Here is a 56,368-nt window from a genome sequence, read left to right as displayed (position 1 = left end):
TCGCGGCCAACCCGAAGCTGGCGATCAGCTCGTCGAGCGACATGGAAAAGGCCGAGGGCAACGAAGGCGAGGGCGCCGAAACGGGTGACAGGATCACCTACAAATACCGGGTGGAAAATGTCGGAAACGTCGCGGTCGCGGATGTCGGCGTGACGGTCAAGCTCAGCGGCAAGACGTTGACCTCCGCCGGTTCGCCGGCCGACGGCATCGATCCTTTCGCCGTCGAGGTTGCGAGTGAGGATGCGCTGGCGGTCAATTCCGATTTGCCCGAAACACAAGGCGTCTACGACAATCTGGGGCCGGGCGGTGCAGTTGTCTTCACCCACGTCCATACCGTGACGCAGGCGGAATTCGAGGCTCAATAGACTGCAATGCATGACCGGCAGGCGCGGCTGTGAACCGGCGACTTTCAATCAAAAAGAACAGGAAGCGCCCGAAACGACCGTTTCGGATCGGGTTCGCGCTCTGCCTGTGCATGTCCATTATTGCCAGGCCTGTGGCTGCCGACATCATCAACAGCGCGGTGGCGTCCGGCGTTCATGACGGCGCGTCGGTCCAGTCGGGCGGTGCGCAGGTTTCCACCAGCGTGGAGCCGGGCGTCGCATCCATGCATGTCGAGGTCGAGGCGGCGATCGGCGGGGACAGCGCGCCGGGTTTGCCGGAGGGTGACAGGATCGGCTTCATCATCGCGGTCAGCAATGACGGCAATGTCGGGCTCACCGGAGTCAGGCTGACGCTGGAACTGAAACAGGGGGCGGAAACCTTCGCGCCCTCCGATCCGCCTGGCTACAGTGGCGGCGATGTCGAAAATCCCGGTATTCTGGATCGTGGCGAGACCTGGCGTTTTGCCGCCGGTCAACTTCTCCAGCGCTCGAATGTCGAGGCCGGCAGCGAGATCACGGCGACGGTGACGGCGGTCGGAAAAGTGGACGGCCGAACCATAACGGACATCACCGCGCTGGATGTCGAGATTCCGCCGCTACAGGGCGTCGAGCGGCGCCTCATCTCGCTGGCGCATACGCCGAGTACGACAGAAGCGAGCGTCGGCGACCAGGTCGATTACACGATCACGGTCAGCAATCGCAGCACGAGGCCGCTCTCGGTGCGGCTGCGCGCCTTGCTGGCGGAAGATACGGCGCTGGTGCCGGGTAGCGTGTTCATCGATCGAAAGGTGATCGACATCGTTCAGGACGAGCAGAGGATCGATTTCGGCACGCTCGAGGTTCCGGCGCGGGGCAGCGTGTCGCTGCGCTATCTCGGTGAAATCCGCGAGGCGTCGCTGCGCGGCTATCAGGTGAATACGGCGCAGATCGCCGACCCGGAAACGCTGATCCCGCTCCTGCCGCCTTCCACGGCCGCGGTGAAGACCGGTGAGATCCAGCAAAGCTCCTGTGCGGGCATTTCGCTCCTCGTCTACGAGGACAAGAACCGGAACGGCGTCGCCGACCCGACCGAGGCGCGAGTATCCGGCGTGCGGATCGCCCTCGATGGCGGACGTATCCTGACCACCGGGTTGAAGGGCGGCTTCACTTCGCCCTGCCTTCCCGTGTCTCGGCTCGCAAATCTCGAGGAACGGTTCGAACTCGACGAGGCGACGCTGGAGGAGGGCTATCACGCAGTCACGTCCAATCCGGTATCGCTTCGCCTCCAGCCGGGTTCGAGCAATACCGTTTCTTTCGGTGTCGCGTCGGCGCGGGTGGTGCGCGTCGATCTGAACGCGGCCGCTTTCCTTCGAAACGAGGCGGTGCCCGACGCCGAACTGGAAGAGGGGATCACCCGCCTGATCTCGCTTCTTGCGCGTGAGCCCTCCGTCGTTCGGCTGACCTATTTCGCGCATCGCGAGGCGATCGATCTCCCGGAGGAACGCCTGGCCGCGGTGCAACAGGCGATCCGCGATCACTGGGCGGCTTCGGGCGGCGGATACGAACTGGAGATCGAGGTCCGCGTCGTTCAGTCCGAAAGCTGACCGCGTGGAGTGTTGACGCTCACCAGATACATCGATAATTCAAGAATTATTGATATATTGGACGGGCCGCCATGGACGCTTCGCGCAAACTCGCTGCCGAATTCATCGGCACCGCCTTTCTTCTGGCGACGGTTGTCGGATCAGGAATCATGGCCGAGCGGCTGGCTGGCGGAAACGTCGCCATCGCGCTTCTCGGCAACACGATCCCGACGGGCGCGATCCTCGTTGTCCTGATCACGATGCTCGGGCCGATTTCCGGCGCGCATTTCAACCCGGCGGTGACCTTCGCCTTCTGGCTGCGCCGCGAGATCGCGGCGCGCGACAGCTTGCTCTATATCGCCATGCAGGTGGCGGGCGGGCTCACCGGCGTGTGGGCGGCGCATCTGATGTTCGGCGAAATCGTCTTCCAGGCGTCAACCAAGATGCGCACTGGTGGGGCGCAGTGGTTTGCGGAATTCATCGCCACTTTCGGCCTTGTCTTCACGATATTCGCGACGCTGAAGGCCAGCCCGAAATCGGTCCCGATGGCGGTCGGGCTCTATATCACGGCGGCCTACTGGTTCACCGCCTCGACATCCTTCGCCAACCCTGCGGTGACCGTCGCGCGGGCCTTTTCAGACACATTCGCCGGCATCCGCCCGGCCGACATGCCTCTCTTCATCGTCATGCAGTTCATCGGTGCGGCGGCGGCCTTCGCGATTTGCCGCTGGCTGCTGTCCAGCGACGGGAAAGCGCCCGAAGCGGGTTGAAGTCATGCCGGCTATCTGATTGGAATTCCCGCACCATTCACGGACGGGAGGAATCGGAACATGGGCGGCTACATTCTGGCCATCGATCAGGGCACGACATCGTCGCGCGCGATCATCTTCGACGGCGATCAGAAGATCGCGGGCGTTGGCCAGAAGGAATTCCCGCAGCACTTTCCGAAGTCCGGCTGGGTGGAACACGAGTTGGAGGACATCTGGCAAAGCGTGGCCGCGACCTGCCGCGCGGCGATCGCCGATGCGGGCATCGCGGCGTCCGACATCGCTGCTATCGGCATCACAAATCAGCGCGAGACAGTGGCGCTCTGGGACAGGGCGACCGGCGAACCCGTCCATCGCGCCATCGTCTGGCAGGACCGGCGCACCGCCGACTTCTGCGACGATCTGAAGGCGAAGGGCCACGAGGCCGAGTTCACGGCGAAAACCGGGCTGCTGCTCGATCCGTATTTCTCCGGCACCAAGATCGCCTGGCTGCTCGACAATGTCGACGGGCTCAGGGCACGCGCCGAGGCCGGCGAAATCGCGTTCGGCACCATCGATACCTTTCTGATCTGGCGGCTGACCGGCGGCGCGCGCCATGTCACGGACGCGACGAACGCGGCGCGCACGCTGATCTTTAATATCGATGAAGAGAATTGGGACGAAGAACTGCTGTCCATCCTGCGCATTCCCCGCGCGATCCTGCCCGAGGTGCTCGATTGCGCTGCCGATTTCGGAACCGCGACGGCCGACATTCTCGGTGCGGAGATCCCGGTTTATGGTGTGGCGGGCGACCAGCAGGCGGCGACCATTGGCCAGGCCTGTTTCGAGCCGGGTATGTTCAAGTCGACCTATGGGACCGGCTGCTTCGCTCTGCTCAACACCGGCACCGATCGCGTCGCCTCGAAGAACCGTATGCTCACCACCATCGCCTATCGCCTGAACGGCGAGACGACCTATGCGCTGGAAGGCTCGATCTTCATGGCGGGCGCCTCGGTGCAATGGCTGCGCGACGGGCTCGGTATCATCGAAAGCGCGGCCGAAAGCGGCGCGATGGCGGAGAAGGCCGACCCCGAGCAGGACGTTTATCTAGTGCCGGCCTTCGTCGGACTGGGTGCGCCGCACTGGGACGCCAATGCGCGCGGCGCGCTGTTCGGCCTCACGCGCGGCACCGGCCCGAACGAGATCGCCAAGGCGACGCTGGAGGCGGTTTGCTACCAGACGCGCGATCTGCTTGAGGCGATGCATGACGACTGGGATGCGCCGGACCATGCCTCGACGACGTTGCGCGTCGATGGCGGCATGGTCGTCTCCGATTGGACGATGCAGTGCCTCGCCGACATTCTCGACGCGCCGGTCGACCGGCCGAAGGTGCTTGAGACAACGGCGCTGGGAGCGGCCTGGCTCGCCGGCTCATATGCCGGTGTCTGGCCGGATCGCGCCGAATTCGCCGAGAGCTGGGCGCTGGAGCGCCAGTTCGCGCCGAAGATGGCCAAAGACGAACGGTCACGGAAATATGCCGGCTGGAAGGACGCGGTGGGACGGACCTTGTCGTCCCGGTGACGTTCAGCGCTTCGGCCTTGCCATCCGGTCCAGGATCCGCAAAGCCGCATTGACCGTCTCGAGTTCGCCGCTGTCGAGCCGTGCCAGCAATTCATCCTCGCGCGCTTTCAATAATGCGGTCAGCGCTTCATAGCCTTTTCGGCCGGTCCGGGTGAGCGTCAGATGCTCGATCCTGCGGTCGGCGTCATCCCGGTCGCGCTCCAGCCAGCGGCGGCTTTCAAGCGCCGTGACGGCGCGCGAGACCTTGGTTTTGTGCAACCCTGTTCGGCGCACGATCTCGCGAGCCGTCAGCGTTTCCGCTTCTCCCAGATGCGCGAGAACCTGCCATTCCGGGCGGGTCATGCCGTGCTGGTCGCGATAGACCGGCTGGAAATGCCGGCTGACCGCATCCGAAAGGCGATCGAGCCGGTAGGCGAGAAAGTTATCGAGATCGAACGTCACAGGCCGCCCTGCGCGGTGACGAAGTCGACGATCTCGCTCACACCGCTTGCGTGTTTCAGATCGGTGAACAGGAAAGGCTTGTCGGCGCGGCCAGCCTCTGCGTCGCGTCGCATCCGCTCCAGGTCGGCGCCGACATAGGGCGCAAGATCGGCCTTGTTGATGATCAGCAGATCGGAACGCGTGATCGCGGGACCGCCCTTTCGCGGAATGTCGTCGCCCTGGCATACGGAAATCACGTAGAGCGACAGGTCGGCCAGATCCGGAGAGAAGGTTGCGGCGAGATTGTCGCCGCCGGATTCGATGAAGACGATGTCGAGGTCGGGCACGCGCTCGCGCAGCCTTTCGATGGCGCGCAGATTGATCGAGGCGTCCTCGCGGATCGCCGTGTGCGGGCAGCCGCCGGTCTCCACGCCTTCGATCCGCTCGGCCGGCAGAGCCTGCATGCGGGTCAGGGCCTCGGCGTCTTCCGCCGTGTAGATATCGTTGGTGACGACGCCCACGGAATAGGTGTCGCGCATGGCCTTGCAGAGTTCGGCGGTCAGCGTCGTCTTGCCGGAACCGACGGGGCCGCCGATGCCGACGCGCAACGGGCCGTTGGGGGAGGTGGTCATGACAGGAACAGCCTTGATGAAAGTGTTTCGTGTTTCATGGCCGCAATGTCTGCCAAAACCGTGCTGCTGCCAAGATCGTCCAGCGTTGACGATGCGGCACGCTTTGCGACTCGCGCGATGACCGGCTCCAGCTCCGCCAGCAGCTTCGCCGCGCCGCGCTGGCCGGTGACGGACAAGCGGATCGCGACCTGCAACTGGTTGGCGACGAAGGCGTGCAGGAAGGCCTGCGTCGCGTCGCCCAACGCGATCCCGTCCCGGCCGCAGGCGACGCCGACTGCGACGCAAAGCGGCGTTCCGCGCGGCGGCAATTCATCTTCTTCAAACCAGTTGGCGGCGGCTTCTAGGAAGCCCGTTCCCTGGTCGATCGTCTCGCGGTGGCGTTCCGCCGATCCGGTCATGGCACGGGCGAGGGCGGCGGTCTCGGCTATTGTCGCCTCGTCGCGTGCGGCGCGCCACGCTGCCGCGAAGAAAACCGCATCGTTCCATTGCGGCCCGGCGTCGAGCAACGCCGTTAGCCAATTTTGCAGCGACTGCGCGTCGGTGACATTGCCTTCGGCGACGGCCTGTTCGAGTGCGGCGGAGTAGGCATAAGCGCCGGTCGGGAAAACCGGGGAGAGCCACGACATCAGGCGTAGCAGGTGGGCTGGCGCGCCGGTCACTGCTCGACTCTCTTGGCGAGGTCGGCCAGATCTCCGATCATCGCATAGTGCAGTTCGCGTGCCAGCTTCAGCGAAGGCCCGATGACGAAAAATGCTGAACCAACGACGAAGCACCAGATCGCGGGGTCTTGCCATGCCGCGTAGAAGAACATCCAGGAGCCGATGAGAAACAGCAGGCCGGCCAAAAATTCGATGATCGTGAATGCGAGTTCATAGGCCGCATAGAGCCTCTCGTGGCGCTTTGAATTGTGGCGTGTTTCGGGGGCGAAGATCTTCATGAGCGGTCTCCTGTTCCTCGGTTTTCCTCGGTCAGGTCAGTGCTCCACGGAACCCGAGAAGATATGGATCACGACCACGCCGGCGATGATCAGGCAAAGCCCGATGATGGCGGGAAAATCAAGCTTCTGGCCGAGCGCCAGCCAGGCCGCCAGGGTGATCAGGACAATGCCCGCGCCCGACCAGATCGCGTAGACGATGCCTGCGGGAATGACCCGGATTGGAAAGGACAGGAGCCAGAAAGACAGGGCGTAGAAGACGATGGTGATCACGCTCGGCCAGAGCCGTGTGAAACTCTCGGTGCGCACAAGCGCGGTTGTCGCGACGACTTCAGCGGCGATCGCCGCGCCGAGCAACAGGTAATTGAAGATCGGAATCGGGGGCATGCGCGAGCTTTCGATCATCCGCGAGGAGGCGGTCAGTGGTCATGATGGTGATGATGGCCGTCGCCATGGTCGTGGGCGGCGTGAGCTCCTCCATAGGCGCCACCTTCGGGATCGAACGGTGCGCTGGTTTCTGCGACCGATGCGCCGAGCCCTTCCAGCATTTCGCGGATCACGTGATCGTGGCGAATCAGGATGCGGTCGGGGAAGATCTGGGCGGCGAGGTGGCGATTGCCGATCTGCCAGGCGAGCGCCAGCAGGTGTCGGGCGTCGCTTGCGCGCACTTCGTAGAGCGCTTCCGGTTCGGCGTGGACCTCGATTACCCGGCCGTCATCGAGCAGGAGCCCATCGCCATGGCGCAGCAGGCGCGCCTCGGCAAGGTCGAGGAGGAATTCGATCCCGTTGTCGGAGACCATCTTCATGCGCCGGCGATGACGCGCGGTCTCGTCCAGCGTGATGGTGTCGGCGGGATCGTGGAAATGTCTGGTGACGGAGGAGGCGGTCGGCATGGCGCTGAGACTACACCGGATTTCCGGTCATACGCCAGCGCCGGACAGGCAACGGGCGGGAATTTTCCCGCCCTGCGTCATGGCGTCGATCAGAGGCGCTTCATCGCTGCGCGCATCGCCGCATCGCGGGTGGTGCCGCGTGCGCGGAATACGGCTTCGGGCGTGTCGTAAAGGCCATTCATTTCGCGGGCGACAGCCACGGAATTGACGAGGCCTGAAACGGCGTTGCCGAACGACGAGAAGAAAGTGCGGGATTTTACGGTCATGATGGCCCTCCGGAATATTGCCTGTGTCGAACATAGGCGCATTGTTGCGCTGCAACAAATGCGTCAGCGGCGTGGCTGCCATGCATATTTGGATGGGTCGCTTCAGCTCTGCCGCAAATGCGCAGTTCGCCCGCGCCGAAACGACCAGGGCACGAGCAGGATCAGCAATACGATCGTCGCCACACACGACGTGGCCGACGTGCCGTCACGCCATAGACTGGAGGCGTGACGGCAACCATTGGCCGGAAGGGATGGCGCGTCTCGCGCGCGGTTCAGCCCAGCACCAGCTTTTCGATCTCGTGGACGGGATGGCCGGTCAGGTCCTTGGATACATCGGCGACGATCTTGGCCTGAACCTCCTTGTGCATCTCCTTGCGCAATTCGCCGAGGACCGCCGGCGCGGCGACAAGGACGATCTCGGAGAAGCTGCCCTTGTGGGCGTGCTTGTAGAGACGATCGGCGATTTCATGCGCGAAGCGGTCCTTTTCGATCCGGTGCCAGTCGGTCTCCTGAACTGCGCTGCGATGCGAGCCGCCGCCGTCATTCAACCGGCCCGGCTTGTCGGTGCCCTGTTCGCGGGTGGCGGGATTTTCGTGTTCGAATTCGCGGAAGACGGTGAGATTGGGAAATTTCTCGTCGCCGTCATTGCGCAGGAACAGCGCCTTTTCGCCATCGGCGATCACCAGCCAGCCATTGTTGTTGAGCTTGATATCCGACATGAGGACCTCCTTGGTTCGTTTACGCTGCTTATCTAGTGACAGAATGTGGCGGCGCCGGAATTGACGTGACTCAAATCCGGAAGGAGCGCCCTTCGATAGTGCCATCACGGGAAAAGCGTTCCACGCACTCTCCGTCGGGTGCGAGAAGGAAGCCTGATTTTCCCAGTGCCTCGGCGATCGCGTCCCGTTCAACCGGGTCATAGATCTCGAAATGGAGATTGCCGTATTTGCAGGGTGTTGCGACGGCGCGTGAGCCTTGCGCGGTCATCAGCATCGCCGGCGCGGACCCGTCCGCACGCGCGATGCGGAAGAAATGTGGCAGCAGCCGGCTCAGATCGTTGGGGTCGCAGACGATGCCTCCATCGAATGCGCGGGTGAAGCCGAGCTCGATGAGCGCGTTGGCGGCCGCGGCGGCCGGTGGATGGTCCAGCTCGCGCGCCAGCAGCGGCCGTCTGGCTTCTGTGATCAGCAGGATATGGTTCCAGCCGACCCTTTGCGCAAAGTCGGAGAAAAGCCCTCCGATCCGGTCGGTGAAGTCTTCGAAGGATGAAGAGTCTGTTTCGGCGACGAGGCGGCCCGCGTAGTCGAGGCGCGGAGGTTCGCCCTGAAATTCGTCGCAAAGCGCCATGAAGGAGGCGATGGTTTCTCCATTCATTGCGTCCGCCTGTTCCGCCGACAGAACCACAGGCTCTTCAGCGTCGTCGCCAAGCCACGCGTGGTCTCCGGCGGCAACCAGATGCGGTTCCGGGTCGTACATGGCCGCTTGCCATGAGCGCATATATGCGGCGAGCACGTCGTGGCGCGTGAGCAGATCCTTCCGGGTCACGAAGCGGATTGTCATGATGAAACCGCGCACGGAGTGGTCACTTCGTTCCCACCCAGGGCCTTTTCCGTGGTCGAAGTGCCGTTCGCTGACCTGTCAGTCGGGACGGATCCGCAGTCGGTTGCGATCAAGAGAGCATTTTCCTCCTCGGTTGCCTATCTCCGGCGGAGACCAAGAAAGCCTGCAACATTTTTCCGATAGAAGTTCCTGCGGCTTTGCCCGGACGGAGATCGATGGCCCGGTGATTGTGAAAGATCATCTAGCGTCGCTCCGGGAAAGATTATCCGCGATCGGACTCCTGAGTGCAATTGCCAGACTGCGCGGTGTTTCGACATGGCGAAACCTTACGATAGCCACATGGAGAGACCGGCCGGTGGCGTTACTGGCCCGTCCTGCGGGCTTCTGGGCAGAAATGCCGATCTAGTGCATTCTAGGTTGCTACAGAATCGAATGCGCTGCCTCTCGCCTTCGGCTCGAATGGGCGTCCCGCTGCTGATGTTTCAATCCAAAAAACTGAATTGCACTAGAACAGGAAATACCGCTGTGCCATCGGCAGTTCCGTTGCCGGTTCGCAGGTCAGCAATTCGCCATTGGCGCGCACTTCGTATGTCTCGGGATCGACCTCGATCTCCGGGGTCAGGTCGTTGAGCACCATCGATGCCTTGGAAATGCCGCTGCGGGTGTTTTCCACCGCCACCAGCTCCTTGTCGATGCCCAGCATGTCGCCAAGACCGGCATCCAGCGCCGCGTTGGAGGTGAACACGACGGAGGAATTGGTCAGCGCCTTTCCGTAGGCGCCGAACATGTAGCGGTAATGCACCGGCTGCGGCGTCGGGATCGAGGCGTTCGGATCGCCCATGGGTGCGGCGGCAATGGACCCGCCGATCAGCACCATGTCGGGCTTCGCGCCGAAGAAGGCGGGGTTCCAGAGTACCAGGTCGGCGCGCTTGCCGACCTCGATGGAGCCGATTTCGGCCGACATACCATGCGCGATGGCCGGGTTGATGGTGTATTTTGCGATGTAGCGGCGCACGCGGAAATTGTCGTTCTGGCCGCTTTCCTCGGGCAGGCGACCGCGCTGGCGCTTCATCTTGTCGGCGGTCTGCCAGGTGCGGATGATGACCTCGCCGACGCGGCCCATCGCCTGGCTGTCCGACGCGATGATCGAGAACGCGCCCATGTCGTGCAGGATGTCTTCAGCCGCGATGGTTTCCTTGCGGATTCGACTTTCCGCAAAGGCGACGTCTTCGGGGATCTGGGCGTCGAGGTGGTGGCAGACCATCAGCATGTCGAGATGCTCGTCCACCGTGTTGACCGTGTAGGGACGCGTCGGGTTGGTTGATGACGGGATGATGTTGGACAGTCCGCAGACCTTTATGATGTCCGGCGCATGGCCGCCGCCGGCGCCCTCCGTGTGGAAGGCGTGGATCGTGCGTCCCGCGATGGCCTCGACGGTCGATTCGACGAACCCGCTCTCGTTGAGCGTGTCGGTATGGATCATCACCTGCACGTCGTAATCGTCGGCGACCGACAGGCAGTTGTGGATTGCGCCGGGCGTCGTGCCCCAATCCTCGTGCAGCTTCAGCGAGCAGGCGCCGCCGACGATCATCTCCTTGAGCGCGCCGGGCAGGGCCGCATTGCCCTTGCCCGAGAAGGCCAGGTTCATGGGGAAGGCGTCCGCGGACTGAATCATGCGGCCGATATGCCAGGGGCCGGGTGTGCAGGTGGTGGCCAGCGTGCCGTGAGCCGGGCCGGTGCCGCCGCCAAGCATGGTGGTCAGCCCGCTCATCAGCGCTTCCTCGATCTGCTGCGGGCAGATGTAGTGAATATGTGCGTCGAAGCCGCCGGCGGTCAGAATCTTGCCTTCGCCGGCAATCGCCTCCGTGCCGGGCCCGATGATGATGTCGATCCCGGGCTGGGTGTCGGGATTGCCCGCCTTGCCGATCGAATGGATGCGCCCATCCTTCAGGCCGATATCGGCCTTGTAGATGCCGGTGTGATCGACAACCAGCGCATTGGTGATGACAGTATCGACCGCGCCGTTCATGCGTGTCGTCTGGCTCTGGCCCATGCCGTCGCGGATGACCTTGCCGCCACCGAACTTCACTTCCTCGCCATAGACGGTGAAATCGTCCTCGACCTCAATGAAGAGTTCGGTGTCGGCGAGGCGAACCTTGTCGCCGGTTGTCGGGCCGAACATGTCGGCATAGGCGGCGCGGGAAATCTTGGCGGGCATGGATTTCGTCCCTCTTTCGTCAGTGGAGTGTCAGTCGCATGTGAACGACGCGTTCATCGCAAGTGTCAAACCCGTCGGTGGAGTCGTGGTGCTCGAAGTCAACGGTTTCACAGAGCGGTAGGGTTGCGGCATGACGGTCGATCGTATCGACCGTGTCGGTATCGGCGTCCGCACGGACTTTTTGGATTGTCGCTGCGCCGGTTTCGGCATCAGTAGGTCTCCATAAGCCCGCGCAGCTCTTCGATGCGCCTTTGCGTCATCGTCGCCTTGCAGGAAAAGGTGATCAGGGGCCTGATCGAGCCGCCCGCGAATTGCGCGCCCTCCGCCTCGCATTGACCGTCGCGATAGTCGATCCAGGCGCGCTGCGCCTTGAGCAGGTTCTCCGCGCCATTCGCCTGTTCGGGAAAATGCTCGCTGCTTTCCGCGTCCATTGCCGCCATCCGGGCGCGCACATCCGGCCAGATCGCGTTCAACGTGGCATCGGTTTCCTGCCATTCCTGGTAGGCGCAGTAGTTCATGCCCTGTTGCGGCAGATTGTCGGCGTCGGCGCAATCCCAGTCCTGTGCGTGGGCGGCCGCCGGGATCGAAACCAATACCATGGACAGCCATGTCGGGACGCGCTGCATCGCGCGTCGCACGCGGCGGAACGGTCTGTCGATCTGATTGCCGCCTTGCATCAACCTCAGCTACTCCGCGCGTTCAGTGTTGCCATTCCATCGCCTCGCTTCAGCCGGCGCATGTAGGTCCGCATGATCCTTCTCCGCAGGAAGCGGGGAAGCAGCATCATCCACCAGCGCTCCCCGAGTTCGATTACGCGGCTGTCCGGTCTCGGCTTGCGTCGCTCGACCGGTTTCCAGTTTGCCGTCAATTTTCCGTCGGGGCTGATGATCGACAGGATGGCGCTTCCCGGCCCCAGCGGCGATTTGAGATCGTCCTCCATCGCCACGACATGACAGGGCGCTTGAATGTCATTCATCACTTCATCGACCAGATTCTCCCAGTCTAGAGTGCGGTATTTCTCGATGGCCGCGAAATCCTCCAGCTTCATGCGGGTGCCGCGGCTGCGCACACGATGGTAATACAGGCTCTCGATCCAGGAACGCGCGTTGCGCGTCGAGAACATGAAGACGGGCTCATCGGCGGCGAAAACGTCCGCGACCTCCTTCAGGATTGTGTTCGCATGCGGGAATATGCTTGCGGTATTCCTGTGATTTGGAAGCTGACCGCACAAGCTCTCGAAAGAGACGATCGCCGTCTTTGTTTCATGGCTTACCATGTCCTCGCGCAGCAGTTCGAGACCGGTACGCACGCGTCTGAGCGCGAGGCTGCTCGGCACGCGCCAGTAAAACAACAGACGCTTGTAGAGGTCCTGGACTAGCGGATGTTCACTATAGACATAAAATCGGTAGCCGCTCGGCGCGAGCGGTGCGTTTTCCGTCAGCAGTTTCTGAATCGAACTGGTCGCGGTCTTGTGAAAACCGCCGTGGATGTAGACCTTCATCCGGGTGTCCTTTCGGACTGGATGCGGACGGCAATCATAGCTTGCCCATCACCTCGCGCCGGAAGCCGTAGACGGTGCGGTCGCCGGTGAGCGGCACGAGAGTCACGTCACGTTCCTGGCCGGGCTCGAAGCGCACCGCGGTGCCCGACGCGATGTCGAGCCGCATGCCGCGCGCCTTTTCGCGGTCGAAATCGAGCGACGGATTGGTCTCGAAGAAATGATAGTGCGAACCGACCTGGACCGGGCGGTCGCCGGTGTTGGCGACCTTCAGCGTGACGGTCGGCGCATCCTCGTTGAGCGTGATGTCGCCTTCGGCGGTGATGATTTCTCCGGGGATCATGGACGTCTCCTAACCTGCGACTGCAAGAGCAAGGCCGTAAGCGGCGGTCGCGCCGCCGGCGACCCGTAGCGCGATGCGGCCTTTCGGGCCTTCGAACAGCCGCATAAGCCCGATGCCGACACCGACGCCGGCAAGATGCAGCAGCGAGGTGGCGACGACGAAGCCGGCACCGAAGGCGAGCGCGCCGGCAGATCCGAGTTCGGAGCCATGCGCGTAGCCGTGGAACACCGCAAAGAAGCCCGTCACTCCAAGCACCCATTCGACAGGGATGGGCGCGGCGAGCGCGATCAACAGTCCGAAAGCGACGATGGAGGCAAGGATCACCGGCTCGACATAGGGCAGCGGCAGACCGACGAAGGATGCCGCGAAGCCTGCCGCCATCAGCGTGACGAAGGTCACCGGCACGGCCCAGATGGCCCGCCCGCCGATCAGCGCGGCCCACAGGCCGACGGCCACCATGGCGAGGATATGATCCACGCCGAACAGCGGATGCGAGAAGCCGGAGGCCAGCGAACCGTGCTCGCCCGGATCGAGATGGGCGAATGCCGGCGCGGCGGAAGCTACGAGCAGGGCGGTTGCGACAAGGAGGCGTTTCATCGAGTTGTCCTTTCGGTTGGCGCTCAGGCGGCCTTCGATTTCTTGACTGCGGTCTTGATTTCGGTTTCGAGCCGGGAGGCGGATGCATCGAACCGGGCTTCAAGCTTTGGCTCGATGCCACGGCAGACATCGACGACGCGACGCGCCCATTTCAGGTATCTGGCGTTGGGGCCGGCGTGGAACCGCCTGGCCGGCAGGCCGATCAGTTCCTCGACATTCGACGTCTTGTCCGCGAGCTTCAACCTCTTGACGCGCGGGCCGGCCCCGGCGGTGTGGGTGACCTGGCGCTCGCGGCGTGCCTTGCCCTTGAGGCCCGGCGGGTCGGTCACATCCATCACCAGTTCCGAGATCTCGTCGCCGAACTCTGCGCGGATATCGGCTTCCGTGACATTGGTATCCTCGATCGCATCATGCAGGTAGCAGGCGGCTACCAGAACCGGGTCGAACGGCTCCAGTTCGGCGCACATCGCCGCCACTTCCGCGAGGTGGTTGAAATAGGCGTCGCCCCTGTCCTCGCGCACGATGCCGTCATGCGCCTTTGCGGCGTAGGCGACGGCGCGGGCGATGGTGGCGTGCTGATGCACTGTCAAAGGCTCCTCGGTCCGTACATCGGCCTACCGGATCGGCTCGTGAACGGTGACGAGCTTGGTCCCGTCCGGAAATGTCGCCTCGACCTGGATGTCGTGGATCATCTCTGGGATGCCATCCATCACCTGGTCCCTGGTGATGACATGCGCGCCCGCTTCCATGAGGTCGGCAACGGAGCGGCCGTCCCGGGCGCCTTCCACCACGAAATCGGTAATCAGGGCGATGGATTCCGGATGGTTGAGCTTGACGCCTCTCGCCAGCCTCTTGCGGGCGACCTCGGCCGCCATGGCGATGAGGAGTTTGTCTTTTTCGCGCGGTGTCAGCTGCATCAATTCCCCCGAAACAGGCTCTGGCGGTGCGGGTCAACGGGTCGGACGACCCGGCGCCATCGTGGAAAAAATGGCGCGGAATCGCAAGCTTAATGTGCAAAGCGGTGTTTTGATCTGCCATTGCCTAATAATTGGGCATCGCCGAGCGATGCATGGCGAAACCTGATTTATTTTACACCTTGAAAAAAAGAATGCGACCCGTTTGAATGGCCGGACGTCGCGAAACCGCGCCGGGGAGGAAACAATGTATCTCGGAATCGACCTCGGCACGTCGAGCGTCAAGGCGCTTCTCATCGATCATGATCAGCGAATCGTGGATTCGGCTTCCGCCGAGGTGGATCTGTCGCGGCCGCATCACGGCTGGTCGGAGCAGGATCCCGCCGACTGGATCGCGGCCACGGAACAGGCGCTGTCCGAACTGAAGCGCGACCATGCCGCCGAAATGGCGGCCGTGCGCGGTATAGGCCTGTCGGGTCACATGCATGGCGCGACGCTGCTTGACGGTGACGACACCGTGCTCCGGCCCTGCATCATGTGGAACGATGTGCGCTCCCACGCGGAAGCCGCAGCACTCGATTCCGATCCGCGCTTTCGTTCGATCACCGGCAACATCGTCTTTCCGGGCTTCACCGCGCCCAAGCTGGTCTGGGTCAAGAACAACGAACCCGAAATTTTCGCTAAAGTCCGCAAGGTGCTGTTGCCGAAGGATTATCTGCGCCTCTGGCTGACTGGCGAGCACATTTCCGAAATGTCCGATTCGGCCGGAACGAGCTGGCTCGATACCGGCGCGAGGGCATGGTCGGCAGACCTTCTCTCTGCGACGGACCTCTCGGAGGACGCCATGCCGTCGCTCGTCGAGGGGAGCGAAGCAGGCGGACAGTTGCGCGCGGAAATCGCGACGCGTTTCGGCATGAATGCGGGAATCACGGTCGCCGGAGGGGCGGGCGACAATGCAGCCGCCGCGATCGGCATGGGGACGATCCATGATGGCTCCGCCTTCGCTTCGCTCGGAACGTCGGGTGTGTTGTTCGCCGCCAACAACGCCTATCTGCCGAACGCGGAAAGCGCGGTTCACGCTTTCTGCCATGCGTTGCCGAACACGTGGCACCAGATGGGCGTGATCCTGTCAGCGACGGATTCGCTCAACTGGTATGAAAAAATCACCGGTATTGATGCGGCGGACATGACGGATGCGCTGGGAGAGAGCCTCGACGCGCCGTCCGGCGTGATCTTCCTGCCGTATCTCGGCGGCGAGCGCACGCCGCATAACGACGCCTCCATTCGCGGGGCCTTTGTCGGCGTTGGCCATGAAAGCGACCGGAACGCGCTGACGCGTTCTGTCCTGGAAGGGGTCAGCTTCGCTTTCCGCGATTGCCTTGAAGCCCTGCAGGCGGCGGGCACCTCGCTCGACAGCGTCACGGCGGTCGGAGGCGGCTCGCGCTCGGCCTATTGGCTGAAGCTGCTGGCGACGGTGCTCGGCGTTCCCGTGCAAGTTCCCGCAGATGGCGATTTCGGTGCGGCTTTCGGTGCCGCCCGGCTTGGCCTGATGGCAGCCGAAGGCGCCGATCCGGCAGCCGTCTGCACGCCGCCCGACATCCAACGCGTTCACGAACCTGAAAGCGGCCTTTCGGCGGCGTATGGCGATGCCCATGCGCGCTACAAGGCGCTCTATCCGGCCATAAAGGGAGTCATGACATGAGCACCGGCTTTTTCGGCGACATCACGAAGATCGAATACGAAGGACCGGACAGCGCCAATCCGCTCGCCTTCCGCCACTACGACCCGGACGAGGTCGTGATGGGAAAGCGGCTGGAGGACCATCTCCGCTTTGCCGTCGCCTACTGGCATTCCTTTGCCTGGGAGGGGGGTGACCCGTTCGGCGGCCGCACTTTCGACCGGCCATGGTATCCGCAGGATTCCATGGAGCGCGCAAAGCTCAAGGCCGATGTCGCCTTCGAGATGTTCTCGCTGCTCGGCAATCCGTTCTACTGTTTCCATGACGCGGACGTGCGGCCGGAAGGATCGAACTTCGCCGAGAACACGAAGAATCTCGAGGAAATCGTCGATTATTTCGCCGAAAAACAGGCGCAGACGGGCGTGAACCTCCTCTGGGGCACAGCCAACCTTTTCAGCCACCGACGCTACATGTCCGGCGCGGCGACCAACCCGAACCCGGACGTCTTCGCCTTTGCCGCGGCGACCGTGAAAACTTGCATGGACGCCACGCACAAGCTCGGCGGCGCGAATTACGTTCTGTGGGGCGGTCGTGAGGGTTACGAAACGCTGCTCAATACCGACCTCAAGCGCGAAGACCAGCAGCTCGGCCGCTTCCTGAACCTCGTCGTCGAGTACAAGCACAAGATCGGCTTCGAGGGCACGATCCTGATCGAGCCGAAGCCGCAGGAGCCGACAAAGCACCAGTACGACTACGACGTCGCGACGGTCTACGGCTTCCTGAAGCGCCACGGGCTCGAAAACGAGGTGAAGGTCAATATCGAGCAAGGCCATGCGATCCTTGCGGGCCACTCATTCGAGCACGAACTGGAGCTGGCGCAGGCGCTCGGCATTTTCGGTTCCATCGACATGAACCGCAACGACTACCAGTCCGGCTGGGACACCGACCAGTTCCCGAACAACACGCCGGAAGTCGCTCTTGCCTATTACGCGATCCTCAAGGGTGGTGGCTTCACCACCGGCGGAACCAATTTCGACGCCAAGCTGCGCCGCCAGTCGCTCGACGCGGAAGATCTCCTGCACGCTCACATCGGCGGCATGGATATCTGCGCGCGGGGCCTCAAGGCGGCGGCGAAGATGGTCGAGGACGGTGTGCTGACCGATTTCGTCGAGGATCGCTACAAGCACTGGAATATTCCGGAAGCCAAGAAGATGCTGGACGGCGGCTTCACGCTCGGGGAGATCGAGGAATGGGTCCGTAAGGCGGACATCAATCCCGATCCGGTTTCCGGCCGCCAGGAATATCTGGAGAACGTCGTCAACCGCTACGTCTGAGCGCCTGGGTGAAGCTCTCGGCAAATCTTGGGTTCCTTTGGACGGAACTTTCGCTGCTGGACGCCATCCGCGCGGCGGCGGAGGCCGGGTTCGATGCCGTGGAGTGCCATTGGCCGTTTGACGTATCGCCGAACGCGGTGGGGGCCGCACTCGACGAGACGGGTCTGCCCATGATCGGGCTCAACACGGTCAGGGGCGATATGGAGCGAGGCGATTTTGGCCTGTGCGCCATGCCCGGACGCGAGGCCGAGGCACGGGCGGCGATCGAGCAGGCGGTCGCCTATGCGAGGGCGATCGGATGTTCGGCGGTTCACGCGATGGCGGGAAAATCCGGCGGCGGGGCCGAGGCGGAAGCGGTCTACCGCGCCAATCTCGAATTCGCCTGCGCCACCGCCGGCGATATCACGATCCTGATCGAGCCGATCAACCGGCGCGATGCGCCGGGCTACCACGTCGCTGCCGTGGAGCAGGCGGCCGAAACCGTCTCCGCGGTCGGGCGCGCCAATCTGAAGATCATGGCGGATTGCTATCACATCCAGGTCGGGCAGGGGGATCTGGTCCGTCGCCTCGAAACCCATCTGCCGATGATTGGCCACATCCAGATTGCCGCCGCGCCGTCGCGCGCCGAACCGGACGAGGGTGAACTGAACTATCCCTGGATTGCGGGCGCGCTGGCCGCGATGGGGTATGACGGCTATCTCGGCGCGGAATATCGCCCGCGCAATGGCACCGAGACGGGACTTGGGTGGATGGCGTCCATTCAGTCCCTGTAGCCGGCGGCGAACATCGGCCCGCCGCGATGGCGCGGGAAGCCGAAGCCGTTGACCAGCGTCACGTCGATATCGGATGGCTTCAGCGCGATGCCTTCATCGAGCACGGCGCGAGCCTCGGCCTGCATCGTGGACAGGATCCGGTCGATGATCTCGTCGGAGGAGAGTTGTTTCCGCTCGATGCCCAGCCGTTCGCTTTCCTCGAGGATTATCTGCTCGACCACTGGGTCCGGCCGGCCCGATTTTGCGCCTTCGGGATAAGCGTACCAGCCGGAGCCGGTCTTGCGGCCGAATCGGCCGAGTTCGCAGATACGATCCGCGATGCGGGAATAGCGCTCCTCAGCCGGCCGGGTCGGCGCGCGGCGCTTGCGCGTCGCCCAGGCGATGTCGAGGCCGGACATATCCTGCACCGCGTAGATGCCCATGGCGAAACCGTAGCCCTGCATGGCCGCGTCGACCTCATGCGGCAGGGCGCCTTCCTCCAGGATGAAGTCGCATTCGCGGCGATAGGCCGACATGATTCGGTTGCCGATGAACCCGTCGCAGACACCGGACAGAACCGGGATCTTGCGCAACGTCTTCGCCAGCGCGAAGCCGGTAGCAAGCGCCTTCGGCGACACGTCGTCGGTGCGCACGAGTTCCAGCAACTTCATGATGTGGGCCGGCGAGAAGAAATGCAGCCCCAACACACGGGTCGGATCGCCGGTTGCACGCGCCATCTCGTTGATGTCGAGATAGGACGTGTTGGAGGCAAGCACCGCATCCTTGCGGCAGATGCGATCGAGCTCGGAGAAAACGTCCTTCTTGACCGCCATGTCCTCGAATACGGCCTCGATGACGAGGTCACATTCGGCCAGCCCTTCGAAAGATTCGTGGGCGGTGAAGCGCGACAGCGCATCGGTATAGGCGGCATCCGAGAGAAGTCCGCGCTTGCGACTGCCGTCGAGCAGTCCTGCGACCCGGTCACGCGCGTTTTCCGCCGCGTCCGCGTCGCGTTCGGCGAGATCGACTCTGAGGCCAGCAAGCAGCATCGCGGTCGCGATGCCCGCGCCCATCGTGCCGCCGCCGACCACGCCTGTCCGTTTCAGGGGGAGCGGTTCGACATCGCGCATGTCGTCCGGGCGTCCGGTGTTGCGCTCGGCGAAGAACATGTAGCGCAGCGCCGCCGCCTGCTCGCTTCCGCGCAGCCGGAGGAAACGGTCCCGCTCGGCTTCGGCGGCCTCCGGTACGGGAAGCTCGATGCCATCGCGCAACGCCTGTAAAGCCTCGACGGGAGAGGCCTGTCCACGGGATTTCGCGGCAAGCGCCTTTTCGCGGTCGGACCAGAATTCCTTTTCGGGCGTTTCTTTGGGCGGGCGCTCGGACACGGGAGTGGGCTTGCCGGATTGAATCAGGTCCGCGGCGTAAGCCCTTGCGTCGGCAACGAGATCGTCCTCGGCAATGCGGTCGATCAGCCCGTTTTCCAATGCGTCATTTGCGCCGATCGGCTTGCCGGTCGTCACCATCGTGATCGCCGTTTCAAGCGGGACGAGGCGGGGCAGGCGGATATTGCCGCCGGCGCCGGGCACGAGGCCGAGATTGACCTCCGGCAGGCCCATTTTCGCACCGGGCGCGGCGATGCGGGCGTGGCAGCTCATCGCCAGTTCCAGCCCGCCGCCCAGCGCCGAACCGTTGATCGCGGCGACCCAGGGCACGCGCGATGCCTCGACGGTCGACAGCACGTCGGGCAGGTAGGGCTGTTGCGGCGGCTGCCCGAATTCCTTGATGTCCGCGCCCGCGACGAAGGTGCGCCCGGCGCATGTCAGCACCGCCGCGTCGACATTTTGATCAGCGTCGATCGCGTTCACCGCGTCTTCTATCCCCTGTCGCACCGCCTGAGAGAGCGCGTTGACAGGCGGATTGTCGATGGTCACGAGTGCGACGCCATCGGCGATCGATACGGTTACGGGGGATGTCAATTCGTAATCTCCAGCGTCTGCGCCTTACCCTGCGCGATCCGGTCGAGGCCGCCGAGAATGAGATCGGCGACGAGTTCGGCATAGGCCTCGCGTCCGAGGCCGGAGCCCTCGCGGTACCACATGTAGAACCAGTTCAACATGCCGAAGGCAGACATGGCGACCGGTTTCAACAGGTCGCTCCTGCGTGCGAACAGTTCCGGCTGCGTGGCGCGAATCGTCTCCGCCATGATCTCGACGAGCCGGCGCTGGATCGCCTTGAGGGCCTTGCGGCTTTCCTCGGGAAGGGTGCCAAGCGCGTCGAGTTGAACCTTGTGTTCGGCGTCGGCGTCGCGATAGGCGGCTAGGATGGTTTCGGTGAGAGCGAAAAGCGCGGCCTGCGGATCGGGCGCGGGCGGAATCGCCTCGACTGCCTCCAGAAGCTCGGACAGATGCGTGTCGAGGATGTCGAAAAGCAGCGCGTCCTTGCTTTCGTAATAGTGATAAATCAGCGCCTTGGAGACTCCGCAGGCCTTGGCCAGTTCGTTCATCGAGGCGCGGTCATATCCGGTCTCGGCGAAGAACCGGGCCGCCGTTGCCAGCAGGGCGGCGCGTTTCTCGTCATGATCCTTGGCGATTGTGCGGGCCACCTTGGCTCTAATCCTTCGGTCTCGAATCGAGGATGCGCTGCGCCTTACCCTGGCTGCGGGCGACGCGTTCGGGCGTAGTCACGTCGATTCGGGCTGAAATGCCGATCACTTGCTTGATGCGCTCGGCGAGATCAGCGGCGGCGTATGCCCGCGCGATCTCGTCGGCATGGTCGGCGAGCGCTTCCACATGCACGGTCATCTCGTCCATGCGGCCCTCTCGGGTCAGCTCGATCTGGAAATGCGGCGCCAGCGCCGGCACCTTCAGGATCTGCTCCTCTATCTGCGTCGGAAAGACGTTGACGCCGCGGATGATCATCATGTCGTCGGAGCGGCCGGTGATCTTCTCCATCCGCCGCATGCTGCGCGCCGTGCCCGGCATCAGCCGTGTCAGGTCGCGGGTGCGGTAGCGGATGATCGGGAAGGCCTCCTTGGTCAGCGAGGTGAAGACCAGTTCGCCCTTCTCGCCGTCGGGAAGAACCTCGCCGGTCACCGGGTCGATCACCTCCGGGTAGAAATGGTCCTCCCAGATATGCAGCCCGTCCTTGGTCTCCACGCATTCATTGGCGACGCCGGGGCCGATCACTTCCGACAGGCCGTAGATATCGACGGCATGCATGTCGAAGGCCTGCTCGATTTCCTGGCGCATGGCGTTGGTCCAGGGTTCGGCGCCGAAGATGCCGACCTGCAGCGGGGAGTTGCGCGGATCGAGCCCCTGCGCGCGATACTCGTCGAGGATCGACAGCATGTAGGATGGCGTGACCATGATGGTCGACGCCCCGAAATCCTCGATCAGCGTGACCTGCCGGGCGGTCATGCCGCCGGAGACCGGGATTACGGTGCAGCCAAGCTTTTCGGCCCCGTAATGCGCGCCGAGGCCGCCGGTGAACAACCCGTACCCGTAGGAGACATGCACGACGTCACCGGGCCGGGTGCCCGAGGCGCGCATGGACCGCGCGACGACCGTCGCCCAGTTGTCGATGTCGTTTCGCGTGTAGCCGACGACGGTCGGTTTGCCGGTCGTGCCCGACGATCCGTGGATGCGCGCCACCTTTTCGCGTGGCACAGCGAACATGCCGAACGGGTAGTTGTTTCGCAGGTCCTGCTTCACCGTGAAGGGGAATTTCGCGAGGTCCGACAGGTCCTTCAGGTCGTCCGGGTGAACGCCCGCCTTGTCGAAGGCGTCGGAATAGAAGGGCACGTTGTCATAGGCGTGGCGCAGCGACCATTGCATACGTTCGAGCTGCAGCGCGGCGATTTCGTCGCGTGACGCGATCTCGATCGGGTCGAGCTCGTGGCGGGCAGGCGCAATGTCTTTCATGGCTCGGTCTCCTCCCGGGCGTTGGTCTCATTCTTCCTCGAAAAGCGTGCCGCTGATCGTGCGGGCGAGCCCGCGAAACAGGGCGATCACCGCGCCGTCCCCATTGGTGACAGTCACATCCCAAGTCCCGGACCGGCCCGACCGCGCGACCTCCCTCGCATCGGCGACCAGTTTGTCGCCGGCCTTGGCCGGCGCGACATAGGTGATCGTGTTCGACTGGGCGACGGTGACCCTGTTGTAGGAATTGCAGGCAAAGGCGAAGGCCGAGTCGGCCAGCGCGAAGATCACGCCGCCATGGCAGATGCCGTGGCCATTGGCCTGCTCCTGCTTCACGGTCATCGACATGGTTGCCGAGCCCGGCCCGACGGCATCGAGCGTCATGCCGAACCAGGCTGTCGCGTTGTCATTCGCCCACATGGCCTCGGCGCTTTTTTCCGCGCGCTGCTGGTCGCTGATTGCCATGGCCGTCATTCCCTGCCGGTGAAGTTCGGAGGGCGCTTGTCGAAGAAGGCGATGACGCCCTCGGCATAGTCCGGCGTGCGGCCGGCGCGGCCCTGATAGTCCGCCTCCATCTCCAGATGGGAGTCCAGCGCGTTGCTGGATGCGGCGTGGATCAGTTCCTTGGTCAGCGCATAGCCGGCGGTCGGTCCCTTGGAGAAGGAGGCGGCCAATGCACGTGCCTCGTCCATCAATTTGTCGTCGGAAACCGCTTTCCAGATCAGGCCCCATTCGGCGGCCCTTGCGGCGGGCAGGGGCTCTCCGGTCAACGCAAGACCCTTGGCGCGCGCCTCACCGAGTAGACGGGTGAGCATCCACGATCCGCCGGCATCCGGGATCAGGCCGATCTTCGAGAAGGCCTGGATGAAGGAGGCGGAGTCGGCGGCCAGCACGATGTCGCAGGCCAGCGCGATGTTGGCGCCGGCGCCTGCCGCGACGCCGTTTACGGCGCAGACGATTGGCTTCGGCGTGGAACGGATCAGCCGGACAAGCGGATTGTAGAAGCGGTTGATCGTGTCTGAAAGATCCGGCGGACCGCCCAGCTTGCGCGGGTCGCGGTCGCCGAGATCCTGTCCGGCGCAAAATCCCTTGCCGGTGCCGGTCAGAAGGATCGCCCGGCAGTCTTCGTCACTGGCCGCGGCTTCGAGCGCCGCGCGCAGGGCGAGATGCATCTCCTCGTTCAGCGCATTGCGCCGGTCGGGCCGGTTGAGGGTGATTTCCAACCAGCCGTCACGGCTTTCTGTCAGGATCGTTTCGCTCACGCCTTCGCCTCCCAGGAATTCGGATCGTCGAGAAAACCGTTGCATAAACCGACCGGTCGGTCAATATTGTTTGAGGATACGCAGAGGGAGGAATGCGTCATGACCGCCTTGTCGCTGGAAAGCTTCGCCGCGGGCCGCTGGATCGGACCGGGCGAGGAAGCCCGCACGATCGCCTCGGCGGTCACTGGCGAGGATGTCGCCAAAGCGGGGTCGGCGCTCGATTTCCAGGCAATGCTCGACCATGCGCGGGGCGTTGGCGGCCCCAATCTTCGCGCACTGACCTTCCATGACCGGGCTCGCATGCTCAAGGCGCTGGCCGGCTGGCTCGGCGAACGCAAACAAGCGCTTTATGACCTGTCGCTGCATGCGGGCTGCACGAAGGCCGACAGCTGGATCGACATCGATGGCGGTATCGGCACGCTCTTCGTCTTCGCTTCCAAGGGGCGGCGCGAAATGCCCGACGGGCATGTCTATCTCGACGGCAATGTCGAGCAGTTGTCGCGAAACGGCACCTTTCTCGGCCACCATGTGGCGATGCCGCTGCACGGCGCGGCGGTGCACATCAACGCCTTCAACTTTCCTGTCTGGGGCATGCTGGAAAAGCTCGCCCCGACGCTGCTGGCGGGCGTTCCCGCCATCGTCAAGCCGGCGACGGCCACGAGCTATGTTGCCGAAGCCTGCTTCCGCATGATCGTCGAGAGCGGCATCCTGCCCGAGGGCGCGGTGCAGTTCATCGCCGGGGGGACGGGCGATCTGCTTGACCGGCTGACGCCGCAGGATGTCGTCTCCTTTACCGGATCCGCTCAAACGGCGCTGATGCTGCGCTCCAGCCCGCACATCCTGCGTCACTCGATCCGTTTCATCGCCGAGCAGGACAGCCTCAACGCCTCGATTCTCGGACCGGATGCGGCGCCGGGCACGCCGGAGTTCGACCTCTTCGTCAAGGAGGCGGTCAAGGAGATGACCGTCAAGGCCGGGCAGAAATGCACGGCCATTCGTCGCATCATCGCGCCGCGCGCTTTCGAGGACGACGTCATCGCGGCGATCCGTGCGAAGCTGGAAAAGACCGTCATCGGCGATCCGGCGCTGGAGGGCGTGCGCATGGGGCCGCTTGCCTCGCAGGCGCAGCTCCGCGACGTTCTCGAAAAGGTCGCGACGATCGCGACGGAAGCCCATTGCGTGTTCGGCGATCCGGCATCTTTTACCGTCGAGGGCGCGGATATGGAGAAAGGCGCGTTCGTGCCGCCGATGCTGTTTCATTGCACCGACCCGTCCGGCGCGTCGGCCGTTCATGACACGGAAGCCTTCGGTCCGGTCTCGACGGTCATGGGCTACGATACGCTGGACGACGCAGTGGCGCTTGCCAATCGGGGCGGCGGCAGCCTCGTCATGTCGCTGATCTCGCATGATCCGGAAGTCGCGCGCGCCGTGACATCGGGAGCCGGTGCATGGCACGGCCGCATCTATATCAACGATCGCGATTCCATGGGCGAGGCGACAGGGCACGGTTCGCCCCTGCCACACATGACGCATGGCGGGCCGGGCAGGGCCGGCGGCGGCGAGGAAATGGGCGGCGTGCGCGGCGTGATGCATTACATGCAGCGCACGGCGGTGCAGGGCAGCCCGGACATGCTGACCGCGATTACCGGGGTCTACGTGCCGGGCTCAAAGACGGTGGAGACCGAAACCCATCCCTTCCGGCGGCATTTCGAGGATCTCGCCATCGGCGACACGCTGCATACGCAATCCCGCGTGATCACGCTGGAGGACATCGAGCATTTCGCCCAATTCACCGGCGACACTTTCTACGCCCACATGGACGAGGAGGCGGCGAAGGCCAATCCGTTCTTCCCCGGCCGGGTCGCGCACGGCTATTTGCTCTTGTCTTTCGCGGCGGGCCTGTTCGTGGAACCGTCGCCGGGCCCGGTTCTTGCCAATGTCGGTCTCGACGGGTTGAGCTTCCAGAAACCGGTATCGCCGGGCGATTCGATTCGCGTGACGCTCACGGTCAAGCGCAAGACGAAGCGCACCGACAGCTATGGCGAGGTGCGCTGGCATGTAGTCGTCGCCAATCAGGACGGCGAAACCGTTGCAACCTATGAGTTGCACACCATGAATGCCTACCGGAACGGCTGACGGGCCGATCAAACGCCCGCAGGGCGTTGCTCATTGCTGCCAAGTCGCTGTATCCCTTCCGCGCGAAGCGATCCGGTGGGAGCATGCAGGACATACGAGAGAATTGGGACACGATCCTGGACGGACTGCGCGGGCAAAACCGCTTGCGCGTCTGGTCCGTTATCATCACCGTTTTCGGGGATTCGATCGTGCCGCGCGGCGGCAGCATTCCGCTGCAATCGTTGCAGGAGATCATGGGTCGCCTGGGCATCGAATCGGGCGCTGTCCGCACCGCCCTGTCGCGGCTGGCCTCGGAAGGTTGGGTAATTCGCGAGCGGCAGGGCCGTCTCAGCCATTACAGCCTCGACCGGAGCGGCCGGCGCGCTTTCGACGAGGCGACCCAGCGAATCTATGCGCCGGGACCGCCGAAATGGGACGGCCGCTGGACCGTGGTCGTTCCGATGGTTGGCGATGACGCCGCCGGGGCGGACCTGAGGACCGCCGGATTTGCTTCGCGCAACGGCACGTGGATCAGGCCGGAAAGCGTTGGCGCGCGTCCGTTGCCTGACAATCTCGGCAACTATCTCGTCATCAAGGGCCAGCCGGGAAGCGCGCCGGGCGACGCGTACAAATTCTGGAATCTCGACGGGGTCGCGGAAGCCGTGGGAATTTTCATCGACACACTCAAACCGCTGGCGGCCGCGCTGGACGCCGGGCAGCAGCCCGGACCCTTGGATGCGATGGCGCTCAGAACGCTCGTCATTCACGAGTGGCGGCGTATCGTGCTGCGCGCGCCGGCTTTACCGGTGGAATTGCTGCCGCCGTCCTGGCCGGCGCTCGAGGGCCGGGTGCGGCTTGGCGCCGTCTATGGAAAGCTGGCTGGCGCCAGCGAAAGATGGCTCGACGAGATCGGGCTTCCGCCGCAAAGCGATCCGCAAGCCTTTGCGGCACGGTTCGGCGGTTCCGCGGAAGCTTAATACGGTTTCACCGGACAGTTCCCAATCGACTGACCTCTCGCTAGTCTCCGCCGACGAAGTGCCCATGGCGGAGCGGCGACATGACTGATTTCCTTCTTCTTGCGTTTATCTTCCTCGTCGCCGGCGTGGTGACCGTGCCCATCGCGTCGCGGCTCGCACTCGGTTCTGTGCTTGGCTACCTGATCGCCGGCATCGCGATCAGTCCGGTGCTGGCCCTTCTCCATGTCGATGTGGTGTCGATCCAGCACTTCGCGGAGTTCGGCGTTGTGATGATGCTGTTTCTCGTCGGCCTCGAGCTCGAACCGAAAATGTTGTGGTCGATGCGTGCCCGGCTTCTCGGTTTGGGCGGCGGGCAGGTGGTCCTGACCGCGCTTGCCGTGATGGGGATCGCCATGGCGTTCGGCCTGTCATGGACGGTCGCACTCACCGTCGGCATGATCCTCGCACTGTCGTCGACCGCGATCGTGCTCCAGACCCTGAACGAGAAAGGCCTCATGCGATCCGACGGCGGGCAGTCCTCGTTCTCGGTCCTGTTGATGCAGGACATTGCCGTTATCCCGATGCTGGCCTTCATTCCGCTGCTCGCCATGCCCGAACTGGTCGAAGCTCTGCATCAGGGCGCGAGCGCGGAGGCGGGCGGCCACGGCGGTTCGCTCAGCCTGGTCGATGGCCTCAATGGCTGGCAGACGGCGCTTGTCACCCTCGGCGCGATCGGCGTGGTTGTCGTCGGCGGAAGCTATCTCGTTTCGCCGATCTTCCGCTTCATCGCGGCCGCCCAGCTGCGCGAACTGTTCACGGCGGGCGCGCTGCTTCTCGTCATCGGTATCGCGCTGCTGATGTCGCTTGTGGGCGTGTCGCCGGCGCTGGGCACTTTCATCGCCGGCGTTCTCCTTGCCAACTCGCCCTACAAGCACGAACTGGAAAGCGACGTCGATCCGTTTCGCGGGCTGCTGCTCGGCCTCTTCTTCATGACGGTGGGCGCGGGCATCGATTTCGGACTTCTGTTTGCCAATTTCCTGCCGATCGTCGGACTGACCCTCGGCCTGATCCTCGTCAAGGTCGCGGTGCTGCTCGCTCTCGGATACGTCTTCAGGGTGAAGGGCGCGGACAAGTGGCTCTTCGCTCTCGGGCTGGCGCAGGCGGGCGAATTCGGCTTCGTGCTGCTTTCCTTCACGGTCTCGAACGGCGTCATCCCGGACGAACTGGCGGGGCGACTGCTCCTGATCGTTGCCCTGTCGATGCTGCTGACGCCGCTCCTGTTCATTTTGTACGAACAGTTGATCGCACCGCGCTATTTCGCGACGGAGGAGCGTGAGCCCGACACGATGCCGGAAGGCCGCCGGATCATCATCGCCGGGGCGGGCCGGGTCGGCGGGTTGTTGAACCGGATCCTGCGGGTCGGCGGTTTCGATTCCGTGGTGATCGACTACTCGACAAAACGTCTCGATGCGATGGCGCGGTTCGGCGTTCGCCACCATTATGGTGACGCGACACGTCCCGACCTGTTGCATGCGGCGGGCATCGCCGAGGCGAAGTTGCTGATCGTCGCGATCGACGATCGCGAGCAGATCTCGGAACTCGTAAAATACGCGGTTGCCAACTATCCGCATCTTCACGTGATGGCGCGGGCGACGGATCGCGATCATGTCTACGATCTTTGGGCCCATGGCTGTCGGGACATCATCCGCGAGACCTATGACGGAACTTTGCGCATGGGCCGTTCGGCCTTCGTGGCGCTCGGCATCGAGCCTTCGGCCGCGCAGAAGATGGTTGACGCGTTCAACGAAAAGGATCGCGAGGCGATGGTCTCGGTCGCTGATGTTTATCAGGTCGGCGTGCCTGTTGAGGAAAACGAGGCCTATATCGCCCGCGTGCGCGAGGTGTTCGCAAGCTGGGAAACGGATGTGAAGGATCGCTTGCAGGCGATCCGCGAGGGCCGCGATTAGGCCGCGACTTCAGTCTTCCATGTAATCAGGTGACATTATCGACGTTACCACGGTTTTTCACCCTGTCCGCAGATCGCGATATCGGCTTGCTCGCAGGTCATGCGCTTGCCGGTGGAGCGTACGGTCGCACTGATCTCGTTCGCTTCGCTTAGCCCAATCGGGCGTCCTTTGCTGTTGTGTTACGAAATAGAGTTGTGATAGAAAAATTCTGTCACATATTAATGTCGGCCATCACAATCGACCGGAGGAGCGATGTACAGCCAGGGACTGATCGGGGCGCAAACCTCGACGGAGGAGGACGAGGCTTTTCTCGCGCGGTTTCAGGAACGAATTGACGCCGAGGAGAAGATCGAGCCGACAGACGACATGCCGGAAGGCTACCGCCGCACGCTGATCCGCCAGATCGGCCAGCATGCCCATTCCGAGATCGTCGGCATGCTGCCGGAGGGAAACTGGATCACTCGCGCGCCGACGCTGCGTCGCAAGGCGGCATTGCTCGCCAAGGTGCAGGACGAGGGAGGGCACGGGCTCTATCTCTATTCGGCTGCGGAAACGCTCGGTGTCACGCGCGAGCAGATGAGTGAGGAATTGCTTGCCGGCAAGGCGAAATACTCCTCCATCTTCAACTATCCGACTCTCACCTGGGCCGATATCGGCGCCATTGGCTGGCTGGTCGACGGGGCGGCGATCATGAACCAGATTCCGCTGTGCCGCTGTTCCTATGGGCCCTATGCGCGGGCCATGATCCGGGTGTGCAAGGAAGAGAGTTTCCATCAGCGCCAGGGCTACGAGATCATGATGACGCTGGCGCGCGGAACCGACGCGCAGAAGGAGATGGCGCAGGATGCGCTCGACCGCTGGTGGTGGCCGTCGCTGATGATGTTCGGCCCGCATGACGGCGACAGCGTGCATGGCGACCAGTCGGCGAAGTGGAAGATCAAGCGCTTCACCAATGACGAGCTGCGCCAGAAATTCGTCAACGCGACCGTTCCGCAGGCGGAGTTCATCGGCCTGAAGGTTCCCGATCCCGAGTGCCGGTGGAACGAGGAAAAGCAGGGCTACGACATTGGTCCGATCGACTGGGATGAGTTCTGGCGGGTGGTGAAGGGCAATGGTCCCATGAACCGGGAACGGCTGGAAGCGCGCCGCAAGGCGCATGAGGAAGGCGCGTGGGTGCGCGAGGCGGCCAACGCCTACGCCGCCAAGCGCAAGGCCCGCAAGCAGGCCGCAAAGATCGCGGCGGAGTGACCCCATGACCAACGAAACGCCCCTCTGGGAAGTCTTCATTCGGCCACGTAACGGCCTCGCGCATCGCCATTGCGGATCGCTGCACGCGGCGGACGCCGAAATGGCGCTACAGGCAGCGCGCGACGTCTATACGCGGCGTGGCGAGGGCACGTCGATCTGGGTCGTGCCGTCTGCCGAGATCACGGCCTCCGATCCGAAGGACAAGGATGCGCTGTTCGAGCCGACCGCCGACAAGATCTACCGGCACCCCACTTTCTACGACATTCCCGACGATGTGGGGCACATGTGACGGACGCAGCCATGAAAGAAGACCTGTTCGAGCTTTTGCTGCGACTTGCCGACGATCACTTGATCCTGGGGCACCGTGTTTCGGAATGGTGCGGCCACGCGCCGATGCTGGAGGAGGATCTGGCGCTGCCGAACATCGCGCTGGATCTGATCGGCCAGTCGCGTGCTCTCTACACATATGCCGGCGAAATCGAGGGCAGGGGCCGCGACGAGGATCAGCTTGCCTATCTTCGCCTCGAGCGCGAATACCGCAATGTGTTGCTTGTCGAGCGCCCGAATGGCGATTTCGCCCACACGATCGCGCGCCAGCTGTTCTTCTCGGTCTACATGCAGGCGTGGTGGCGCGAGGCGGTCGGCTCGGCCGACGAGACGTTGGCCGCCATCGCCGCCAAGGCTGTCAAGGAGGCGGACTATCATGTCCGGCATGCCGCCGAGTGGACCATCCGTCTCGGTGACGGCACGCAGGAAAGTTCGCGCCGCATGGCTGCTGCCGTTGATGCTTTGTGGTCTTACACCGGGGAATTGTTCGAGACGGATTCGGTGACCGATGCCCTCGCGGGCGCGGGTGTTGCTCCCGACCCGGCAATGCTGAAAGCCGGATGGGAGCGGGTTATTGCGGAGGTCTTCACGGAAGCGACGCTGGACGTGCCCGATGCGCAGGCGTGGCAACAGACCGGCGGCCGCAGGGGCCGGCATGGCGAGGAAATGGGCTATCTGCTCGCCGACCTGCAATACATACAGCGCGCCTATCCGGGCATGACATGGTGACGGAGGCCACCATGGATCGTGCCGTCCTTCAAAGGAAGGCATGGAACGCGGCGGCTTCCGTGCCGGACCCGGAAGTGCCCTGCGTGACGGTTGCGGATCTCGGGATCCTGCGGTCCGTCGAGATCGACGACAAGGGCGTTGCGATCGCCCGGGTGACGCCGACCTATTCCGGCTGTCCGGCGACGCTGGCGATTGAGCTGTCGGTCGAGGCGGCCCTGAGGCGGGCCGGGTTCGAGGCGCGTGTCGAGCGCGTCATGTCGCCGGCATGGACGACCGAATGGATCGGCGAGGCGGCGCGGGAAAAGCTTCGCAAATACGGTATCGCGCCGCCGGTTCAGGCTTCGGGAACGATCCGCGCGCTGTTCGGCGAAACCGAGGTCGCGTGCCCGCGCTGCGGCTCGACCGATACCGCCCGTATCTCCGAATTCGGCTCGACGCCCTGCAAGGCGCATTACCGCTGCGAGGCCTGCCTGGAGCCGTTCGACTATTTCAAGTGCATCTGAGAAGACAGTCCCATGTCGCTGCAATTCCATGATCTTTCCGTCGCCGATGTAACGCGCGAGACAGCCGATTCCGTCTGCATCGCATTCGATGTGCCCGAGGGATTGCGTGACTCCTTCCGCTACCGGCCGGGCCAGCATCTGACATTGCGTGCGACGATCGGCGGACAGGATGTGCGCCGGTCCTATTCGATCTGTTCGGGCCTGAACGAAGGCCGCCTGCGCGTTGGCGTCAAAAAGGTCGATGGTGGCGTCTTCTCCGCTTTCGTCAACGACCGGCTGAGTGCCGGCGACATCATCCAGGTGATGCCGCCGCAAGGCCGTTTCGCGGTCGATGTCAGCGAGGGCGGCGCGCATGACTACCTCATGATCGCCGCCGGTTCAGGCATAACGCCGATCCTTTCGATCATCCGCTCAACGCTTGAAGGCGAGCTCGCGAGCGAGGTGACGCTGGTCTACGGAAACCGCGAGACGGCGTCGATCATGTTCCGGGAGGAACTGGAAGACCTGAAAGACCGCTTCCTCGATCGTTTTCGCACCGTTCATGTTCTCAGCCGCGAGACGCAGGACGTGCCCCTGTTCAACGGACGCATCGATGCGGAACGGCTTTCAAAGCTGGCACGTGCGGGTCTGATCCGGCCGGTTGAAGCCGATGGTATCTATATTTGCGGGCCGGGCGAACTGATCGACGAGGCGGCGCAAGCGCTGGAAACGCTCGGCGCCGACAGGGCTCGTATTCATTTCGAGCGCTTTACCACCGATGGCGTGCCACGGGCGGCCTCGAAGGCTGCGCGGGACGCGGCGGAAAAGGGTGTCACGGTCGAGGTCGTGCTCGACGGTGTGTCGAAAAGCTTCTCCTATGACGATCCGTCGAAGCGGATCGTCGATGCGGCAGCGGCCAAGGGGCTCGATCTGCCCTATTCCTGTGCCGGTGGCATGTGCGCCACTTGCCGCTGCAAGGTCATCGAGGGTTCCGCCGAGATGGATGTCAATTACGCGCTCGAGCCGTGGGAAACGGAGGCGGGCTATGTGTTGGCCTGTCAGTCCAGACCCGCTTCCGGCAAACTGGTGCTCGATTTCGATGCCGTGTGATATGCGCGTTGTTCGGCGATTGCGGCACTTCAAAGCGTTCTAATTCCCTGAATGATCGGGGCTTCCCCTTAGTCATTTGTTTCAGATTTCATGTCTAGACTGGCCTGAATCTTGAATTCGGGTCCCGGTGAATGCGCGCCGAGACCGATGATCGCGGGACTTGATGCCGTTGAATTTGATGAACCGATCCAGCAATGGCCAGCTTTTTTGGCGGCCCAGCATCGTCGCCGGCGGGATCGCGCTCTTCGTTACGATAGCGACCGGGATGTTCGCGGAATATCAGAACCGCATCGTCCACCATCAGCGGCTCCGCGCCGACGTCAATGAGCAACTGGGTCTCGTCCGTGCCAGGCTCGAGGGCAACATCAACAGCAATATCCAGCTCGTGCGCGGCCTCGTCGCGGTCATCGCGACGCAGCCCGACATCGACCAACGGCGATTCAGTCGCATCGCGGACAGCCTGATAGGCTCGCACTCTCAACTCCGAAACATCGCGGCGGCGCCCGATCTGGTCATCAGCCTGATGCATCCGATCGAAGGGAACGAAAAGGCGATCGGTCTGGATTACAGGAACAACGAGTTGCAGCGCGAGGCGGCCCTCCGCGCCGTCGACTCCGGCGAGATGATCCTTGCCGGTCCGGTAAATCTCCTGCAGGGCGGGCGCGGCTTCATCGGCAGGTTCCCGGTCTTTACCGAGGACGTCGAGGGCAATTCAATGCTTTGGGGCCTCGTCTCTGCAGTTGTTGATGTGGACCGCCTCTATGCTGACAGCGGACTGCTCGACCCCGATCTTTCGATCGAGATCGCCATTTCAGGCAGGGATGCGGCTGCGACGGATGGCACCGTCTTCTTCGGGGACGAAGCGATTTTCGAGAACGATCCGGTCTTGTCCGAGGTCTCGTTGCCGAGCGGCCGCTGGCGGCTCGCCGCGGTGCCGAAAGGCGGCTGGTCGGATGTGCCGGATGGTGTCTGGCAGCTTCGTCTCTTCACTGTGATCGCTGGCCTGCTTGTTGTACTCCCGATCTCCATCGCCGGGCATCTCTATGACCAGAGGCGTTCGCACATTCGCGAACTGGGTCGGCGTCAGGACCAGCTTCAAAAGCTCTCGCGCCGCCTTAAACTCGCTCTGGATACGTCGCGGATCGGCATCTGGGAACTCAATCTTGATACGCGCGAGATGAAATGGGACGATCGGATGAAGGAACTCTACGGCGTTCCCCCGGAAGTCGATGCGAACGAATACGACTACTGGTCGAAAGCCCTTCACCCCGAAGATCGCGAACAGGCGGAAGAGGAGTTCAGGGAGGCGATCGAAGCGGGCGGTCGGTATGCGTCAGAGTTCCGTGTGCTTCTGGCCAATGGCATGACACGCTGGATCAGGGCCATTGGAGCCGTGCACAATGATATTGGCGGACAGCGCTACATCGTTGGCGTCAACTGGGACGTCTCGGCGGATTTCGAACTCAAGACCCGCCTTCTGATCGCCAAGCAGAATGCCGAGATACGTAACCGCGAACTGGAAGATGCGCGTGCGCAAATGGAGCGCAATTCGCTGCATGACAGCCTGACCGGTCTGCCGAACCGGCGTTTCCTCGACGAGCGGCTTCTCAACGGGCGCGCCGGGCCGAAGGCCACGGCGCTGCTGCATATCGATCTGGACCGCTTCAAACAGATCAACGACACGCTGGGCCATGCGGCGGGAGACGCCATGCTGGTCCATGCCGCCAGGGTCCTGCGGGCAAACACGCGGTCCGAAGACTTCGTCGCGCGGATCGGCGGCGACGAGTTCGTCATCGCGACGACGACGCCGACTGACGAGGCACATCTATCGGTGCTTGCCGGCCGCATCATCGAACAAATGCGCCAGCCGGTTCCCTATGAGGGACACGAATGCCGTTTCGGCGTGAGTATCGGTGTCGCAATGGCCGATGACAGCGCGAGCGATTACGGTCGGCGGCTGCTGATCGACGCGGACATCGCGCTTTACCGGGCCAAGAGCAACGGCCGCAACCGCTTCGAGTTCTTCTCCGCCGCGCTGAAGGCCGAGATCGTGCGCAACAAGAGCGTCGCCGACGATATTCTGAACGGTCTCGAACGGCAGGAATTCCTGCCCTGGTTCCAGCCGCAGTTCGACGCAAAAAGCCTTGAAATCGTGGGCGTCGAGGCGCTTGCGCGCTGGGAGCATCCCCGTGAGGGCGTGTTGGCGCCGGAAGTGTTCCTCAAGATTGCCGACGAGCTCAATGTCGTGCCGCTGATCGACCGCACGATCCTGGAACAGACGCTTTGGCAGTCGAAACGCTGGGAAGCGGCCGGTATCTCGATCCCGAAAATGTCCGTCAACGTGTCGGCGGGCCAGTTGCAGGACGTCGATCTGATTACGCGGCTCGACGGGCTCGCGATCGAACCGAACACGCTATCGTTCGAATTGCTGGAATCGATCTTCCTCGATGAGGGCAACGACACGATCGCGGACAATATCGAACGGCTGAAGGGTCTTGGCATCGACATCGAACTGGACGATTTCGGCACCGGCTACGCGTCGATCATCAGCCTGATTCACCTGCGTCCGTCGCGGCTGAAGATCGATCGCCGGCTGATCACGCCGATCGTCGACTCCGATAGCCAGCGCCGTCTCGTCGCCTCGATCATCGATATCGGCCAGTCGCTCGGCGTGAAGGTCATAGCCGAGGGCGTGGAGAGCGTGGAACACGCCAGGATATTGCGTGATCTGGGCTGCGACGCCTTGCAGGGCTATGCCTTCGCAATGCCGATGCCGTCCGAGGAATTGATGAAATTCGTGCGCGAGGAGCGCTGGCGGAAGGTGGCGTAGGCGGCCTCAGGCCGCCTTGACGCCAGTGTCGAATGGGATTTGCACATCGACCTCGAGCGTCGAGACCTGTGCCCCGCGCTCCATCTTCACATAGACCTTGTTGCTGTCGACCTGCACGTGTTTGGAAATGACGGCGAGGATTTCGTCCCTGAGCAGGCCCACGAGATCGTTGCCGCCCACCGAAGCCCGTTCGTGGGCGAGCAGCACCTGCAATCGGTCGCGCGCAGTCGAAGCCGATTTCGGCTTGCGAAAGAGCCTGAGGATATTCATGCGGCTTTCCTTCCGAAGAATTTGCCGAAGAAGCTCCGCCGGTCGCTCGGGATGGTGACCGGAATGATCTCGCCCGTGAGCCGTCGCGCAGCTTCGAAATAGGCCTGTGCCGTCTCGCTCTGCTTGTCGGCCAGCGTGACCGGCGTGCCGAGATTGGACGCGCGCAGCACGTCGGTGCTTTCGGGGATGATGCCGAGAAGCGGGATCGACAGGATCTCGAGAACGTCGTCGACCTGCAGCATGTCGCCGGCTTCGGCGCGCGCCGGGTCGTAACGCGTCACGAGCAGGTGCTTTTCCACGCGCTCGCCGCGTTCCGCCTTGACCGTCTTGGCGTCGAGCAGGCCGATGATACGGTCCGAATCGCGCACCGAGGAGACTTCTGGATTGGTGACGATGATCGCGATATCGGCATGGCGCATCGCCATGGTCGGGCCGCGTTCGATGCCGGCCGGGCTGTCGCAGATGACCCAGTCGAAATTCTTCTTCAGTGCGGAAATCACCTGTTCGACGCCTTCGGGCGTCAGCTTGTCCTTGTCGCGGGTCTGCGAGGCGGGCAGCAGGTAGAGCGTCTCTAGCCGCTTGTCGCGGATCAAGGCCTGTTGCAGCTTGGCCTCTCCATGGATGACGTTGATCAGGTCGTAGACGACGCGCCGTTCCGCACCCATGACGAGGTCGAGATTGCGCAGGCCGACATCGAAATCCACCACCACGACCTTCTCGCCACGCTGCGCCAGCGCCGCACCGAGTGCCGCCGTTGTCGTTGTCTTGCCGACTCCGCCCTTGCCGGACGTCACGACTATCGCCTTTCCCATTCCTGTCTCCCTTTTTCCCGGCCAGGTGCCGGTTCAGCCTAGTTTTTCCGCCAGTAACGCATCGTCCTTGAGCCAGAACTGCACGGATTTTCCGCGCAGCTCGGGCTGCATGTCCTCGGATGTCTTGTAGAGGCCGGCGATCGCGACGAGTTCCGCCTCGAGCTTCGAACAGAAGATGCGCGCCGAGGTGTCGCCCATCGAGCCGGCCGCCGCGCGTCCGCGCAGCGTTCCGTAGATATGGATCGAACCGCCGGCGACGATTTCCGCGCCCGACGAGACCGACCCGACCACTGTGATGTCGCCTTCGAACATCAAAGACTGCCCGGAACGCACGGGTTCCGACACGATGATGGAGGGGACCGAGCGTCCGGGCTTCCATTCCGGCGCCGCGGGCTTCGCGTTCGTCGTGGCCGCCGCGCGTTTGTCGGTTTCCGGCGCCTCGATATCGGAGGCCGGACGTCCGCCCGACATGGCCGGCGGCGTGTCGGGTCCCAGGATGGAAGGCCGCGCGCCTTCGATCCCCATGATTCGCACGTTTCGCTCGTCCAGCCGTTCAAGAAGATCGCGCAATTGCTCGCGGTCCACGTCCAGTCCGTCGAGATCGAGGACAATGGGGCGCTGAAGGAAGAAACCGGCTGACCGTTCCGCGAGATCGTCGAGCCGCATCAGCCAGTCTCCGAAGGGCATTTCCGGGCTGAGAACCAGCGCCAGGAAAGAGCGGCCCTTGAGGCGTATCGGCTGCGGAGCGGTCAACACTTCGGTCATCTTGGTTAATTTTCCGTTTCCAGAATGACTACGTTAAGGATGGTTAACGAAAGGTTATCGCGCGAGGCTTGCGGGAGGGTTGTAGGATGGCTGCAGACCGCAAAATTTCGCCTATATGATTGTCGTGAACGCTGATTTCGGCTGCGCGGAATCGGTCGTGTGGCATCGTTGATGGTTACAAATGCAACCATTACCTTTACGCCAATTCGAAAACCCGGCGAGGAGGATACTCATGCTCGACAAGGCACCCGAAACTGCAACCGGTCAGAAGGCCGGCGCCAACGACCTGCAATACATGCCGGGATTCGGCAATGATTTCGAGACCGAAGCACTGCCCGGCGCGCTGCCGCAAGGCATGAATTCGCCGCAGAAGTGCAATTACGGGCTTTACGGCGAACAACTGTCGGGCACGGCCTTCACTGCGCCGAGCCACCAGAACGAGCGGACATGGTGTTACCGCATCCGCCCCTCGGTGAAGCATTCCGGCCGTTACGAGAAGATCGACCTGTCCTACTGGAAATCGGCGCCAAACGTCGATCCGGACGTGATCTCGCTTGGCCAGTATCGCTGGGACCCCGTTCCCCATGGCGACGAGTCGTTCAACTGGCTGACTGGCATGCGCACGATGACCACGGCCGGCGACGTCAATACCCAGGTCGGTATGGCGAGCCACATCTATCTCGTCACCGAATCGATGGTGGACGAGTATTTCTACTCGGCCGATTCCGAACTCCTGGTCGTACCGCAGGAAGGGCGCCTGCGCTTTTGCACCGAGCTCGGCGTCATCGAGCTGGAGCCGAAGGAGATCGCGATCATCCCGCGCGGACTGGTTTATCGTGTCGAGCTGGTCGACGGGCCGGCGCGCGGTTTCGTCTGCGAGAATTACGGCCAGAAGTTTGAACTGCCGGGCAGGGGCCCGATCGGCGCGAACTGCATGGCCAACCGCCGCGACTTCAAGACGCCGGTAGCCGCCTATGAGGATCGCGAAGTTCCGTCCACGCTGACCATCAAGTGGTGCGGCCAGTTCCACGTCACGAAGATTGGTCATTCGCCGCTCGACGTGGTTGCCTGGCACGGCAATTACGCGCCGGTGAAATACGACATGCGCAATTACTGCCCGATCGGCTCGATCCTGTTCGATCACCCGGATCCGTCGATCTTCACGGTGCTGACCGCGCCGTCCGGCGTGCCGGGCACGGCCAATATCGATTTCGTGCTGTTCCGCGAGCGCTGGATGGTGATGGAGGACACGTTCCGTCCGCCCTGGTACCACAAGAACATCATGTCGGAACTGATGGGCAACATTTACGGCCAATACGACGCCAAGCCGCAGGGCTTCGTGCCGGGCGGCATCAGTCTGCACAACATGATGCTGCCGCACGGGCCGGACCGCGATGCCTTCGAGAAAGCGTCGAATTCCGACCTGAAGCCGGAAAAGCTCGACAACACGATGAGCTTCATGTTCGAGACGCGTTTTCCGCAGCACCTGACAGAATTCGCGGCAAAGGAAGCGCCCCTGCAGGACGACTATATCGACTGCTGGGACTCGCTTGAAAAGAAGTTCGACGGCACGCCGGGCAAGAAGTGATCCTGAACGCGGTTGCGGCATCGAATCATCCGGCGGGCGCAACCTTTTGACTTGGCGAGAGTTTCGAGGGTGGGCGTTTTCGCGTCCACCTTTTTTGTGCGGGCGTGCAATGGTGTCCATCGCCTTGTCCGTCCGTTAATCCAAACTCTACGATTCGACACCAGGGAAGTCCGGCGCCGGGAGTGACACGATGAACTTTCTCGACATCGCGATGGGCTGCACGCTGGTCGCGGTTTTCGTCATTCTCATCACTCCGCGCGTTCGCGGCAATACCGGCTGGGCGGCGACGGTGACGCCGCTGGCGTCGATCATCGGCAGCGGATTCCTTGTGTCCGTGCCGCTGATGGCCAGCGCGATTGGCGTCTGGGCGATTGCCGCGGTGCTGGGCCTGACCGGGCTCGCCTACCTGATCGGCGGCGCGATCCGCTACAATATCCGCTACGCCGAACCGCTTCTCGATGGCGCGAAGCCCGGCCACGTCATCAAGTCCGTCGAGACGGTATCGCAGATCGTCCTGATCGGCGCCTATTTCATCTCCGTGTCCTACTATCTCGTGCTGCTGGCGGCCTTCGGCATGAAGTTGCTCGGATATACTGATCCGAATCTGGGCAAGGTCGTCGCCACCGTCATCGTCTCCGCAATCTGCCTCGTCGGCGCGGTGCGCGGGCTGCATGGCGTCGAAAAGGCCGAGACCTTCACCGTCAGCGCCAATCTGGCCGCAATCACCGCGCTGCTGGTTTCGCTCCTCATCTTCGGGCTGGCCCTGCCGTCCGACTACAGCTGGACGGCGGCGCTCCAGGAAAAACACACATTCGACTGGGACACGCTGCGCTTCCTGATGGGGCTGCTGATCATCGTGCAGGGCTTCGAGACGACGCGGTTCATGGGCGATCTCTATGATGCCGATACAAGGATCTCCGCGATGCGGCGCGCGCAGATTTCCTCGTCGCTGGTCTATCTGGCGTTCTTCATCCTGGCCGTGCCGCTCTATCCGCTGTTCACGTCGAGCACCGACGTGGCGGCCTTTATCGAGGTCGTCGGAAATGTCTCGCCCTGGCTGCCCTTCGTGGTCGCGGGCGGGGCGATCGCCAGCCAGTTCAGCGCGGCGGTCGCTGATTCCATCGGCGGAAGCGGTCTGATTTCGGAAACGACGCACAAATACGTCAATGCGCGCCATGCCTATGTCCTGATCGGCGCTGTCTCGTTGCTGGTGATCTGGGCCACCGACGTGGTTTCAATCGTCGCGCTGGCGTCGCGCGCCTTCGCGCTGTTCTACGCGATGCAATGCATGGTCGCGGTGTTCGTGGCGCGCAGACGAGGCGAGCAGGGCAGGGTCGCCCTGTTCGGAACACTGGCGGCGGTCGCCTTCGCGGTCGCCCTGCTCGGCATTCCGGCGGGCGGTTGAAGGCCGTTCTTTTGCTGAACGATCTGTCTCCCTTGCGTGTCGCCGAGGCGGCTACCTAGGTAACGAGCAACAACGCGCCTTGTCGGCGCGCCCGTTTGCTGGAGTTACGCAATCATGAAATCGATCGGCTTTCTTTCCTTCGGCCACTGGTCGCCCGACAGTGGCGCGCCGGTGCGCACCGCATCCGACGCCCTGCTGCAATCGATCGACCTGGCGGTCGCCGCCGAGGAACTGGGTCTCGACGGGGCCTATTTCCGCGTCCACCATTTCGCGCGCCAGCTCGGCTCGCCCTTTCCACTTCTCGCCGCCGTCGGCGCGCGGACCTCGAAGATCGAGATCGGCACCGGCGTGATCGACATGCGCTACGAAAACCCGCTCTACATGGTCGAGGATGCCGGTGCGGCCGATCTGATCGCCGGCGGTCGGCTGCAACTCGGCATCAGCCGCGGTTCGCCCGAACAGGTGATCGATGGATGGCGTTATTTCGGATACGAGCCGGGCGAGGGGGAGACCCACGCCGAGTTGGCCCGCCGCCATGCCGAGATCTTTCTCGAGCATCTGAGCGGAAAGGGTTTCGCCCAGCCCAATCCGAACCCGATGTTCCCCAATCCGCCCGGCCTGCTGAGGCTGGAGCCCCATTCGGAAGGGTTGCGGGAGCGCATCTGGTGGGGCGCCGCCTCCGACGCGACCGCCGTGTGGGCGGCGAAACTCGGCATGCATTTGCAAAGCTCCACGCTCAAGGTCGACGAGACGGGAGAACCTTTCCACGTTCAGCAGGCAAAGCAGATTCGCGCCTATCGTGCCGCATGGCAGGAAGCGGGGCATGCCCGCACGCCGCGCGTTTCCGTCAGCCGGTCTATCTTCGCTCTTATGAACGATATGGACCGCATGTATTTCGGCAGGGGCGGCAAGGACAGCGACCAGATCGGCTACATCGATCAGGACATGCGGGCAATCTTCGGCCGCAGCTATGCCGACGAGCCGGACCGGCTCATCGAGCAGTTGAAGGGCGACGAGGCAATCGCCGAGGCGGATACGCTGCTCCTCACCGTGCCGAACATGCTCGGCGTCGACTACAACGCCCATGTCATCGAGGCGATCCTGACCCATGTCGCCCCGGCGCTCGGTTGGCGCTGACATAGCGCCGGGTGATTTGTCCGGCGTCGGGCGGATATAGGCGCGTTGCGCGTGACACAGAGATCGGAGACTGAAATTACGTTGACATCAATCTATCTTGCGATACGCTCCTTCCGTCGCGGAGGGTCAGGTGCATGGCGGATGGCACGGTTACGGTTCTGGTCGGAACCACGAAGGGTGCATTTCTTGTTTCGGGCGGCGCGGATCGCTCCGGTTGGTCGGTCACGGGGCCGCATTGCGGCGGTTGGCCGATCAACCATGTCATCGGCGACCCGGAGACCGGCACGCTATGGGCCGGGGGCGGTGGGGATTGGCACGGCGCGGGTGTCTGGCGCTCCGAGGATGGCGGCGAGACCTGGGAGCTGACAAAGCTCACCAAGGGCACCATGGACGAGTGGGCCGCCAACGATCCGGAATTCGCGGCGATGATCGGTTGGACCGACACGCCGCCACCCTTCGAGGACAAGTTCTCGCAGATCTGGTCGCTGCATTACGCGCATGGCACGCTCTATGCGGGCACGAAGCCGGCTCGCCTGCTTGCCTCCAAGGATGGCGGCAGAACCTGGGACCATCTGGAAGGGCTGGCCAATCACCCCACGGCCGACTCCTGGAGCCCCGGCGCGGCCGGGCTGGTGCTGCACACAATCGTCTCCGATCCGTCCGATCCGGCCAAGATGTGGATCGGCATCTCGGCGGCCGGCGTCTTCGCTACCGAGGATGGCGGCACGTCGTGGGAGCGCCGCAATCGGCTGTCCAATGCCGAGTCATGCGCCCATCACGATCATCCCGCCGCGCCGCGCGACGGCGATATCGGGCACTGCGTTCATAACATGATGCGCGCGCCAGGCGACGGCGACCTGCTCTATCAGCAGAACCATCATGGCGTCTGGCGGTCCACCGATGGCGGGCGAAGCTGGGACGACATCACGGCGGGCTTGCCGTCGACCTTCGGCTTCCCGATCCGCGTCCATCCGCGCGATCCCGAAACCATCTTCACGCTGCCGCTCAATGGCGACATGGAGGGCCGCTTCCCGCCGGATGCGGCGGCGGCGGTCTGGCGTTCGCGCGACGGCGGCCAGACATGGCAGGACATGCGCAAGGGCCTGCCGCAGGAAGCCTGCTATTTCACGGTTCTGCGCCAGGCGATGGGCGGCGACCGCCGCGATCCCGCCGGTGTCTATTTCGGCACCAATTCGGGATCGGTCTTCGCCACCGCCGACGAAGGCGAGACATGGCAGGAAATCGCCCGCCACATGCCGACTATTCTTGCCGTCGAGGTGCTGGACCGGGGCTGACGGCTGAACGTCTACCGTGCCTATTCCGGCGGATACCAGTATTGCGCCTGCGCCGCGCCGCGTTCGATGACAACGAAATTGTTGGCGAAGACCCGGAACGGTGCGCTCCATTCGCCGTCGGGCCATTGCACGCGGATCTGCGCGCGCTCTGCAACGCCGGTGCCGACATGGATGAAGCCTGCCGAGCCGGAGGCGTGGCCGCCGCCGACATGCACCTTGCGGGTGCGGGTTTCGTTGCCCGACTTGACCGTGACCGTCGCGCCGATGGCGTCACGGTTGATGCCGTCCTGACGCAATTCGATCTGCAGCCAGTTGCCGGTCTGCCGCGCGCTGCCGTCTGCGGTGCGCGCGCCGGCATTGCGGAACAGGCTCATCGGCGCCTCGCGATTGACTACGGCGAGGTCCAGCATGCCGTCCAGGTTGAAATCGGCCACAGCTGCGCCGCGTCCGCGCCGGGGCAGGGCGATGCCCGCCTTGTCGCCGGCTTCCGAGAACCCGCCGCCGGCATTGCCGAGCAGAAGATTGTCCGGATCGAAGGCCGCGAAGTCCGGCATCTGCTGCACATTGCCCTTGGCGATGAACAGGTCGAGCCGCCCGTCATTGTTGAAATCGTCGAATTCGGCATGCCAGCCGGTCGAGGGTTTCAGATCGTCGCCCGTATAGGGCCGGTGCGCGGTCGCACCCTCGTCAAAGGCGATGTCGCGGTAAACCGGGCGGTCCGCCTCGGCCTCGTCATCCAGGGTCTGCAGCTTGGTGTCGCCCATCGAAGTCAGCGCGTATTCTGGATAGCCGTCGGCGTTCAGATCCGCTTCGGCGATGCCCATGCCCCATATCTGCACGCGCCGCCAGCCGTCAGCACGCCGATAGGGGCGCGGCGGGCGGTCCGGCGAAACGCGCCAGAGCTGTTCCTGGCCTTCGCGGTAATATTGCCGGTCATTGGTGACGCGCAGCGCCGGTTCGCCGGAGCGGTTCCAGTCGGTGAAGATCATCGAGAGGGCGCAGTAGCCCGGCGTCAGTACGTTCGGCTCCGAATAGTCCGGCCGTTCGCCGCCCGCGCCTTGCGGGCGCAGCAGCACGTTGTCGTGGCAGGTGCCCCAGGGAGAGCCCGGCGCGGAGCGATCAACATAATTGCCGAAAGCGAGCGTCGGGAAGGGCAGATGCGGCTCGAAGGTCGCGGCAAACGCCGTCGACCATGCGCGTCCGCCGTCGAAGGCGAATGCGCGGTTGGCTTCCGTGAAACTGCAGTCGGGGCCGCCCTTCAAAATGATGTTCTCGCCAACGCGCAGCATGACGAGATCGCGATGGCCGTCATTGTCGATGTCGAGCGTATAGAGGCCGGTCACCTTGTCGCGCGTGTCGTCGGGCAGGGCGTCCTTCTTTTCCTCGAAGGCGAGCTCGCCGCGGATCGCGCTGCGATTGACATAGAGGCTGGCTTTCGAGGTGCCGCCCGCCACGGCAAGGTCGGGAAGGCGGTCGCCATTGCAGTCGAAGGCCGCCGCGCCACCGCCGACGAAATACTCCCACGGCCCGGTATAGCTGTGGTCGATGCCGGCGGCCGCCGCCTCCTCGACCATGACCGGAATGTCCATGGAAAGGGTGGGAGGCGCGTCCTGTGCGGCCAGCGGCGTCGCGAACAGGGCAGCCAGAAGGGTGGACAGGAGAAGCGTGCGGGTCATTGCGGGATCTCCAGTGTCTTGAGGAAGGCGACGAGTGCGCTGCGTTCCGTATCGGCGAGGTCAAGATAGGCGTCGCGGGCGGGCCGCGCCGCGCCACCATGCGCGCGGATCACGCCGTCCAGCGTCGTGAAGTCGCCGCGATGGCCATAGGGCGCGGTCGAGCCGATGCCCCACAATTCGGCGGTCTGGAACTGGTTGCGCTCGACGAAGCGCTGCGCCAGCAATTCATTGCCGAGCGCGGCGACCTGCCGGTCGGTCATGACGTGGCGCTTCAGGTCGCCGAATAGCGGCACGAGATAGTTGCCGTCGGCGTCGCGCTCCAGCGTCTCGGCCCATTCGGTCAGCGCGAGGTCGTAGACAGCGCCCTCGATCTCGCCGTCGCGCAGCGTGCCTGCCGCGTCGAGCGGTCCGGGATCGGCGAATTCGAGGCTCGACAGGGGCAGGGCGCGGATATGGCAACTGTTGCAGCCGATGGCGTCGAAGGTTGCTGACCCCGCATCGGCGGCGTTCCGCCACGCCTCGTTCTGCGGTGTCACGCGGATCGGCGGCGGCAGGGTCGCCTGCCAGGCAACCAGCGCCGAGATGTCTCCGTCGGTCAGTTCGCCGGCATGGCCGTCCTCGTCGAAATCGTCCTCGCCGGTCCAGCGCGCGCCGAACCGCTCCTCGGCCTGCATGCCGTGGTGCTGGTTCATTGCATTGACGGCGAACTGGCGCAGGGATGTCATCACGCCCTTCTGCGAGAAGGGGCGGATCACGAGGTCGGTATCGACACCGTCGATCCCGGATATGTCCAGGATGCCGTCCGGTTCTGCTGTGATCTTGCCGAATGAGACGCCCTTGCTGACAAGCGCGGCCGTCACTGGCTCACCGGCTTCGAGGGCTTTCTTCAGTGCGTCGCGCCGGATCGCCTGAAGGTCGTCAGACATCTCGCGCGCCACCAGCTCAACGAGCCCGGCGCCCATAAGGTGATTGGTGTTGCGCTCGTTGGAGAACTGCGGATCGACCGTGTCGAAATCGGCGTTGGTAAAGCCCTCATTGACGAAGACGTTGACCGTGAAGTCGCCCGCACCGCCGATGACGGGTTGGCTGTGGCAACTCGAACACGCATTCGCGTCCATGCCGGCGATGCGCTGGAACGCGGCATCGGGCGCTCTCTTGCGCTTGGTCGGGATGATCGCCTGGGTCGCCATCTTGCGTCCCGCGCCGTCGAGTTCGGTGAACTTTGCGGTGAACAGTTTCTCGCCCTTGTCGATCAGGTCGAGAAGCGTTTCGCGGTCGAGCGTTCCTTTCAGTGCCGACTGGTCCACATGTTCGGTGATGGCGCGCTCGGCCCAAGGCACGTCGTCGGCCATGGCGGGCGCGGCTACGCCGCAGGCGAGCGCCGCGAGGATCGCAGCGAGCCGGCGTCTGGCCTCAAGCCCGGGCAAAGTCATTGACCTTGGCGGCCTGGCGCGCATCGATATCCGACAGCGCGTCGATGCAGCAGCCCTCGCGAACCAGCGGCATCTCGTCGGGAAATAGGTCGATGGGGACATCCCTGGCAGCTCTTGCATTGGAGTTCTCCAGTGTTTGACGCAGTGCGGGTTCCATAAGGCTGAAGGCTGCGGCGCCGTGTCCGACGAAGGCGATGCGGAACGGATCGACCAGGGCGTAAATGCCGGCAAGGCCCGATCCCAGCGCGCGCCCTGCTGCAGCCAGTGCGTCCAGCGCGCGCTCGTTGCCGGCGCGGCCGGCTTCGGCGATTGCGGCGATTTCCCTAGCGGAGACACGGCTCGCGGGGGCGCTGTCCGCCGGGTCGCCCCGATATCGGCGCAGGATCGCATAATCGCCGGCATTCGCCTCGATGCAACCGCGCGACCCGCAACGGCACAGCGCTCCGTCCGGGCGGTGGAGCATATGGCCGAATTCCGTACCCGACGATTTGGTACCGTTGATGATCTGGCCGCGCAGGAAAAGGCCCATGCCGACGCCGTGCGCCAGCAGGATCGCGGCGAAATTGTCCGAATAGCGTTCCGGATCGCGCCAGTTGAGCGCGCGGGCGATCAGGTCGCAGTCATTGGCAAGGCGAACGGGCGCGCCAAAGGCCTCTTCCAGCCAAGGGCCGATCGGCACGTCGGTCAAGGGCGTCATGGGCGAGCGGAGCATGTGGACGCCGGCAGTGTCGGTCGTGCCCTGGATGGCGACGGAAATACGCGCGAGCTGGGCTTCGTCGAGGCCGGATGTGTCCCAGGTCTGGCGAACCTCGGCGATCAGCGTGCGGCGGAATTCCTCCGCCCGGATATTGGCCATGTCGATATGGAAGTCCTGGTGGGCGACGACAGCGCCGGCGTAGTCGATGATCGAGACGTTGAGCGCGCCGATCTTCAGGATGATCAACACGGCATGGCGAAATTCCGGGTTGATCGACAGGTGCACGCTCGGACGGCCGCGCCCGCTGCTGGCGGCCGACCCGTTGCCTTGCGCGACGAGGACGCCCTCGGCGATCAGATCGTTGGAGATCGTTGATACGGTGGCCGGGCTCAGGGCGGCGGTCTGGGCTATCGCACTGCGGCTGATCGCACCCTTGCGACGCACGATTTCCATGATCAGATTACGGTTGCGCCTGCGCATGTCGTCGGAACGGAGAACCGTGGTCATCGTACCGGCTTCCTCCTCCCATGCCCGGTTGCAATGCAAAAAATTATTGCATTGCAATAAGTTATTCCACTTTGGTTCATGTTGACACGCAAGCTGTTTTGAGTCACGATTTTTTTTGAGGCTTGAATTAAAGGGCTTCGCAAACGGGGCGCGGATCTGTGATCCGACCCTTGTACCTGCATTTCGATGCACCGGGAGGTAATTATGAAGAAGTTTACGAGCGCGCTCCTAGCGGGCGCAGTGATGTCGGTTGCCATGGCGGGTTCCGCCTGGGCCGAAGGCAAGACAATCGGCGTGTCATGGTCGAATTTCCAGGAAGAACGCTGGAAGACCGACGAAGCCGCAATGAAGGGCGCCATCGAAGCGAATGGCGACACCTATATTTCCGCAGACGCCCAGTCGTCCTCGGCCAAGCAACTTTCCGACGTGGAGAGCTTGATGGCGCAGGGTGTCGATGCGTTGATCGTGTTGGCGCAGGATACCCAGGCTATCATTCCGGCCGTTCAGGCCGCTGCGGACGAGGGCGTTCCGGTCATCGCCTATGACCGCCTGATCGAAGACGATCGTGCATTCTACCTGACCTTCGACAACGTCGAGGTGGGCCGCATGCAGGCGCGTGCTGTCTTCGCGGCGCAGCCGACCGGCAATTACGTCATGATCAAGGGGTCGCCGACCGATCCGAACGCGGACTTCCTTCGCGGCGGACAGCAGGAAATCCTTCAGGACGCGATCGACGCCGGTGACATCACCATCGTCGGTGAGGCCTACACCGACGGCTGGCTTCCGGCCAACGCCCAGCGCAACATGGAGCAGATCCTGACCGCGCAGGACAACAATGTCGATGCGGTGGTTGCCTCCAACGACGGCACCGCCGGCGGCGTTGTCGCTGCGCTGACCGCGCAGGGCATGGAAGGCATCCCGGTATCGGGACAGGACGGCGACCATGCGGCTCTCAACCGTGTCGCCAAGGGCACCCAGACGGTCAGCGTCTGGAAAGACGCCCGTGAACTCGGCAAGGCTGCCGGCGAGATTGCCGCACAGCTGGCCGATGGCACGGCGATGGCCGATATCGACGGTGCGGCTGAATGGACCTCGCCTTCCGGCACGACCATGACCGCGAAGTTCCTGGCTCCGGTACCGGTGACCGCCGACAACCTCGACGTTGTCGTCGATGCCGGCTGGATTTCCAAGGAAGACCTCTGCCAGGGCGTCGAGAACGGTCCGTCCCCCTGTAACTGACCTATTCCGTCTGTTACATGTAAACAGTGCTAGACTGACGTCCCCATCCGGTTTGCGGATGGGGACGTCTCGACACATGCAGCTGGAATAGGCCATGACCGACACGTCCCCCGCAGCGAGTGCGCAGGCCAAACCGCGCAACTTCTTCGCCGCTCTCGAACTCGATACGCGCCTGCTCGGCATGATTGGCGCATTCGTTGTAATCTGCCTGATCTTCAATCTCTTGACGGGCGGTCTCTTCGACGGCCGGTTCCTGACGCCGCGCAACGTATTCAACCTGACGATCCAGACCGCCTCCGTCGCCATCATGGCGACCGGCATGGTCTTCATCATCGTGACGCGCCACATCGACCTGTCGGTGGGTTCGCTGCTGGCGACCTGTTCCGCCATGATGGCCATGACCCAGACGGTCGTGACGCCCGAATGGCTCGGCCTCGGCCTCAATCATCCCGCGACCGCGCCGATCGCGATTCTCGTCGGTGTTCTGACCGGAACGCTGATTGGGGCGTTTCACGGTTATATCGTCGGCTATCTCGGCGTTCCGGCCTTTATCGTGACGCTGGGCGGTCTGCTGGTCTGGCGGAACGTCGCCTGGTACCTGACGACGGGCCAGACGATCGGTCCGCTGGACGAGAACTTCACGCTTTTCGGTGGTATCGACGGAACGCTCGGCCCGACATGGAGCTGGATCTTCGGCATCGTTGCCGTCGTTTTCTCCATCTATGCGATGTGGCGGGGGCGCGCGAACAAGATCGCGCATGAATTCCCGGTCAAGCCGCTCTGGGCCGAGGTCCTGCTCGCAGCGCTCGTTTCGGTCGCCATCCTCGGTTTCGTAGCGATTCTGAACGCCTATCAGGTGCCCACGCCGCGTCTCGAGCGCATCTTCGAGGCGCGCGGCGAAACCATGCCGGAGGGCTATACCTCCGGATACGGATTGCCGATCTCCGTGCTTCTGCTCATCGCCGTGGCGGTCATGATGACGGTCGTGGCGCAGCGGACCAGGCTCGGGCGATACATTTTTGCGACTGGCGGCAATCCCGATGCCGCGGAACTGTCTGGCATCAACACCCGGCTTCTGACGGTCAAGGTCTTCGCCATCATGGGCGCTCTGTGCGCGCTGGCGGGTGTCGTCGCCTCGGCGCGCCTGTCCTTCCATTCCAACGACATCGGTACGCTGGACGAACTGCGCGTCATCGCGGCGGCCGTCATTGGCGGTACTGCGCTGTCGGGCGGGCTGGGAACAATTCACGGCGCCATACTGGGCGCCCTGATCATGCAGTCGCTCCAATCCGGCATGGCCATGGTTGGTGTCGATGCTCCGTTCCAGAACATCGTCGTCGGCGCGGTCCTTGTCGTGGCGGTGCTGATCGACATCATTTATCGCAGGCGTACGGGGGCGAAAATATGAGCAGCAACGGTACGCCCCTCGTCGAACTGCGCGACATGCAGAAAACCTTCGGCGGCATCAAGGCCGTCGATCACGTGACGATCGACGTCAATCCAGGCGAAGTCGTCGGCGTCCTCGGTCACAACGGCGCAGGCAAATCGGTCCTCATGAAGATGCTTTCCGGCGCGATCCAGCGCGATGGCGGCGAGATCTACATCAATGGGGAAAAGGCGGTTATCAATAACCCGCGCGACGCGCGCCGTTACAACATCGAGACCATCTACCAGACGCTTGCGCTGGCCGATAATCTCGACGCGGCCTCGAACCTTTTTCTCGGCCGTGAAATCGTCAGCGCGACCGGGATGCTCGACGACAATGCGATGGAGGCGGAAACGCGCACCATCATGCACCGCCTCAATCCCAATTTCCGCCGTTTTTCCACGCCGGTTTCGGGGTTGTCCGGCGGTCAGCGACAATCGGTCGCTATCGCGCGGGCGGTTTATTTCAACGCCAAGATCCTGATCATGGACGAGCCGACCGCGGCGCTCGGACCGCACGAGACCAAGATGGTTGCCGACCTGATCCAGGAGTTGAAGCGCGATGGTATCGGCATCTTCCTGATCGACCACGATATCCATCAGGTGAAGAATCTGTGCGATCGGGCAAACGTCATGAAAAACGGGCAGTTGGTCGGCACGGTGAAGGTGGATGAGGTGACCGAGGATGACATGCTCGGCATGATCATCGCCGGCAAGAACCCGCCCAACGCGGTACCCGGTCCGGGGGCTCTTTCCTAGCCTTCGGTCGGAGCCCCGCTGCCACCACTGCGACATCTTGCGGTCGCTGCGGCATTTTTTCCGAATAAGAAATATGCAAGAGTCGCCTTTGCTTGCATGGGCGGCTCTTGACCGTATCGTGTGCGCGCAACACAAGGTTGCCGATACTAAGGCATTCGCGGTGGAGAACCGGACGAGATGAACACAGCGCGTAAGGACATTCACAATTCGGATATCCCGGCGATCTGCCGGGCCTGCGAGGCGCGCCACAAGGGTATTTGCGGGGCGCTGACCCCTGAACAGCTGACCAAGCTGAACAAATACACCAAGCAATACAGCTACCAGAGCGGCAATGAGTTGCTGTCGGCCGGCGAGGATGTGCACCGCTACTCGAACATCCTGCGCGGCGTGGTTAAGCTCTCCAAGCTTCTCGCCGATGGACGCCAGCAGATCGTCGGCCTGCAATTCGCCCCGGATTTCATGGGCCGGCCCTTTCGTGACCAGAGCAACGTGATCGCCGATGCGGCCACCGATGTACGTGTCTGTTCGTTCCCCAGATCGGTCATGGAGGACATGATCCGCGAATCGCCGGATCTCGAGCACAAGTTGCATGAACAGGCGCTCGACGAACTCGACGAGGCGCGCGACTGGATGCTGACACTTGGCCGCAAGTCCGCGTCGGAAAAGGTCGCCAGCTTCCTGTTCCTGATCGCTTCGCATATCGACCCGGAAATCGACGTGCATGAAGGCTCGATCGAGTTCGAATTGCCGCTGAAACGCTCCGATATCGCCGATTTCCTCGGCCTGACGATCGAGACTGTCAGCCGCCAGATCACCAAGCTTCGCAAGGCGGGCGTGATTCAGGTGGAAAACAATCGCACCGTCGTGGTTCCGGATCTCGAGCGGCTGCGCTCGGCCTGCGAAATCGAATCCTGATACGGCTTTCCGACGGGGCAGGGCACCGCGCTAGACTGCCTTCGAATAGCGAACCGTTCCATTGTCCAGATAGGCGTCGAAGAAGCTCGCCACGATCCGGGTGAAGGCGCGGGCCTCGTCGCGAATCGCGAAGCGGTTGGACGAGGCGTCGCACAGGCCGAACCGGTCATTGGCCGCCACCAGCCGCGCCTCGGCGATATAAGGCCGGGCGGCGTATCCGAACTTCTCCTCCAGCGCATCGAACGAGAAGGCGAAATCGCACATCAGGCGTTCGATTATGTAGGCGCGAATCCGGTCGTCCAGGGTGAGCTTGACGCCGCGCATCGCCGAGAGCCTGCCGTCGAGGACGGTTTTCTCGTACTGGCTCGTCGGCACGATGTTCTGCACATAGGCATCGCCATATGAACTGATCGACGATGCGCCGAGGCCGATCAGCGTCCGGCAGGCATCGGTGGTGTAGCCCTGGAAATTGCGGAAGAGGCGGCCTTCGCGCGCCGCGATTCCCATCGTGTCGCCGGGCTTGGCGAAATGGTCGATGCCGATGCGGTCATAGCCGGCCGCGGCGATGCGGTCGGCGGCCAGGGCCGCATGGTGGAATCGCTCCATCGTGCCGGGCAGGTCTTCGTCCCTGATCAGCGTCTGATGCTTCTTCAGCCACGGCACGTGGGCGTAGCCGAACAGCGCGATGCGGTCCGGCGCAAGCGACAGGACCTGGTCGATCGTCGAGACGAGACGTTCCTCGGTCTGCAACGGCAAGCCGTACAGCGCGTCGATATTCAGCGAATGGATACCGGTGGCGCGCAGCGCGGTGATCACGTCGCGCGTCTGCTCGAAGGTCTGCGGCCGGTTGATCGCTTCCTGCACGGCTTCCGAGAAATCCTGCACGCCGACACTGGCACGCGTTACGCCAAGTGCGACAAGCCCCTCAAGCGTTTCTTCGGTTACGTCCGAAGGGTCGATCTCGACGCTGATTTCGGTGTCGTCATCGACTTCGAATTCCCTGCGCAAGGCGCTGGAAAGGCGGATAAAATCCGGCTGGCGCAGCATGCTCGGAGACCCCCCGCCGAGATGCACCTGCGCCAGCCGGAGACGACGGCCCGCGGTTGCCCGCACGGTCGCCATTTCCTTGATCAACGCGCCGAGATAGGCCTCGACCGGCGCGTATTTGAGTGTGTGTTTCGTGTGACAGCCGCAGAACCAGCACAGCCGGTCGCAGAACGGAACATGCAGGTAGAGCGAGATGGCCTCGTCATCGGGCAGCGATTCGATGCGCGAGCGCGCGATCGTCAGCCCATCCTGATCCGTGAAATGCGGTGCGGTGGGATAGCTCGTATAGCGCGGCACGCTGCCGCGCTGGCTTGCGAGGATCGTTTCAGCGTCCATCAGTGAGCAACCTTCCGCTTGCAAAGAAGCGGAACGATGTGTTCGCGCTCGAAGGCGATGTGGCGGCGCAGGCCCTCGAAAAAGCCCCGCAGCATGTAGGCGAGCGTTTCGGCGTTCGAGGATGCCTTGTCGGTGACGAATCGAATCAGCGCGTCGGCGACCTCGTCGGCGAAGCTCTCGTCCTCCCAGTGCTCGTAACGAAGCCGCTCGACCGTGGACTTCAGCGAGTCGTCGAGGTTTTCGATCGTCATCAGCATCGGGAACAGGGTTTTTTCCTCGTAGTCATGCGCGCTGCGAATCATCGGATGGATCTGCCGCGCCAATCTGAGGCACATCTGCGTGTCGGAAATTTCCGGCAGCTCGTCGGCGATTTCCTCGAGCTTGCGGCACAGCGCGATCTGTTCCTCGTGATGGGTAAGCATTGTGGAGCAGACCATTTTGATATTGGCCGCGACAGCTTTGGGCAGCACGATAATATTGTCTTCGGAGCTGGATTCTTCGAATTTCATCATCGCTTTTCTCGCGGGACGTCGTTAGCTGTCGGCCAACATCGCTTGTCAGTCGGCGTTGCTGCATTGATCCAGGTCAAGGCGGCTGGACACGAACCGTAGACATAACCAAGGTGCGAAAAGGGGGTCGGACGGCCGGGACAGCCGTAACTGACCAATACGCATGTCCGAAGGGGGTCTTACCCATGAATAATAGCTTAGCGACCGCGCTGGTAGGGCTGGGAGCTTTCCTCGCCTTGCTCGGCGCGGCATTCGCCCAGGATGCGGCGTTCCAAACGCATGCCTGGGTCGTGTTTTTCGTTCTCGCCATCGCGACGATCGTGATGTTGCGGAACATGAAGTTTTCTGCGGCTGCTGCCGCTCCGGTCGATACGTCCGGCTACATGGACGGGGTGATCCGCTACGGCACGGTCATCACGCTGTTCTGGGGCATCGTGGGCTTTCTGGTCGGCGTCGTCGTGGCCTCGCAGCTGGCCTGGCCGGAGCTCAATATCGAGCCTTGGTTCAATTTCGGTCGGATGCGTCCGCTGCACACATCGGCGGTCATCTTCGCCTTTGGCGGTAACGCGCTGATCGCAACCTCCTTCTATGTCGTCCAGCGGACCACGCGCGCACGCCTGTTCGGCGGCGGTCTCGCCTGGTTCGTCTTCTGGGGATACCAGCTGTTCATCGTGATGGCGGCTACCGGCTATCTTCTCGGCATCACCGAAGGGCGCGAATACGCGGAGCCGGAATGGTACGTCGATCTCTGGCTCACCGTGGTCTGGGTCGCTTATCTGATCGTGTTCATGGGGACGATCTTCAAGCGCAAGGAGCCGCATATCTATGTGGCGAACTGGTTCTATCTCGCCTTCATCGTGACGATCGCGATGCTGCACATCGTCAACAACCTGTCGATGCCGGTCTCGCTTCTGGGCGCCAAGAGCTACTCCGCCTTCTCGGGCGTTCAGGACGCCTTGACGCAGTGGTGGTACGGCCACAACGCGGTGGGCTTCTTCCTGACTGCTGGCTTCCTCGGAATGATGTATTATTTCGTGCCGAAGCAGGCAGGCCGTCCGGTCTACTCCTACCGTCTGTCGATCATCCACTTCTGGGCGCTGATCTTCCTCTACATCTGGGCCGGTCCGCACCACCTGCACTACACGGCTCTGCCGGACTGGGCGCAGACGCTCGGCATGGTGTTCTCGATCATGCTGTGGATGCCCTCCTGGGGCGGCATGATCAACGGCCTGATGACGCTTTCGGGCGCATGGGACAAGCTGCGTACGGACCCGATCCTGCGCATGCTGGTGATCTCGGTCGCCTTCTACGGCATGTCGACCTTCGAGGGGCCGATGATGTCGATCAAGGCGGTCAACTCGCTGAGCCACTACACGGACTGGACCATCGGTCACGTGCATTCCGGTGCGCTCGGCTGGGTCGGCATGATCTCGTTCGGCGCGATCTACTACCTCACGCCGAAACTCTGGAACCGTCAGCGCCTCTACAGCCTGCGGCTCGTCAACTGGCACTTCTGGCTCGCTACCCTCGGCATCGTCGTCTACGCGGCCGTCATGTGGGTGTCGGGCATCATGCAGGGCCTGATGTGGCGCGAGTACGACGATCAGGGCTACTTGGTCTACTCCTTCGCCGAGTCCATCGCGGCCATGCATCCGTACTACGTGCTGCGCATGGTTGGCGGCCTGCTGTACCTCACGGGTGCGCTGGTGATGGCTTTCAACATCTACAAGACCATCCGCGGCGATGTCCGGTCCGAGGTGCCCATGGGCGCCGAGCAGCCGGAAGCGCTGGCACCGGCGGAATAAGGAGCTGAGAAAATGGGTCTTATTGATAAACACCAAATACTCGAAAAGAACGTCTCGCTCCTGTTCGTCGCCTCCTTCGCGGTGGTGACGGTCGGCGGGATCGTCGAGATCGCCCCGCTCTTCTACCTCGAGAACACAATCGAGAAAGTGGAGGGGATGCGGCCCTACTCGCCGCTCGAACTGGCCGGCCGGAACATCTATGTGCGCGAGGGTTGCTACCTCTGCCACAGCCAGATGATCCGCCCGTTCCGCGACGAGGTCGAGCGCTACGGCCATTACAGCCTCGCGGCGGAGTCGATGTTCGACCACCCGTTCCAGTGGGGTTCCAAGCGAACCGGGCCTGATCTGGCCCGGGTCGGCGGGCGCTACTCCAACGAGTGGCATGTCGAGCACCTTATCCACCCGCAGTCGGTGGTGCCGGAATCGGTCATGCCCTCCTACGAGTTCCTCGCCAACACGGAACTCAAGATCGAGAACGTGTCCGGTCACCTGATCGCCAACCGTCGTGTCGGAGTGCCTTATTCCGACGAGATGGTGGAGAACGCCGAGGCCGATCTGATGGCGCAGGCCGATCCCGATGCGGATTGGTCGGGCGTCGAGGAGCGGTATCCGAAGGCCGTGCTCGGCGATTTCGACGGCGACCCGACGACGCTGACGGAGATGGACGCCCTTGTGGCCTATCTGCAGATGCTCGGCACGCTGGTCGACTTCTCGGTCTATGAACCCGAAGAAAACTTCCGGTAGGGGGCGAAAATGGAACTCGACTATCACTCCATGCGCGCTTTCGCCGACAGTTGGGGCTTGGTCTACATGTTCGCGATCTTCCTCGCGGTCGTCGTGTGGATCATGCGTCCAGGTGCAAGAAAATCCAGTGAAGATGCGGCCCGCATCCCCTTCAAGGAGGACTGATCAATGGCCGACAAAAAGGAAATCGATGAAGTCTCCGGCGTCGAGACCACGGGTCACGAGTGGGACGGAATCAAGGAACTGAACAATCCTCTGCCTCGGTGGTGGCTGTGGACCTTCTACGCCACGATCATCTGGACGATCGGCTACACCATCGCCTATCCGGCGTGGCCGGGCATCACCGGCGCGACGGCCGGCGTGCTCGGCTGGTCGAGCCGCGCCGACCTGCATCAGGACGTTGCCGCCGCCAAGGCCTCCCAGGCGGTCTACCTGGACAAGCTCGCCGCGACCGACATCGCGGAAGTCAGCGCGGATCCTGACCTCGTGCAGTTCGCCACGGCCGGCGGTGCATCGACCTTCAAGGTCTATTGCGAGCAGTGCCACGGCTCCGGCGCGCAGGGCGGTCCGGGTTATCCGAACCTCAATGACGATGCCTGGATCTGGGGCGGCACCATCGACGACATCTACACAACGCTGATGCATGGTGTGCGTTACGAGGCTGACGAGGACACGCGCATCTCCGAGATGCCGGCCTTCGGGCGCGACGAACTGCTGGAGCGTGACGCGATCGTCGATGTCGCCTGGTAT

General features: G+C 63.1%; 57 protein-coding genes (2 of these 57 cut by a window edge). 28 read left to right on the top strand and 29 right to left on the bottom strand.

Annotation, left to right across the window (positions count from 1 at the left end):
- From LC343_RS01895 to glpK, 4 genes are all read left to right on the top strand, one after another.
- Positions 1-365, top strand: partial view of a DUF7507 domain-containing protein gene (locus LC343_RS01895; RefSeq protein ID WP_223475394.1) — the 3' end only. 595 nt of this gene lie to the left of the window's left edge; the window shows 365 of its 960 coding nt (coding positions 596-960); its start codon lies beyond the left edge, outside the window; its stop codon occupies positions 363-365.
- Between the two features lie 110 nt (positions 366-475).
- Positions 476-1,966, top strand: coding sequence for a hypothetical protein (locus tag LC343_RS01890; protein ID WP_223475393.1), 1,491 nt, complete (start codon positions 476-478; stop codon positions 1,964-1,966).
- A gap of 71 nt (positions 1,967-2,037) precedes the next feature.
- On the top strand, positions 2,038-2,715 hold the full coding sequence (locus tag LC343_RS01885; RefSeq protein WP_223475392.1) for an MIP/aquaporin family protein: 678 nt from the start codon (positions 2,038-2,040) through the stop codon (positions 2,713-2,715).
- A 60-nt stretch (positions 2,716-2,775) separates the two neighbouring features.
- Positions 2,776-4,272, top strand: a complete 1,497-nt coding sequence (glpK, locus tag LC343_RS01880) for a glycerol kinase GlpK (protein ID WP_223475391.1) — start codon at positions 2,776-2,778, stop codon at positions 4,270-4,272.
- A gap of 3 nt (positions 4,273-4,275) precedes the next feature.
- On the opposite strand, the gene LC343_RS01875 is transcribed toward glpK, so the two are convergent.
- From LC343_RS01875 to LC343_RS01800, 16 genes are all read right to left on the bottom strand, one after another.
- On the bottom strand, positions 4,276-4,713 hold the full coding sequence (locus LC343_RS01875) for a MarR family winged helix-turn-helix transcriptional regulator (RefSeq protein WP_223475390.1): 438 nt from the start codon (positions 4,711-4,713) through the stop codon (positions 4,276-4,278).
- Positions 4,710-5,324, bottom strand: a complete 615-nt coding sequence (ureG, locus tag LC343_RS01870) for an urease accessory protein UreG (RefSeq protein WP_223475389.1) — start codon at positions 5,322-5,324, stop codon at positions 4,710-4,712. The genes LC343_RS01875 and ureG overlap by 4 nt, the downstream gene beginning before the upstream one ends.
- Positions 5,321-5,950 (bottom strand): urease accessory protein UreF, encoded by a 630-nt coding sequence (locus tag LC343_RS01865; protein WP_223476091.1) that lies wholly within the window; start codon positions 5,948-5,950, stop codon positions 5,321-5,323. The genes ureG and LC343_RS01865 overlap by 4 nt, the downstream gene beginning before the upstream one ends.
- 29 nt (positions 5,951-5,979) lie before the next feature.
- A complete protein-coding gene (locus LC343_RS01860) occupies positions 5,980-6,261 on the bottom strand; it encodes a YrhK family protein (RefSeq protein WP_223475388.1) in 282 nt (93 codons plus the stop codon).
- A 36-nt stretch (positions 6,262-6,297) separates the two neighbouring features.
- Entirely contained in the window at positions 6,298-6,645 is a 348-nt protein-coding gene (locus LC343_RS01855) for an SMR family transporter (RefSeq protein WP_223475387.1), read from the bottom strand.
- A gap of 32 nt (positions 6,646-6,677) precedes the next feature.
- Complete coding sequence (locus LC343_RS01850) at positions 6,678-7,151, bottom strand: urease accessory protein UreE (RefSeq protein ID WP_223475386.1); 474 nt, start codon at positions 7,149-7,151, stop codon at positions 6,678-6,680.
- Positions 7,152-7,240: 89 nt separating this feature from the next.
- The gene (locus LC343_RS01845; RefSeq protein ID WP_223475385.1) at positions 7,241-7,417 is read right to left on the bottom strand and encodes a hypothetical protein; all 177 of its coding nucleotides are present in this window, start codon (positions 7,415-7,417) and stop codon (positions 7,241-7,243) included.
- A gap of 272 nt (positions 7,418-7,689) precedes the next feature.
- On the bottom strand, positions 7,690-8,136 hold the full coding sequence (locus tag LC343_RS01840; protein WP_223475384.1) for a baeRF12 domain-containing protein: 447 nt from the start codon (positions 8,134-8,136) through the stop codon (positions 7,690-7,692).
- A gap of 70 nt (positions 8,137-8,206) precedes the next feature.
- Positions 8,207-8,977 carry a hypothetical protein gene (locus tag LC343_RS01835; protein WP_223475383.1) on the bottom strand — a complete coding sequence of 257 codons (771 nt, stop codon included), beginning with the start codon at positions 8,975-8,977 and terminating at the stop codon, positions 8,207-8,209.
- 505 nt (positions 8,978-9,482) lie between these two features.
- A complete protein-coding gene (gene ureC / locus LC343_RS01830) occupies positions 9,483-11,195 on the bottom strand; it encodes an urease subunit alpha (protein ID WP_223475382.1) in 1,713 nt (570 codons plus the stop codon).
- A 209-nt stretch (positions 11,196-11,404) separates the two neighbouring features.
- Positions 11,405-11,872: a lysozyme inhibitor LprI family protein gene (locus LC343_RS01825; protein WP_223475381.1), complete on the bottom strand. Its 468-nt coding sequence runs from the start codon at positions 11,870-11,872 to the stop codon at positions 11,405-11,407.
- A gap of 5 nt (positions 11,873-11,877) precedes the next feature.
- Positions 11,878-12,696 (bottom strand): hypothetical protein, encoded by an 819-nt coding sequence (locus LC343_RS01820; protein ID WP_223475380.1) that lies wholly within the window; start codon positions 12,694-12,696, stop codon positions 11,878-11,880.
- A gap of 34 nt (positions 12,697-12,730) precedes the next feature.
- Positions 12,731-13,036: an urease subunit beta gene (locus LC343_RS01815; RefSeq protein WP_223475379.1), complete on the bottom strand. Its 306-nt coding sequence runs from the start codon at positions 13,034-13,036 to the stop codon at positions 12,731-12,733.
- Positions 13,037-13,045: 9 nt separating this feature from the next.
- Entirely contained in the window at positions 13,046-13,633 is a 588-nt protein-coding gene (locus tag LC343_RS01810; RefSeq protein ID WP_223475378.1) for a HupE/UreJ family protein, read from the bottom strand.
- 23 nt (positions 13,634-13,656) lie between these two features.
- Positions 13,657-14,217 (bottom strand): HD domain-containing protein, encoded by a 561-nt coding sequence (locus LC343_RS01805; RefSeq protein ID WP_223475377.1) that lies wholly within the window; start codon positions 14,215-14,217, stop codon positions 13,657-13,659.
- A gap of 30 nt (positions 14,218-14,247) precedes the next feature.
- Positions 14,248-14,550 (bottom strand): urease subunit gamma, encoded by a 303-nt coding sequence (locus tag LC343_RS01800; RefSeq protein WP_223475376.1) that lies wholly within the window; start codon positions 14,548-14,550, stop codon positions 14,248-14,250.
- Between the two features lie 244 nt (positions 14,551-14,794).
- On the opposite strand from LC343_RS01800, the gene xylB reads away from it, so the two are divergent.
- The 3 genes from xylB to LC343_RS01785 are packed head-to-tail and all read left to right on the top strand — an operon-like array spanning position 14,795 to position 18,332.
- Complete coding sequence (gene xylB / locus LC343_RS01795) at positions 14,795-16,249, top strand: xylulokinase (protein WP_223475375.1); 1,455 nt, start codon at positions 14,795-14,797, stop codon at positions 16,247-16,249.
- On the top strand, positions 16,246-17,559 hold the full coding sequence (xylA, locus tag LC343_RS01790) for a xylose isomerase (protein ID WP_223475374.1): 1,314 nt from the start codon (positions 16,246-16,248) through the stop codon (positions 17,557-17,559). The genes xylB and xylA overlap by 4 nt, the downstream gene beginning before the upstream one ends.
- A gap of 8 nt (positions 17,560-17,567) precedes the next feature.
- On the top strand, positions 17,568-18,332 hold the full coding sequence (locus LC343_RS01785; RefSeq protein ID WP_223475373.1) for a hydroxypyruvate isomerase family protein: 765 nt from the start codon (positions 17,568-17,570) through the stop codon (positions 18,330-18,332).
- On the opposite strand, the gene LC343_RS01780 is transcribed toward LC343_RS01785, so the two are convergent.
- Genes LC343_RS01780 through paaG form a run of 5 tightly spaced genes read right to left on the bottom strand, consistent with a single transcriptional unit; the run spans position 18,320 to position 23,490 of the window.
- Positions 18,320-20,287, bottom strand: a complete 1,968-nt coding sequence (locus LC343_RS01780) for a 3-hydroxyacyl-CoA dehydrogenase NAD-binding domain-containing protein (RefSeq protein ID WP_223475372.1) — start codon at positions 20,285-20,287, stop codon at positions 18,320-18,322. The two genes, LC343_RS01785 and LC343_RS01780, sit on opposite strands and share 13 nt — an antisense overlap.
- Positions 20,284-20,913: a TetR/AcrR family transcriptional regulator gene (locus LC343_RS01775; protein WP_223475371.1), complete on the bottom strand. Its 630-nt coding sequence runs from the start codon at positions 20,911-20,913 to the stop codon at positions 20,284-20,286. Before LC343_RS01775 ends, LC343_RS01780 begins: the two co-directional genes overlap by 4 nt.
- A 7-nt stretch (positions 20,914-20,920) precedes the next feature.
- Positions 20,921-22,231: a phenylacetate--CoA ligase PaaK gene (gene paaK, locus LC343_RS01770; RefSeq protein WP_223475370.1), complete on the bottom strand. Its 1,311-nt coding sequence runs from the start codon at positions 22,229-22,231 to the stop codon at positions 20,921-20,923.
- Between the two features lie 27 nt (positions 22,232-22,258).
- Positions 22,259-22,693, bottom strand: a complete 435-nt coding sequence (paaI, locus tag LC343_RS01765) for a hydroxyphenylacetyl-CoA thioesterase PaaI (protein ID WP_428982486.1) — start codon at positions 22,691-22,693, stop codon at positions 22,259-22,261.
- Between the two features lie 5 nt (positions 22,694-22,698).
- The gene (gene paaG / locus LC343_RS01760; RefSeq protein ID WP_223475368.1) at positions 22,699-23,490 is read right to left on the bottom strand and encodes a 2-(1,2-epoxy-1,2-dihydrophenyl)acetyl-CoA isomerase PaaG; all 792 of its coding nucleotides are present in this window, start codon (positions 23,488-23,490) and stop codon (positions 22,699-22,701) included.
- 99 nt (positions 23,491-23,589) lie between these two features.
- Between paaG and paaZ the strand changes: the two genes are divergently transcribed.
- The 9 genes from paaZ to LC343_RS01715 all read left to right on the top strand — a co-directional run bounded on the left by paaZ (position 23,590) and on the right by LC343_RS01715 (position 35,254).
- Positions 23,590-25,626: a phenylacetic acid degradation bifunctional protein PaaZ gene (gene paaZ / locus LC343_RS01755; protein ID WP_223475367.1), complete on the top strand. Its 2,037-nt coding sequence runs from the start codon at positions 23,590-23,592 to the stop codon at positions 25,624-25,626.
- Positions 25,627-25,709: 83 nt separating this feature from the next.
- Complete coding sequence (locus LC343_RS01750; RefSeq protein ID WP_223475366.1) at positions 25,710-26,582, top strand: PaaX family transcriptional regulator; 873 nt, start codon at positions 25,710-25,712, stop codon at positions 26,580-26,582.
- 80 nt (positions 26,583-26,662) lie between these two features.
- Positions 26,663-28,528: a cation:proton antiporter domain-containing protein gene (locus LC343_RS01745; RefSeq protein WP_223475365.1), complete on the top strand. Its 1,866-nt coding sequence runs from the start codon at positions 26,663-26,665 to the stop codon at positions 28,526-28,528.
- 252 nt (positions 28,529-28,780) lie between these two features.
- Complete coding sequence (paaA, locus tag LC343_RS01740) at positions 28,781-29,776, top strand: 1,2-phenylacetyl-CoA epoxidase subunit PaaA (RefSeq protein ID WP_223475364.1); 996 nt, start codon at positions 28,781-28,783, stop codon at positions 29,774-29,776.
- Between the two features lie 4 nt (positions 29,777-29,780).
- Positions 29,781-30,065 (top strand): 1,2-phenylacetyl-CoA epoxidase subunit PaaB, encoded by a 285-nt coding sequence (gene paaB / locus LC343_RS01735; protein ID WP_223475363.1) that lies wholly within the window; start codon positions 29,781-29,783, stop codon positions 30,063-30,065.
- An 11-nt stretch (positions 30,066-30,076) separates the two neighbouring features.
- Complete coding sequence (gene paaC / locus LC343_RS01730) at positions 30,077-30,832, top strand: 1,2-phenylacetyl-CoA epoxidase subunit PaaC (protein ID WP_223475362.1); 756 nt, start codon at positions 30,077-30,079, stop codon at positions 30,830-30,832.
- The gene (gene paaD / locus LC343_RS01725; protein ID WP_428982485.1) at positions 30,826-31,335 is read left to right on the top strand and encodes a 1,2-phenylacetyl-CoA epoxidase subunit PaaD; all 510 of its coding nucleotides are present in this window, start codon (positions 30,826-30,828) and stop codon (positions 31,333-31,335) included. The genes paaC and paaD overlap by 7 nt, the downstream gene beginning before the upstream one ends.
- Positions 31,336-31,347: 12 nt before the next feature.
- Positions 31,348-32,424 carry a 1,2-phenylacetyl-CoA epoxidase subunit PaaE gene (gene paaE / locus LC343_RS01720; protein ID WP_223475360.1) on the top strand — a complete coding sequence of 359 codons (1,077 nt, stop codon included), beginning with the start codon at positions 31,348-31,350 and terminating at the stop codon, positions 32,422-32,424.
- Between the two features lie 178 nt (positions 32,425-32,602).
- Positions 32,603-35,254: a bifunctional diguanylate cyclase/phosphodiesterase gene (locus LC343_RS01715; RefSeq protein WP_223475359.1), complete on the top strand. Its 2,652-nt coding sequence runs from the start codon at positions 32,603-32,605 to the stop codon at positions 35,252-35,254.
- A gap of 6 nt (positions 35,255-35,260) precedes the next feature.
- On the opposite strand, the gene minE is transcribed toward LC343_RS01715, so the two are convergent.
- From minE to minC, 3 genes are read right to left on the bottom strand one after another with little or no spacing between them, the layout of a single operon-like run.
- Positions 35,261-35,524, bottom strand: coding sequence for a cell division topological specificity factor MinE (gene minE / locus LC343_RS01710; protein WP_223475358.1), 264 nt, complete (start codon positions 35,522-35,524; stop codon positions 35,261-35,263).
- The gene (minD, locus tag LC343_RS01705) at positions 35,521-36,336 is read right to left on the bottom strand and encodes a septum site-determining protein MinD (RefSeq protein WP_223475357.1); all 816 of its coding nucleotides are present in this window, start codon (positions 36,334-36,336) and stop codon (positions 35,521-35,523) included. The genes minE and minD overlap by 4 nt, the downstream gene beginning before the upstream one ends.
- A 33-nt stretch (positions 36,337-36,369) precedes the next feature.
- On the bottom strand, positions 36,370-37,101 hold the full coding sequence (gene minC, locus LC343_RS01700; protein ID WP_223475356.1) for a septum site-determining protein MinC: 732 nt from the start codon (positions 37,099-37,101) through the stop codon (positions 36,370-36,372).
- A gap of 232 nt (positions 37,102-37,333) precedes the next feature.
- On the opposite strand from minC, the gene hmgA reads away from it, so the two are divergent.
- The 4 genes from hmgA to LC343_RS01680 all read left to right on the top strand — a co-directional run bounded on the left by hmgA (position 37,334) and on the right by LC343_RS01680 (position 42,526).
- Positions 37,334-38,689: a homogentisate 1,2-dioxygenase gene (hmgA, locus tag LC343_RS01695; RefSeq protein ID WP_223475355.1), complete on the top strand. Its 1,356-nt coding sequence runs from the start codon at positions 37,334-37,336 to the stop codon at positions 38,687-38,689.
- A 190-nt stretch (positions 38,690-38,879) separates the two neighbouring features.
- Complete coding sequence (locus tag LC343_RS01690) at positions 38,880-40,094, top strand: hypothetical protein (protein ID WP_223475354.1); 1,215 nt, start codon at positions 38,880-38,882, stop codon at positions 40,092-40,094.
- A gap of 114 nt (positions 40,095-40,208) precedes the next feature.
- Positions 40,209-41,231 (top strand): LLM class flavin-dependent oxidoreductase, encoded by a 1,023-nt coding sequence (locus tag LC343_RS01685; RefSeq protein ID WP_223475353.1) that lies wholly within the window; start codon positions 40,209-40,211, stop codon positions 41,229-41,231.
- A gap of 134 nt (positions 41,232-41,365) precedes the next feature.
- On the top strand, positions 41,366-42,526 hold the full coding sequence (locus tag LC343_RS01680) for a WD40/YVTN/BNR-like repeat-containing protein (protein ID WP_223475352.1): 1,161 nt from the start codon (positions 41,366-41,368) through the stop codon (positions 42,524-42,526).
- Between the two features lie 20 nt (positions 42,527-42,546).
- Here LC343_RS01680 and LC343_RS01675 read toward each other — a convergent pair whose 3' ends face one another.
- From LC343_RS01675 to LC343_RS01665, 3 genes are read right to left on the bottom strand one after another with little or no spacing between them, the layout of a single operon-like run.
- Positions 42,547-44,202 (bottom strand): FG-GAP repeat domain-containing protein, encoded by a 1,656-nt coding sequence (locus LC343_RS01675; protein WP_223475351.1) that lies wholly within the window; start codon positions 44,200-44,202, stop codon positions 42,547-42,549.
- Complete coding sequence (locus LC343_RS01670) at positions 44,199-45,635, bottom strand: di-heme oxidoredictase family protein (RefSeq protein ID WP_223475350.1); 1,437 nt, start codon at positions 45,633-45,635, stop codon at positions 44,199-44,201. Before LC343_RS01670 ends, LC343_RS01675 begins: the two co-directional genes overlap by 4 nt.
- Positions 45,616-46,839 carry an ROK family transcriptional regulator gene (locus LC343_RS01665; RefSeq protein WP_223475349.1) on the bottom strand — a complete coding sequence of 408 codons (1,224 nt, stop codon included), beginning with the start codon at positions 46,837-46,839 and terminating at the stop codon, positions 45,616-45,618. The genes LC343_RS01670 and LC343_RS01665 overlap by 20 nt, the downstream gene beginning before the upstream one ends.
- A 204-nt stretch (positions 46,840-47,043) precedes the next feature.
- Here LC343_RS01665 and xylF point away from each other — a divergent pair, with 204 nt between their 5' ends.
- The 4 genes from xylF to LC343_RS01645 all read left to right on the top strand — a co-directional run bounded on the left by xylF (position 47,044) and on the right by LC343_RS01645 (position 51,177).
- Complete coding sequence (xylF, locus tag LC343_RS01660; protein WP_223475348.1) at positions 47,044-48,078, top strand: D-xylose ABC transporter substrate-binding protein; 1,035 nt, start codon at positions 47,044-47,046, stop codon at positions 48,076-48,078.
- A gap of 94 nt (positions 48,079-48,172) precedes the next feature.
- Positions 48,173-49,486, top strand: coding sequence for a sugar ABC transporter permease (locus LC343_RS01655; RefSeq protein WP_223475347.1), 1,314 nt, complete (start codon positions 48,173-48,175; stop codon positions 49,484-49,486).
- Entirely contained in the window at positions 49,483-50,262 is a 780-nt protein-coding gene (locus LC343_RS01650) for an ATP-binding cassette domain-containing protein (protein WP_223475346.1), read from the top strand. Before LC343_RS01655 ends, LC343_RS01650 begins: the two co-directional genes overlap by 4 nt.
- Positions 50,263-50,439: 177 nt before the next feature.
- Positions 50,440-51,177 (top strand): Crp/Fnr family transcriptional regulator, encoded by a 738-nt coding sequence (locus LC343_RS01645; RefSeq protein WP_223475345.1) that lies wholly within the window; start codon positions 50,440-50,442, stop codon positions 51,175-51,177.
- A gap of 30 nt (positions 51,178-51,207) precedes the next feature.
- On the opposite strand, the gene hemN is transcribed toward LC343_RS01645, so the two are convergent.
- Together hemN and LC343_RS01635 are read right to left on the bottom strand one after the other, a co-directional pair.
- Positions 51,208-52,560, bottom strand: coding sequence for an oxygen-independent coproporphyrinogen III oxidase (gene hemN / locus LC343_RS01640; protein ID WP_223475344.1), 1,353 nt, complete (start codon positions 52,558-52,560; stop codon positions 51,208-51,210).
- Positions 52,560-53,072: a hemerythrin domain-containing protein gene (locus LC343_RS01635; protein ID WP_223475343.1), complete on the bottom strand. Its 513-nt coding sequence runs from the start codon at positions 53,070-53,072 to the stop codon at positions 52,560-52,562. The genes hemN and LC343_RS01635 overlap by 1 nt, the downstream gene beginning before the upstream one ends.
- A gap of 182 nt (positions 53,073-53,254) precedes the next feature.
- Between LC343_RS01635 and ccoN the strand changes: the two genes are divergently transcribed.
- The 4 genes in view from ccoN to ccoP are tightly spaced (at most 12 nt apart) and all read left to right on the top strand, a layout consistent with a single transcriptional unit that may run on beyond the window.
- Positions 53,255-54,874: a cytochrome-c oxidase, cbb3-type subunit I gene (ccoN, locus tag LC343_RS01630; protein ID WP_223475342.1), complete on the top strand. Its 1,620-nt coding sequence runs from the start codon at positions 53,255-53,257 to the stop codon at positions 54,872-54,874.
- Between the two features lie 12 nt (positions 54,875-54,886).
- Positions 54,887-55,618: a cytochrome-c oxidase, cbb3-type subunit II gene (ccoO, locus tag LC343_RS01625; protein ID WP_223475341.1), complete on the top strand. Its 732-nt coding sequence runs from the start codon at positions 54,887-54,889 to the stop codon at positions 55,616-55,618.
- Positions 55,619-55,627: 9 nt separating this feature from the next.
- Positions 55,628-55,783: a cbb3-type cytochrome c oxidase subunit 3 gene (locus LC343_RS01620; protein WP_223475340.1), complete on the top strand. Its 156-nt coding sequence runs from the start codon at positions 55,628-55,630 to the stop codon at positions 55,781-55,783.
- 3 nt (positions 55,784-55,786) lie between these two features.
- Positions 55,787-56,368, top strand: partial view of a cytochrome-c oxidase, cbb3-type subunit III gene (gene ccoP, locus LC343_RS01615; protein ID WP_223475339.1) — the 5' portion only. It continues 291 nt past the right edge of the window; only the first 582 of its 873 coding nucleotides appear in the window; its start codon is at positions 55,787-55,789; its stop codon lies beyond the right edge, outside the window.

Origin of the sequence: Oricola indica, from assembly GCF_019966595.1 — a bacterium.
GTDB lineage: Bacteria > Pseudomonadota > Alphaproteobacteria > Rhizobiales > Rhizobiaceae > Oricola > Oricola indica.
This window is presented reverse-complemented; position numbering and strand designations above follow the sequence as displayed.

Bases quoted from the DNA above. Each gene is read 5' to 3' on its own strand.
- LC343_RS01890 (WP_223475393.1), top strand. From the start codon at position 476: ATGTCCATTATTGCCAGGCCTGTGGCTGCCGACATCATCAACAGCGCG.
- LC343_RS01885 (WP_223475392.1), top strand. From the start codon at position 2,038: ATGGACGCTTCGCGCAAACTCGCTGCCGAATTCATCGGCACCGCCTTT.
- glpK (WP_223475391.1), top strand. From the start codon at position 2,776: ATGGGCGGCTACATTCTGGCCATCGATCAGGGCACGACATCGTCGCGC.
- ureG (WP_223475389.1), bottom strand. From the start codon at position 5,324: ATGACCACCTCCCCCAACGGCCCGTTGCGCGTCGGCATCGGCGGCCCC.
- LC343_RS01865 (WP_223476091.1), bottom strand. From the start codon at position 5,950: ATGTCGTGGCTCTCCCCGGTTTTCCCGACCGGCGCTTATGCCTACTCC.
- LC343_RS01860 (WP_223475388.1), bottom strand. From the start codon at position 6,261: ATGAAGATCTTCGCCCCCGAAACACGCCACAATTCAAAGCGCCACGAG.
- LC343_RS01855 (WP_223475387.1), bottom strand. From the start codon at position 6,645: ATGCCCCCGATTCCGATCTTCAATTACCTGTTGCTCGGCGCGGCGATC.
- LC343_RS01850 (WP_223475386.1), bottom strand. From the start codon at position 7,151: ATGCCGACCGCCTCCTCCGTCACCAGACATTTCCACGATCCCGCCGAC.
- LC343_RS01845 (WP_223475385.1), bottom strand. From the start codon at position 7,417: ATGACCGTAAAATCCCGCACTTTCTTCTCGTCGTTCGGCAACGCCGTT.
- LC343_RS01840 (WP_223475384.1), bottom strand. From the start codon at position 8,136: ATGTCGGATATCAAGCTCAACAACAATGGCTGGCTGGTGATCGCCGAT.
- LC343_RS01835 (WP_223475383.1), bottom strand. From the start codon at position 8,977: ATGACAATCCGCTTCGTGACCCGGAAGGATCTGCTCACGCGCCACGAC.
- ureC (WP_223475382.1), bottom strand. From the start codon at position 11,195: ATGCCCGCCAAGATTTCCCGCGCCGCCTATGCCGACATGTTCGGCCCG.
- LC343_RS01825 (WP_223475381.1), bottom strand. From the start codon at position 11,872: ATGCAAGGCGGCAATCAGATCGACAGACCGTTCCGCCGCGTGCGACGC.
- LC343_RS01820 (WP_223475380.1), bottom strand. From the start codon at position 12,696: ATGAAGGTCTACATCCACGGCGGTTTTCACAAGACCGCGACCAGTTCG.
- LC343_RS01815 (WP_223475379.1), bottom strand. From the start codon at position 13,036: ATGATCCCCGGAGAAATCATCACCGCCGAAGGCGACATCACGCTCAAC.
- LC343_RS01810 (WP_223475378.1), bottom strand. From the start codon at position 13,633: ATGAAACGCCTCCTTGTCGCAACCGCCCTGCTCGTAGCTTCCGCCGCG.
- LC343_RS01800 (WP_223475376.1), bottom strand. From the start codon at position 14,550: ATGCAGCTGACACCGCGCGAAAAAGACAAACTCCTCATCGCCATGGCG.
- xylB (WP_223475375.1), top strand. From the start codon at position 14,795: ATGTATCTCGGAATCGACCTCGGCACGTCGAGCGTCAAGGCGCTTCTC.
- xylA (WP_223475374.1), top strand. From the start codon at position 16,246: ATGAGCACCGGCTTTTTCGGCGACATCACGAAGATCGAATACGAAGGA.
- paaK (WP_223475370.1), bottom strand. From the start codon at position 22,231: ATGAAAGACATTGCGCCTGCCCGCCACGAGCTCGACCCGATCGAGATC.
- paaI (WP_428982486.1), bottom strand. From the start codon at position 22,693: ATGGCAATCAGCGACCAGCAGCGCGCGGAAAAAAGCGCCGAGGCCATG.
- paaZ (WP_223475367.1), top strand. From the start codon at position 23,590: ATGACCGCCTTGTCGCTGGAAAGCTTCGCCGCGGGCCGCTGGATCGGA.
- LC343_RS01750 (WP_223475366.1), top strand. From the start codon at position 25,710: ATGCAGGACATACGAGAGAATTGGGACACGATCCTGGACGGACTGCGC.
- LC343_RS01745 (WP_223475365.1), top strand. From the start codon at position 26,663: ATGACTGATTTCCTTCTTCTTGCGTTTATCTTCCTCGTCGCCGGCGTG.
- paaA (WP_223475364.1), top strand. From the start codon at position 28,781: ATGTACAGCCAGGGACTGATCGGGGCGCAAACCTCGACGGAGGAGGAC.
- paaB (WP_223475363.1), top strand. From the start codon at position 29,781: ATGACCAACGAAACGCCCCTCTGGGAAGTCTTCATTCGGCCACGTAAC.
- paaC (WP_223475362.1), top strand. From the start codon at position 30,077: ATGAAAGAAGACCTGTTCGAGCTTTTGCTGCGACTTGCCGACGATCAC.
- paaD (WP_428982485.1), top strand. From the start codon at position 30,826: ATGGTGACGGAGGCCACCATGGATCGTGCCGTCCTTCAAAGGAAGGCA.
- paaE (WP_223475360.1), top strand. From the start codon at position 31,348: ATGTCGCTGCAATTCCATGATCTTTCCGTCGCCGATGTAACGCGCGAG.
- LC343_RS01715 (WP_223475359.1), top strand. From the start codon at position 32,603: ATGAACCGATCCAGCAATGGCCAGCTTTTTTGGCGGCCCAGCATCGTC.
- minE (WP_223475358.1), bottom strand. From the start codon at position 35,524: ATGAATATCCTCAGGCTCTTTCGCAAGCCGAAATCGGCTTCGACTGCG.
- minD (WP_223475357.1), bottom strand. From the start codon at position 36,336: ATGGGAAAGGCGATAGTCGTGACGTCCGGCAAGGGCGGAGTCGGCAAG.
- minC (WP_223475356.1), bottom strand. From the start codon at position 37,101: ATGACCGAAGTGTTGACCGCTCCGCAGCCGATACGCCTCAAGGGCCGC.
- hmgA (WP_223475355.1), top strand. From the start codon at position 37,334: ATGCTCGACAAGGCACCCGAAACTGCAACCGGTCAGAAGGCCGGCGCC.
- LC343_RS01690 (WP_223475354.1), top strand. From the start codon at position 38,880: ATGAACTTTCTCGACATCGCGATGGGCTGCACGCTGGTCGCGGTTTTC.
- LC343_RS01685 (WP_223475353.1), top strand. From the start codon at position 40,209: ATGAAATCGATCGGCTTTCTTTCCTTCGGCCACTGGTCGCCCGACAGT.
- LC343_RS01680 (WP_223475352.1), top strand. From the start codon at position 41,366: ATGGCGGATGGCACGGTTACGGTTCTGGTCGGAACCACGAAGGGTGCA.
- LC343_RS01675 (WP_223475351.1), bottom strand. From the start codon at position 44,202: ATGACCCGCACGCTTCTCCTGTCCACCCTTCTGGCTGCCCTGTTCGCG.
- LC343_RS01670 (WP_223475350.1), bottom strand. From the start codon at position 45,635: ATGACTTTGCCCGGGCTTGAGGCCAGACGCCGGCTCGCTGCGATCCTC.
- LC343_RS01665 (WP_223475349.1), bottom strand. From the start codon at position 46,839: ATGACCACGGTTCTCCGTTCCGACGACATGCGCAGGCGCAACCGTAAT.
- xylF (WP_223475348.1), top strand. From the start codon at position 47,044: ATGAAGAAGTTTACGAGCGCGCTCCTAGCGGGCGCAGTGATGTCGGTT.
- LC343_RS01655 (WP_223475347.1), top strand. From the start codon at position 48,173: ATGACCGACACGTCCCCCGCAGCGAGTGCGCAGGCCAAACCGCGCAAC.
- LC343_RS01650 (WP_223475346.1), top strand. From the start codon at position 49,483: ATGAGCAGCAACGGTACGCCCCTCGTCGAACTGCGCGACATGCAGAAA.
- LC343_RS01645 (WP_223475345.1), top strand. From the start codon at position 50,440: ATGAACACAGCGCGTAAGGACATTCACAATTCGGATATCCCGGCGATC.
- hemN (WP_223475344.1), bottom strand. From the start codon at position 52,560: ATGGACGCTGAAACGATCCTCGCAAGCCAGCGCGGCAGCGTGCCGCGC.
- LC343_RS01635 (WP_223475343.1), bottom strand. From the start codon at position 53,072: ATGATGAAATTCGAAGAATCCAGCTCCGAAGACAATATTATCGTGCTG.
- ccoN (WP_223475342.1), top strand. From the start codon at position 53,255: ATGAATAATAGCTTAGCGACCGCGCTGGTAGGGCTGGGAGCTTTCCTC.
- ccoO (WP_223475341.1), top strand. From the start codon at position 54,887: ATGGGTCTTATTGATAAACACCAAATACTCGAAAAGAACGTCTCGCTC.
- LC343_RS01620 (WP_223475340.1), top strand. From the start codon at position 55,628: ATGGAACTCGACTATCACTCCATGCGCGCTTTCGCCGACAGTTGGGGC.